Below are 52,090 nucleotides of genomic sequence, written 5' to 3' on the forward strand. Positions count from 1 at the left end.
CGGCCGGGTCGGTGGGCAGAGCGTCGTGGCGCGCCGACGGGTCGGCCTCGAACAGGGTCGGCGCCGGCCCCCAGGACAGTGAGTTCAGCGGCAGGCGCAGACCCGCGGGCGAGGTACCCGGCGTGAGGACGATCCGACCGCGCCGGGTCGACCACACCGCACTCTGCCAGGCGGTCCGGTCCTCCGACCGGTTCAGCGGCAGGACGTGGGCGCTGGGGTCGGTGACCGCGTCGTCGAGCCGGGACAACAGGGAGCGACGCCGGGCCACCGAATCGTTCTCGGGCGCCAGTACCTCCTCGTCGCCGTCCGCCAGGCTCTCCAGCTCGACGTCGAATTCCGCCTGGGTGAACCTCCGTGCGGTGGGCAGGGTCGGGTCGTCGCCGGGGTCTCCGGGCGGCATGGTGGCCAGCTCGCGCATCCGCACGAGCGGATCCTCGTAGGCGGGCAGCACCTGTTCGGTGGGCAGGGCGAGATTCGCCGCGAACGCGGTCAGCAGTTTGTGTGCCGGTTCGGCCCGGGCCGGTTCTCCACCGACGCTCGTCTCCGGGTGGGCGCCGTAGGTCTCCGTCTCGATCGCCGCGACACACTGTTCGGGCGTCGACCACGGATCGGCGAGCAGGTCCGGGTCACGCCAGATCGGCTCGCCGTCGGCGCGCCAGATGATCTCCATCTGCCAGCGCGGCAACGGTTCTCCGGGATACCACTTGCCCTGGCTGCGCCGGACGAGACCCTGCGGGGCGTACGCCCCCTTGAGCCGTTCGGCGAGACGGGACGCCAGAAGCCGTTTGTGGGGTCCGTCGGCGGCGGTGTTCCACTCGGGGTCGGTCTGGTTGTCGATGGAGACGAAGGTCGGTTCGCCACCCATCGTGAGGCGGACGTCGTCGCGCTCCATGCGTTCGTCCACGAGTGCACCGAGGTCGACGACGCGGTTCCACTGCTCGGGTGTGTACGGCAGGGTGACGCGCGGGTCCTCGTGGAATCTCGTGACGGTGTTGGAGAAGTCGAGCGTCGCGTGACAAGGACCGGTCGCGCCGGTGATCGGTGCGGCCCCCACCGGATGCGGCGTGGCCGCGAGCGGGATGTGTCCCTCGCCGGCGAACAGGCCGGACGTCGGGTCCAGACCGACCCAACCGGCGCCGGGCAGGTAGACCTCGGTCCAGGCGTGCAGGTCGGTGAAGTCGGCGTCGGGACCCGACGGCCCGTCGAGCGACATGACGTCGGAGGTCAGCTGCACGAGGTAGCCGGAGACGAACCGCGCCGCCAGGCCGAGTTCGCGTAGCAGCGCCACGAGGAGCCACGCCGAGTCGCGGCACGAACCGATGGCACTCGACAACGTGTACTCGGGTGTCTGCACCCCTGCCTCGAGACGCACGGTGTAACCGACGGCCTCGCGCACGGCGGTGTTCAGCGCCACCAGGAAGTCGATGACCCGCGTCCTGCCGACCGGCTTGTTCTCCGCGGCGAAGGCGGCGACCTCCGGATGGACCGGCGCACCGGCGAATTCGCCCTCGCCGACACCCACCGGCCGCAGGAAGATCTCGAGGTCGCGGCGCAACTCCTCCGGATACTCGAACCCGTAGTGCTCGGCCCAGTCCTCGATGAAGAAGTCGAAGGGGTTGATCGCCGTCAGGTCGGCGACGAGGCTCACGGTGATGCTCAGCGAGGCCGACGGCTCCGGGAACACGAGTCGCGCGAGGTAGTTGCTGAACGCGTCCTGCTGCCAGTTGAGGAAGTGCCCACCGGGCTCGACCCGCAGCGAATAGGCCTCGATCGGCGTCCGCGAATGCGGCGCGGGGCGCAGGCGGACCACATGCGGGTAGATCTTCGTCGGGCGATCGAAGGAGTAGCTCGTCCGGTGTTCGAGAGCCACCTTGATCGTCACCGACGCACCTCCGGGAATCCCTTGCTCGCAGACATGGGGAGAATCTCTCACAGGTGGTGGGCGCCCGCTCGGCGGCAACCGTTCGGAAACGAAAGCGGTGGCCGAACTCACGCTCGGCCACCGCTTTTCGTTGCTCGACGGAACTACTTGTCCGTCGTTGCCTTGTCCTTGTCCGTCGTCGCCTTGTCCGTCGTCGCCTTGCCCGGGACGCTCGCGGCCTGCTCGGCACCGCCACGCGGCACCGGCTTGGCGTCGATGCCCGACTCCTTGCGCTGCTGCGGGGTGATTGCCGCGGGCGCCTCGGTCAACGGGTCGACGCCGCCGCCGGACTTCGGGAACGCGATGACCTCGCGGATCGAGGCCTCCCCGGCGAGCAGCGCGGTGATGCGGTCCCAGCCGAAGGCGATGCCGCCGTGCGGCGGGGCGCCGAAGGCGAAGGCGTCGAGGAGGAAGCCGAACTTCTCCTGCGCCTCGTCGTGGCCGATGCCCATGATCTCGAAGACGCGCTCCTGCACGTCACGCTGATGGATACGGATCGAGCCGCCGCCGATCTCGTTGCCGTTGCAGACGATGTCGTAGGCATAGGCGAGCGCCTCACCCGGATCGGTGTCGAGCTTCTCGATCGACTCCGGCTTGGGCGAGGTGAACGCGTGGTGCACCGCGGTCCATGCCGAATTGCCGAGTGCGACATCGCCGGAAGCGGTGGCCTCGGCCGTCGGCTCGAACATCGGCGCGTCGACGACCCACACGAAGGCCCAGTCGTCCGGCTTGATCAGACCGAGCTTCGAGGCGATCTCGCCGCGGGCGGCGTCGAGCAGGGCGCGGGAGGACTTGACCTCGCCGGCGGCGAAGAAGACGCAGTCGCCCGGCTGTGCACCGACGTGAGCGGCGAGCCCGGCGCGCTCCTCCTCGGACAGGTTCTTGGCGACCGGACCGGTGAGGGTTCCGTCCTCGCCGACGAGCACGTACGCGAGGCCGCGGGCGCCGCGCTGCTTCGCCCACTCCTGCCAGGCGTCGAGCTGACGGCGCGGCTGCGAGGCACCACCGGGCATGACGACGGCGCCGACATACGGGGCCTGGAACACGCGGAACGGGGTGTTCGCGAAGTACTCGGCGCATTCGACGAGTTCGATGTCGAAACGCAGATCCGGCTTGTCCGAACCGAACCGGCGCATCGCGTCGGCATAGGTCATGCGCGGGATCGGGGTCGAGATCTCGACGCCGATGAGCTTCCACAGCGCCACCAGGACCTCCTCGGCGACCGCGATGACGTCATCCTGGTCGACGAAGCTCATCTCGATGTCGAGCTGGGTGAACTCGGGCTGGCGGTCGGCGCGGAAATCCTCGTCGCGGTAGCAGCGCGCGATCTGGTAGTAGCGCTCCATGCCTGCGACCATCAGCAGCTGCTTGAACAGCTGCGGGCTCTGCGGCAGGGCGTAGAAGGTGCCGGGCTGCAGACGCGCGGGCACCAGGAAGTCGCGGGCGCCCTCCGGCGTCGAACGGGTCAGCGTCGGGGTCTCGATCTCCACGAAGTCGTGGGCGGCGAGGACACCGCGGGCGGCGGCGTTGGCCTTCGACCGCAGACGCAGAGCGGCGCTCGGCCCCTCGCGCCGGAGGTCGAGGTAGCGGTGACGCAGACGCGCCTCCTCGCCCGGCGACTCGTCGAGCTGGAACGGCAGCGGTGCCGATTCGTTGAGCACCTCGAGTTCGACGGCGTTGATCTCGACCTCGCCGGAGCTGAGGTTCGGGTTCTCGCTGCCCTCGGGACGGACCTCGACCACACCGGTGACGGCGACGCAGTACTCGGCGCGCAGGCGGTGGGCGGCCGTGGCCACCGACTCCTCGCGGAACACCACCTGCACCAGGCCGGTGGAGTCGCGCAGGTCGATGAACACCACACCGCCGTGGTCGCGTCGGCGCGCGACCCAACCGGCGACGGTGACGGTCTGCGACGCGTCGGCGCGGCGCAGCGAACCTGCGGAATGCGTGCGGAGCACTGAGAGTCCTTCCCAACGTCACACGGCCGGCCCGGCTGGCGGGCGGCGTGGAGAAGCGTTGTTTGTGTCGGCTTGTTCGTGACCCGGTGGAAACGCAGGCCAGGTACCCATCGTGCCGCATCGGCGTCGGTGCCCCGAACCCGGCCACCCGGAGATGTCCGGTGCGGGCACCACGGCGTGCCAGAATGACCGCGTGACCTTCCAAGGCAGCGGATCGATCGACACCGGCAACGTCTCCGGCGGCGGTGGCGGCGGTGGCGGACGGATCGCGCTCGGCGGCGGTGCAGGGCTGCTCATCACCATCGTCGCCCTGCTGTTCGGCGTGAACCCCGGCGAACTACTCGGCGGCGAGACCGGCCAGCAGGGAACGACGTCGGCTGCGGCCGAGATCCAGCAGCAGCTCGACGCCTGCACCTATGAGATGGCGAACGAGAACACCATCTGCCGCATCAAGGCGACCACGGTCAGCGTCGACGACGTGTGGTCGGACCTCATGGCGGGTTACCAGCCGCCGAAGACCGTCATCTTCGCCGACTCGGTCAACACCGGGTGCGGCGCGGCCAGTGCGGCGACCGGGCCGTTCTACTGCCCCGCCGACCGCACCGCCTACTTCGATCCGTCCTTCTTCACGCAGCTGCGCCGCATGGGCGGCAGCGACGGTCCGCTCGCCCAGGAATACGTCGTCGCCCACGAGTACGGGCATCACGTGCAGAACCTCACCGGTGCCCTCGCCAAGGGCCAGCGGATGGGTTCGCAGGGTCCGCGCTCGGGTTCGGTGCGCGTGGAACTGCAGGCCGACTGCCTCGCCGGCGTCTGGGCCAATCATGCCGACGACGGTCCCGATGCGCTGCTCGCCCCCATCTCCGAGCAGCAGATCACGACCGTCATCCAGACCGCGAAGACGATCGGCGACGACACCATCCAGGGACCGGGCTCCAACCCGGAGGGCTGGACGCACGGTTCGGCCACGCAGCGTGCGCGGTGGTTCGGCATCGGATACCAGTCCGGCGACCCCAACCGGTGTGACACCTTCGCCACCAACGACCTCTGACGCGATGTCGAGATGACCCCCATGGCCGCAACTCCCGCGAGTCCCCGTCGACGCACCGAAGTGGACGCGATCGCCGAGGCGCACCTCGATCGACTGTGCGAGCTCGATCCGCTGCAGAGCACCGAGATCGGGTACGACGGCCGGAACGATGCGCTGACCGACTTCTCCGCGCACGGGTGTGCCGAACGGGCCGCGGTCGCCGCAGACACCCTGGCCGCGCTGGCCGAGGCTCCCGTCGCCGACGCGATCGACCGGGTGACCGTCGCGACGATGACCGCGTCACTGCGACGGGAACTCGCCCTCGCGGACGCGGGTGAGCACATCGGCGAGTGCAACGTCATCGCCTCACCGCTGCAGGCCGTGCGGGACATCTTCGACCTGATGCCCACCGACACCCGGTCCGATCGCGAGGTGTTCCTCGCCCGCCTCACCGCGATCCCGGGCGCGTTGAACCGGGCCGTCGACGGGTTGGCGCACCGACTGCGTCACGGTCCCCCGATCGCGCGCCGTCAGGTCGCCGCGGTGGTCCGGCAGGCCGATTCGGCCACCGATGCGATCGCCGAGAACACGGGTGCCATCGCCGACGACCCGGCGCTCGCCGGCACGCTGGGCACCGCCCTCGACGCGGCCCGGACCGCGTTCGGCACCTTCGCCCACTACCTCGAGACCCAGGTCCTCCCGTCCGCCGTCGACGACGACGCGGTGGGCCGGGACCGCTACCTGCTCCACCTGCCGTCGTATCTGGGCGCCGACGCCGATCCGGAGGAGGCCTACGCCTGGGCGATCACGCGTCTCGAACAGATCGTCGCCGAGCAGCACGAGATCGCGGAGGGGCTCCTCCCCGGACGCGGGGTCGCCGAGACCCTCGCCTGGCTGGATCGGCAGCCGCAGTACCAGATCCACGATCGTCACGAATTCGTGGACTGGATGCAGGAGACCTCCGACGCCGCCGTCGCCGGACTCGGCGGCCGTCACTTCGACATCCCGGAACGACTGTCCCGCCTCGAATGCCGCCTGGCGCCGTCGTCGACCGGGATCATCTACTACACCCAGCCGACCGCCGACCTGTCGCGGCCGGGCCGCATGTGGTGGGCGGTCCCCGACGACCAGACCGTCTTCCACACGTGGCAGGAGAAGACGACCGTCTACCACGAGGGCGTCCCCGGCCATCATCTCCAACTCGGTTCGGCCATCGTCGATCCCGACCTCAACGCCTGGCGCAAGCTGGCGTCGTTCACCTCGGGACACGGTGAGGGCTGGGCACTCTACGCCGAGCGGCTGATGGACGAACTCGGCTGGCTCGAGGATCCGGGCGATCGGATGGGCATGCTCGATTCCCAGCGGCTGCGCGCGGCCCGGGTGGTCGTCGACATCGGTGTGCACTGTCGCCTGACTGCTCCGGAGTCGCTCGGTGGCGGGATCTGGGACGCGGAGAAGGCCTGGGAGTTCCTGACCGCCTCGGTCGCCATGGACCACTCGGTGCTGCGCTTCGAACTCGACCGCTACCTCGGCTGGCCCGGGCAAGCGCCGTCATACGCACTGGGACAACGGGTCTGGGAGCACACCCGGCACGCCGCGCTGAGCGCTCACCCGGAGTGGACGCTCAAGGACTTCCACACGCGCGCACTGGCTTTGGGCGGTGTATCGCTGGACGTACTGGCCGAGGAGATGACCGGTCCCGACCACGCGCACTGAAAAACGCCCCTGAAAGGCACCCTCCAGAGACCCGGCGGCGACGATATGTCGGCGGCGGACCCGTGGAGGGCGTTCTCCAGGGGCGGTTTTCAGAGTTGCGGTGTCAGCCCAGGAGGCGCGTGACCTCGGCGACGACGTCGTCGAGTGAGACCTGCTGCTGCTCACCGTTGCCCAGATCCTTGATCTCGATGCGACGCCCCGCCAGTTCGTTCTCGCCGAGCACGAGCGCGAGACGCGCGCCGGACCGGTCGGCGGCCTTCATCGCGCCCTTGAGCCCGCGGTCGCCGTAGGCGAGGTCGACGCTGATGCCCGCAGCACGCAATGAGCCTGCGACGCCGACGAGTTCGGCCTTGGCGTCCGCGCCGAGCGGGACGCCGAAGACCTGGCAGCGCGCCGCCTGGGTACCGGCGACACCCTCGGCCTCGAGCGCCAGCATCGTGCGGTCGACACCGATGCCGAAGCCGATGCCCGACAGATCCTGTTTGGCGCCCAGCTGGCGCATCAGTCCGTCGTAGCGTCCGCCGCCGCCGATGCCCGACTGCGCGCCGAGACCGTCGTGCACGAACTCGAAGGTGGTCTTGGTGTAGTAGTCCAGGCCGCGCACGAGTCGCGGGTTGATCTCGTAGGCCACGCCGAGGCGGTCCAAGTTGGCAAGCACGAGGTCGAAGTGCGCCTTCGCCTCGTCGGACAGGTAGTCGATCAGCAACGGCGCGTTCGCGGTCGCCTCACGGATCTCCGGACGCTTGTCGTCGAGCACGCGCAGCGGGTTGATCTCGGCGCGCTTACGGGTCGCCTCGTCGAGGTCGAGCCCGAAGAGGAACTCCTGCAACGCCTCCCGGTAGCGCGGGCGGCTCGCATCGTCACCGAGCGAGGTGATCTCCAGGCGATAGCCGGACAGTCCGAGTCGCTTGTAACCCTCGTCGGCGACGGCCACGACCTCGGCGTCGAGTGCCGGGTCGTCGACGCCGATCGCCTCGACGCCGACCTGCTGCAGCTGCCGGTAGCGACCCGTCTGCGGCTTCTCGTAGCGGAAGAACGGTCCGGCGTAGCAGACCTTGACCGGCAGCTGTCCGCGGTCGAGGCCATGCTGGATAACCGCGCGCACCACGCCCGCGGTGCCCTCGGGTCGCAGCGTCACCGACCGGTCACCGCGGTCGGTGAAGGTGTACATCTCCTTGCTGACGACGTCGGTCGACTCGCCGACGCCGCGGGCGAACAGCGCCGTCTCCTCGAAGATCGGCAGTTCGATGTGTCCGTATCCCGCACGACGCGCGGCGTCGGTGAGCGTGTCCCGCACCTTCCGGAAATCCGCCGAGTTCGGCGGGAAGTAGTCCGGGATACCCCGGGGTGCCTGAAATGCTCCGCTCACAGTCCGTGTCGTCCCTTCGGTCGATCAGTGGCGATGGTGTCGGTTCCCGGAGCCCGAAGGTCGACCAGGAAGGGGTTGGCAGCGCGTTCCTGCGCGATCGTGGTCTGCGGTCCGTGCCCGGGCAGGACCAGGGTGTCGTCCGGCAACGGCAGCAGCTTCGCGGCGATGGAGTCGAGCAGCTGCTGATGGTTGCCGCCGGGCAGGTCGGTGCGTCCGATGGACCCGGCGAACAGCACGTCACCGGAGAAGCAGACCGGCACGGTCGTCGGAGCGTCGGACCCGGACTCCGCCGGAACGGTCACCTCGATGCCCAGCAGCACCGAACCCTGGGTGTGGCCGGGTGCGAGGTCCACCGAGAAGTGGATGCCGGCGAGTTCGACGGGCTCACCGTCGTCGAACTCGACGACCTTCTCCGGTTCGCGGAACTTCTCGTCGCCGATCATCGCGCCGAGCGCGCGCCCGATGCCCAGGCCGGGATCGGTCAGCATCGGCCGGTCGGCGGCATGGATGTAGACGGGAATGGAGTACTCGTCGCACAACTGCGTGGCGTTCCAGGTGTGGTCCAGATGGCCGTGGGTCAGCAGCACGGCGACCGGGGTGAGGTCGTTCTCGGCGAGCAGTTCACGCACGCGCGGCGCGGCGTCCTGGCCCGGGTCGATGATCACCGCCTCAGATCCGGCTTCGGCCGCCACGAGGTAGCAGTTCGTCTGAAACATGCCGGCAGGGAATCCGGTGATCAGCATGGCACTCCTCGAGGGTCTCGGATCGGGTCGCGGGTCCCTCCATTGTGTCCTAGCTGCCCACGGCGGCCGACAGGCGGTGCGGTCGCGCTGACACGCGTGCCGCGACACCCCACTCCACCACCCACTGAACGCCGTTCTCAGGTACAACTGGCACACTTGCCTCTCGAGTAAGTGACGTCCGCGCAGATTGTCGGCAGGCTATGCCGGGATTCAGGAGGATCCACCCGCGTGACCACCAATGAGGAGCGCCGCGAGGCGGCCAAGCGGAAGCTCGAGGAACGCCTCGAAACCGAGCGTCTCGCGAGGCGCAAGCGGAAGATCGTCATCGCGTCGGTCTCGACCGCCGTCGTGGTCGCCGTCGTCGCCGGCGTGACCGCCGTCGTGGTGAAGAAGATCATGGACGACCGGGAGGCCGCACGCTGGACCACCTGCGCGTTCGAGCACTCGCCGAGCCGGTTCGACCAGCTCCCCGACCAGGTTCCCGACACCGTGCCGGCCGATCAGAAGCCGCAGTACCAGGCCGAACTCGACGAGCTGAAGGCGGCGGCGAAGAACGAGCGCAAGTCCCCCAAGCCCGACGACAAGGTCCTGAAGTCCGGCACCGAGCAGGCCACCTTCACGACCACCCAGGGTGTCCTGCCGATCACGCTGGAACGTGACGGCGCCCCGTGCAATGTCGCCGCGGTCACCTCGCTGATCGAGAACAAGTTCTACGAGGACACGACCTGCCACCGCATGACCACCAGCGACAAGCTGAAGATCCTGCAGTGCGGCGACCCGACCGGCACCGGCATGAGCGGGCCCGGCTGGACCAGCCCCGACGAGCCACCGACCGACCTGAAGAAGGTCGGACAGCCCGATCCGATGAGCGGATCGCAGCCGGTGGTCTACCCGCGCGGCACGGTGGCGATCGCCAACAGCAGCCAGGGCGGGCAGAACCCGAACACCGGGTCGAGCCAGTTGTTCATCGTGATCAACGACAGCGAACTCGGTCCCGACTACTCCATCGTGGGCAAGGTCGACGAGCCCGGACTCGCCGTGCTGGACAAGGTCTACGCCGGCGGCATCACCCCCGGCCCGGCCGGCAGCCAACCCGGCGACGGCAAGCCGAAGCTCCCGGTGACGATCGAGACCGCCACCATCGACTAGCGAAACCGGCTCCGACGACACAGATCCCGTTGCGTTCTGGCCCGGCTACCGGGACAGAACGCAACGGGATCTCTGGTTTCGACACGGCTCCTCGCTGCGCTCGGTGCCGGCTCAACCAGCAGGAGGGCTCCGCCCTGCGCTCGGTGCCGGCTCAACCGGCAGAGGGTTCCGCGCTGCGCTCGGTGCCGGCTCAACCAGCAGGAGAGTTCCGCGCTGCGCTCGGTGCCGGCTCAACCAGCAGGGGGCTATGCCGCCGAGGTGACGCGGTAGACGTCGTAGACGCCCTCCACGTTGCGGACCACGTTGAGCACGTGGCCGAGGTGCTTGGGGTCGCCCATCTCGAAGGTGAACTTGCTGACGGCCACGCGGTCGCGGCTGGTGGTCACCGACGCCGAGAGGATGTTGACACGTTCGTCGGCGAGCACCTTGGTGACGTCGGACAGCAGGCGGTGACGGTCGAGGGCCTCGACCTGGATGGCGACGAGGAACACCGACTCCGGGGACGGCGCCCACGACACGTCGAGGATCCGTTCGGACTGCTGCTGGAGCGAGGTCGCATTGGTGCAGTCCGTGCGGTGCACGCTGATGCCGCCGCCGCGGGTGACGAAGCCCATGATGTCGTCGCCTGGTACGGGCGTGCAACACTTGGCGAGTTTGATCACCACGTTGTCGACGCCGTCGACGACCACGCCGGCATCCCCGCCCTGACGCGTGCGGGTCGGCATCGTCGACGGTGTGGACCGCTCGGCGAGCGCCTCCTCCGCGTCCTCGATACCACCGAGAGATGCGACGAGCCGGTTGACGACATGCCGTGCGGAGACATGATTCTCCCCCACCGCGGTGTACAGCGCAGTGACGTCGGTGTACCGCAGCTCCTTGGCGATCGCCGCCATCGACTCCGCCGACAGCAAGCGCTGCAACGGAAGTCCGCCGCGGCGGACCTCCTTGGCGATCGCATCCTTACCGGCTTCGAGGGCCTCCTCGCGGCGCTCCTTGGCGAACCACTGGCGGATCTTGGCCTTGGCCCGCGGCGACACCACGAAGGTCTGCCAGTCCTTCGACGGGCCGGCGGTGGGCGCCTTGGAGGTGAACACCTCCACCACCTCGCCGTTCTCGAGCTTGCGTTCGAGCGCGACCAGCCGGCCGTTGACGCGGGCACCGATACAGCGGTGACCGACCTCGGTGTGGACCGCGTAGGCGAAGTCGACCGGCGTCGAACCGGCCGGGAGGGTGACCACGTCGCCCTTCGGCGTGAAGACGAAGATCTCCCGGACCGCGAGGTCGTAACGCAACGATTCGAGGAACTCACCGGGGTCGGCGGCCTCACGCTGCCAGTCGAGCAGCTGGCGCATCCACGCCATGTCGTCGATCTCGGTGGTGTCGGACTTCTTGCCCGACTTCCGGTAGCCGTTCTCCTTGTAGCGCCAGTGGGCGGCGATGCCGAACTCGGCGGTCCGGTGCATCTCGTGCGTCCGGATCTGCACCTCGAGCGGCTTGCCCTCGGGCCCGATCACGGTGGTGTGCAACGACTGATAGACGCCGAAGCGCGGCTGGGCTATGTAGTCCTTGAAGCGTCCAGCCATCGGCTGCCACAGCGAGTGGACGACGCCGACCGCGGCGTAGCAGTCACGGTCCTCTTCACACAGGATGCGCATGCCGACCAGGTCGTGGATGTCGTCGAAGTCGCGTCCCTTGACGATCATCTTCTGATAGATCGACCAGTAGTGCTTGGGACGCCCCTCGACCGTCGCGTGGATCCGCGCCGCGGACAACGCGCTATTGATGTCGGCCCGCACCCGCGCGAGATAGGTGTCGCGCGACGGGGCGCGGTCGGCGACCAGACGCACGATCTCCTCGTAGCGCTTGGGGTGCAGGATCGCGAACGAGAGGTCCTCGAGCTCCCACTTCACGGTCGCCATACCGAGCCGATGCGCAAGCGGCGCAATGACTTCCAACGTCTCGCGAGCCTTGCGCGCCTGCTTCTCCGGCGGGAGGAAGCGCATCGTCCGCATGTTGTGGAGCCGGTCGGCGACCTTGATCACGAGGACGCGCGGATCGCGGGCCATCGCGATGATCATCTTGCGGATGGTCTCGGCCTCGGCGGCACTGCCCAGCGCGACCTTGTCGAGTTTGGTCACGCCGTCGACGAGATGGGCGACCTCGGGTCCGAAGTCACGTTCGAGCGCCTGCAACGAGTAGCCGGTGTCCTCGACCGTGTCGTGCAGCAGCGCGGCGATCAGGGTGGTGGTGTCCATGCCGAGGTCGGCGAGGATCGTCGCGACCGCCAGCGGATGGGTGATGTACGGATCGCCGGACTTGCGTTTCTGTCCGCTGTGGCGCTCCTCGGCGACGTCGTAGGCCCGCTGCAGCAGGGCGACGTCGGCCTTCGGGTAGATCTCGCGGTGCAGCGTGACCAGGGGCTCGAGGACCGGCCGGACCTGGCTGCGGGTGGCGGTCATGCGGCGGGCCAGACGGGCGCGTACGCGCCGCGAGGCGGATGGGGAGGTCGACGTCGCGGTGGGGACGCCTGGTCCGGTGCCCTCGCCGACCGGTGACGCAGACGAGTCGGCCGCGGGAGTCACGAAGCGCTCAGCCGTGCCGGATTCATCGGGCATCGCCGGTCCTCCTCCGTATGTCGTGGTCCGTGTCCTGTCGTGGTCTCAATCGAGTCTAGATCCTCGGTCACCCGAGACCGTCAGTCGAGCGCCACCGAGTGGACGGGCACCTCTGGGCCCAGCCCGCGAGCGATCGTGTCGCGTCCGCCGAGTCCGACGAGCTCCATGATCACCGCGACGCCGGTGACACTCGCCCCCGCCCGGCTGAGCAGACCCGCAGCGGCCACCGCGGTGCCGCCGGTGGCCAGCACGTCGTCGACGAGAAGGACGCGCTGCCCGCTCAGGTCGAGACCGCTGGCGGGGATCTCCAGCGTCGCGCTGCCGTATTCGAGGCTGTAGCTGACCGCGTGCACCGGAGGCGGCAGCTTGCCGCCCTTGCGCACCGCGAGCACCCCGACCTCGAGTTCGCGGGCGACCGCACCACCGAGGAGGAAGCCGCGTGCGTCGATGCCGGCGACGAGGTCGATCGCGCCGCAGCCGTGGGTCAGGGCCGTGACGATCGCGGACAATCCCTCCGCGTCGGCCAGGACCGGTGTCAGGTCCTTGAAGGCGATCCCGGCGCTCGGGAAGTCGTCGACGAGGCGGGTGTGCCGGGCGATCGCCGCCTGGGCACGTGCCACCGCTTCCGCGGTCCGTTCGGGTACCACGCCGCCCATCAGTTCTCCCCTACCGCTTGTCTGCACTGCCACTCGACAGTCATCTGCCGATCGTCCATCGATCCATGTTCCACCCGGTGCCCGCGCGACTGAGTCCGGCCGCGACGCCACCCACCTGATCCTTCCACTGCCGTATGCGCGGCGCGGCGAACAGGGGGATCGACGGCATCGACGCCCAGCTCGCGTTCTCGATCGAGCGGGCCAGACGGAGCCGGTCGGGTACGGACACGGTGACCGCGAACTGGTCGATCCCACGACTGACCTGAGGGCCCCCGGTGCCGGAGAGGTTGAGCGGGTCACCGCCACGCAGCGTGTAGGCGTCCCGGCTCGGGTCCGCGGCGCCGGATGCGGCGAAGGAGTCTCCCCCGGCCGTGATCAGGGCATCGACATCCTTGCCCAGTGATTCTGGTTGCACGTCGGGTGTGGCGACATCCTCGACGACGAATCCGGCTTCCCGGCAGGACGCCGCGATGGCCGCCACCATCTGCTGCCACCGCAGGGTCGGCGCCACGTACCCGATGCGGACACGACGCGGCTGCAGATCCGACGTCGTCGATGTCCCGTCCCCCGCGCCCTGACCGGTCGCGGCGCGCAGCAGCGTCCGTGCCCGTTCGAGGTCCGGGCGCTGGTAGGCGCGGCCGAACTCGGTGTTCATCGGCCCGGCGAGGTTGTCCGCGGGTGCGAGCAGGCGCAGATTCCACACCTGGGCGCCGCCGGAGAAGTCACGGGCGAGGTCCGCACGCGGGACGCAGGAGGCGAAGGCCTGCCGCATCCGCACGTCCCGGAAGACGCCTCGTCCCGCGAGCACGATCTGTTCCACGCCGAGCGCCCGGGAGGGTGAGGCCGGTCCGTCCGCGCCGGGTGTGCCGGCGATGTCACCCTCCACGATTCCCGCGGTGACGTCGACGATGTCGAACTTCCCGTCGGGAAGGCGGCGGGCCGAATCGGTGCCGCGGCCCCAGATCGCGATGCGCGAGGTCTCGGGCTTGTCGCCCCACCACGATTCGTTGGGGATCAGGACGAGTCCGCCCGACCGTGAGTACCGGTCGATGCGGTATGGCCCCGAGGCCGGGAACCGCGCATGGTCGACCGGACCGAAGGTCAGATCGAAGCCCGTGTTCCAGGCGGTGGCGATGCGGGCCAGCGCACCGCGGTCCATCGCCCGGATGGGGTCGACGACGTTGGCGACTCCGGCCTCGCGGGCCGCGACGTGGGCGGGCAGCAGCGTGCCCGCGCCGAACAGTGACAGCCAGTCGCGGTACTCACGTCCCGGCGCGAACGTCACCGTCGCCGACTTCTCGCCGGGTGCGCACTCCACCTTGTCGATGTCGCGGTACCCGGCCGTCGTCGCCGGCGTGAAACCGGGGAAGCGCCCACTCATCGCGGCCCACGCCAACACCAGGTCGTCGCAATCGAGGGCGACCTTGTCGGTGAAGGCGGCTTCGGGGGTGAACTCGTACCGCAGCGCCGCGGCGCGTCCCGGGAGTCGGGTCACGGTGCCGACGTCGCGGTCCGGGATGACCTGCCCCCGGGGTCCGAGCAGGCTGAAACCCGGCAGGAGACGACTGGTAGCCATGATCACGCCGTCGGCGTTGCCGTCCACGGTGTTCGCGTTGTAGCTGGTCACGTGGGCGTCGACCACGTAGTCGAGGGTCGGTGGCCTGTCGTCCCCGCACGCCGTCAGGACGCCCGCGCCCGTGACGACCCCGACGAGCAGGCTCAGGACCCTGATGAACTCCCGTTGCCTGACGATCACGTCGGTGAGACTAGCGGTTGCGACGGCGTTTGCCGGTCGGTACCGCCCGGTCGGCCTCGTCCGTGTCGGCCGCGCCGCGGCGACGGCGCACCGGCCGCTCGGTGTCGGTCGAGCCGGCGCCGGAGGTGATCCCGGCACGGCGGTTCATCACCTTCGTGGTGTGCCGGGCGACGTCCGGACGGCGTTCCTTCAGCGCCACCAGCAGCGGCGCGGCGAGGAAGATCGACGAGTAGGCGCCGACCACCACGCCGACGAGCTGGATCAGGCCCAGGTCCTTCAGCGTGCCGACCCCGAGCAGCCACACCGCCACGACCATCAGGGCGATGATCGGCAGCACCGAGATGATCGTCGTGTTGATCGATCGCATCAGTGTCTGGTTGACGGCGAGGTTCGCCTGCTCGCCGTAGGTACGACGCGTCGTCTGCAGGACCGAGCGGGTGTTCTCGGCGACCTTGTCGAACACGACGACCGTGTCGTACAGCGAGAAGCCGAGGATGGTCAGCAGGCCGATCACAGTCGCCGGCGTCACCTCCCAGCCGACCAGCGAGTAGACACCCGCGGTGCACACGATGTCGAAGAACAGCGATGCCATGGCCGCGATCGACATCTCCCGGTCGAACCGGACGGCGATGTAGGCGAACACGATGACCAGGAACACCGCGAGCGCGAGAACCATCTTCTCGGTGATCTCACGGCCCCAGGTGGAACTGACGTCGGAGATGCTGACCTCGGCAGGCGACAGCGCGGGACCGAACTCCTCGGTGAGCGCGCGCGTGACCGCCTCGGCCTGGGCGATGTCGAGGGTCTCGGTGCGCACCTGCACGGTGGCGCTGTCGCCGGCGCCCGCGGTCTGCACCGATTCGGGCTCTTCGCCGAGGGCCTCGGTGACGATCTTCTCGACCGAGTCCGCCGTGACCTCCGACGAGACGACGGGGACCGACATCTGGGTGCCGCCCTCGAAGTCGATGCCGAAGGTGAACCCGCGGATGGCGATGGACGCCAGGCAGATCAGCATGATCACGGCGGTGACGATGTACCAGGTCTTCCGCTTGCCCACGATCTCGAAGGCGCCGGTGCCGGTGTAGAGCCGGGCGAAGAACCCTCGCCGGGTGTCGGAGACGAAGTCGGCGTCGGTCCCGGTGGACGGCGCCGGCGGTTCGGCGACCGTGGTGCCCGTGGTCTCCCGCGCGTCCTTGTTCGGGTTGTCCGGACGGGTCATCGCACAGTCCCCTTCTCGCTGGTGGACGCGTCGGCACGGGCCGCTTCGGTGCCGGTGGCCTCGGCCTGGCGGCGGGCTGCGACCTTTCGCTCGCGGGCCACCTCGGTGACCGCGCCGAGACCGTTGACGCTCGGCTTGGACAGGAACGACGACCGGCTGGCGTAGACCACGAGTGGGTGGGTCACCAGGAAGACGACCATGACGTCGAGAATCGTGGTGAGGCCCAGCGTGAACGCGAAGCCGCGCACCTCGCCGATCGCGAGGGTGTAGATCACCGCGGCGGCGATGAAGCTGACCGCGTTACCCGACCAGATGGTGCGGCGGGCGCTGGCCCAACCTCGTGGCACGGCCGAACGGAAACTCCGGCCCTCGCGCATCTCGTCCTTGATGCGTTCGAAGTAGACGACGAACGAGTCCGCGGTCATACCGATACCGATGATCAGACCGGCGATGCCGGCGAGGTCGAGCGTGAACCCGATCCAGCGTCCGAGCAGCACGATGATGCCGTAGACCATCGCACCGGCGAGCACCAGTGACAGCATCGTCAGGATGCCGAGCATCCGATAGTAGGCCAGCGCGTAGATCAACACGGCGACGAGGCCGATCGCACCGGCGAGCAGACCTGCCTTCAGCGACGAGAGACCCAGTGTCGCCGAAACGGTTTCGGCATCGGAGGCGTTGAACGACAGGGGCAGCGAGCCGTACTTCAGCACGTTCGCGAGCTCGTTCGACGACTTCTCGGTGAACGGGTCGGCGCTGCTGCCGCTGATGCGGGTCTGGCCGCCCGGGATCGGCTCGTTGATCGCCGGCGCCGAGACGACCGACGAGTCGAGGGTGAACGCGGTCTGGGTGCGGTTGGGGGCCTCCTGCGCGGTGTACTTGGGCCAGAAGTCCGCGGCCTTGCCCTTGAACTCGAGGGTGACGACCCACTCACCGGTCTGCGGATCGGTGCCGGCGGACGCGTCCTTGATGTCGCGACCGTCGATGATCTGCGGACCGAGGAGGTAGACCTCCTTGCCGTCGGTGGAACAGGCCACCAGGTACTGGTCGGGCAGGTCGTTGCCCCGGAGGGGGTCGTTGGCGGTCGGCGAGCAGTCCATCTTCGCCATCTGCTCCTGCAGCGGCACCAGCTGTTCCTGCTTGGCGTCGCCGGGGGCCTGGCGGAGCTTGCGCTGTTCGGCGATCGCCGCCGCGGCCACCTCGGTGGGCATCGCGTCGGCCTGCTTCTCGGTCTGGTCCTCCGGCTTCGGCGGCTGCGGGGTCGCCGGGGTGGCGCCGACCACCGGCCGCACGTACAGCCGCGCGGTCTGACTCAGCGACTTGGCCTGCGCGCCGTCCTCGCCGGGCACCGTGATCACGAGGTTGTTGCCGGTGACGACGACCTCGGAACCGGACACACCGAGCCCGTTCACACGCTGCTCGATGATCTGCTTGGCCTGGTCGAGCTGTTGCCGCGTCGGCTCCTTGCCGTCCTCGGTGCGCGCGGTGAGCGTCACCCGGGTTCCGCCCTGGAGGTCGATGCCCAGTTTGGGTTCGAGCGTCTGGGGACCGGTGAAGTAGATCAGCCCGTACACGACGGCGAGGAGCGCGAGGAAGGCCGCGAGCGGACGCCACGGCGGGATCTCTCGACTCGGTCGCGACCGCTTGCCGGCGGGCTTGTCCGCCTTTGCAGTCGAACGAGGAGTAGTCACAGCTGTTCAGGTCTCCTTTGGGAACGTCAACCGGCCGAGGATGCCAGGACCGCATGACCCACCGACTCCGAAGGTCTGCGTGCGCGCCGAGATCACAGCGCGGCACGCAGACCTCAGCAAGACAGGCGTTGCGCGGGAGGTGGGCGCGAGGCGCCACGCCGGTCGACGGCGCAGCGCTGCTCGGGGATTACTTGTCGGTGTCGCGCGCGTCGTCGGACGACGGCTTGTCCAGGCTCACCGAGTCCGAGTGGTCGGCGTAGTCGTCGTACTCGACCTCGGGTGCGGTGTGTCCCGCGTAGGTGGCGGCGGCCTCGTCGGTGGGGATGACGCGCATGATCGCGAGGCGGTTCCAGCGGGTCACCATGCCGGTGGCGATCTCCACGTCGACGAAATCCGACGACGTGGCGTCGATGACGGTGCCGTACAGGCCGGAGGTCAGCTGGATACGCGCACCCGTGGACACCGAGTTCTGCATGTCCTGCATCTCGGCCATGCGCTTCTTCTGCTTCCGCATCGACAAGAACATGAAGCCGGCGAGAAGGGCCAGCAAGAGGGGGAAGAGCAGAGCGTCCATGGGTGAGAGTCAGTCCTTTGTGTTTTCGGGGTGTACCGCGTGGACCACCGCCCCGCGCCGACGGCGTGAGGCGACAACGGCCACGCTGTGCTCCACACAGTGTGCCACGTCCGCCGGCAAGATCATCCCCGCAGGTGGTGCCCCGCGTCACATGCGCGGCGTCACGCCGCGCGGGTGGGGGTCACAGCTCGTCGAACAGGGAGTCCGTTCCGATGTCGCGGGGCCGGGCGCCGAAGGACGCGTTCATTGCGCCGGCGGGCGGCGTCAGACCGAGGTGATGCCACGCCGCTGCGGTGGCGACCCGACCACGCGGCGTGCGGGCGATCATCCCCGCGCGGACGAGGAACGGCTCGCAGACCTCTTCGACGGTCGCGGGCTCCTCGCCCACCGCCACGGCGAGCGTCGACACCCCTACCGGTCCCCCGCCGAAGGCGCGGATCAGAGCGTCGAGGACGGCGCGGTCAAGGCGGTCGAAGCCGAGTTCGTCCACGTCGTAGACCGCGAGCGCGGCCCGGGCGACGTCGACGGTGATCGAGCCGTCACCGCGGACCTCGGCGTAGTCACGGACACGGCGAAGCAGACGGTTGGCGATGCGGGGCGTACCGCGCGAGCGGCGCGCGATCTCCTCCGAGGCGTCGGGACGCAGTCCCATGCCGAGGATTCCCGCGGAACGGTTCAGGACCTGGACGAGTTCAGCCGGGTCGTAGAACTCCATGTGCGCGGTGAACCCGAAGCGGTCGCGCAGCGGGCCGGTCAGCGAGCCGGAGCGGGTGGTGGCGCCGACCAGGGTGAACGGGGCGACGTCCAGCGGGATCGACGTGGCGCCCGGCCCCTTGCCGACCACCACGTCGACGCGGAAGTCCTCCATCGCGAGGTACAGCATCTCCTCGGCCGGCCGGGCGATGCGGTGGATCTCGTCGATGAACAGGACGTCACCCTCGACGAGATTCGACAGCATCGCGGCGAGGTCACCGGCGCGTTCGAGCGCCGGTCCCGATGTCACGCGGATCGCGGCGCCCATCTCCGAGGCGATGATCATGGCGAGCGAGGTCTTGCCGAGTCCCGGTGGGCCGGACAGCAGGATGTGGTCGGGGGTCCCGCCGCGTCCCTTCGCCCCGTGCAGGACGAGCTCGAGCTGTTCGCAGACGCGCGGTTGACCGATGAAGTCGGCCAGCGACCGGGGACGCAGGCCGGCGTCGAGGTCACCGTCGGAACGGACGGGTGTCGCGTTGACCTCGCGGTCCTCGAGGCCGTCGGGGTCGTCCGTCATCACGAGGCCTTGCCCAGCAGCGCCAACGAGCGGCGGAGCGCGGTGGACGCGTCGGCGTCGGGATTCTCGGCGAGCACCGCGGTGACCGCCTTCTCGGCCGGACCGGCGGTGAAACCGAGGCCGACGAGCGCCTCGGCGACCTGTTCGTGGATTCCGCCGGCGACGACGGTGCCGGCCGACGTGTCGCCCGCCGGGCGGTCGACCTTGTCCCGGAGTTCGACGCAGAGTCGTTCGGCGACGCGCTTGCCGATGCCGGGCACCGACGTCAGCGCCTTGGTGTCGGAGTCGGCGAGTGCGCGACGCAACGCCTCCGGTTCGAGGACTGCGAGAGTCGCCATCGCCAGCCGCGGACCGACCCCGGTCACGGTCTGCAGCAGCGCGAACAGCGCGCGGGCGTCGGGTTCGGTGAACCCGTACAGCGTCATCGAGTCCTCGCGGACGATCATCGAGGTGAGAAGCGTCGCCTCGTCGCCGCGCCGCAGCCGCGACAACGTCACCGGGGTCGCGAGCACCCGGTAACCGACTCCGGCACAGTCGATCACGGCGTGGTCGAGGGCGATCTCGAGAACCGGACCGCGGACTGACGCGATCATGCGCGACTCCCCTCTCGTGCCTGGGCGAGCCGCTGACGGTGCTTCGCGGCGGCCGCGTCGGCCTGTTTCTGCGCGGCGGCCATCCGCTCCATCATGGGCCCGCGCCAGCAGTGACAGATCGCGAGCGCGAGAGCGTCCGCGGCGTCGGCGGGTTTCGGCTTGGTCTGCATGCCGAGAATCCGGGTGACCATCGCGGTGACCTGCGCCTTGTCCGCGCGACCGCTGCCGGTGACGGCGGCCTTGACCTCCGACGGCGTGTGGAAGCGTACGGGTACGCCACGCTGGCTCGCCGCGAGCGCGATCACGCCGCCGGCCTGCGCGGTACCCATCGCGGTCGACACCTGGTTCTGCGCGAAGACCCGTTCGATGGCGACCACATCGGGCTGATGGACATCGAGCCAGTGACACGCCGAGGTGTAGACGGCGAGCAGACGCTCGGCCAGTTCCATGTCGCTCGGCGTACGCACCACGTCCACGTCGAGTGCGGTCACCGACCTCCCACGACCCGACTCCACCAGTGCGATACCGCACCGGGTGAGACCCGGATCGACGCCCATGACGCGCACTCGTACCCTCCCAGGAATCCGAACAGTGTTACGAACAGTTGTTCGAGATTCTATCGGGGCGCGGGGACAACTCCGATGATCAACACGCCCTCGTGAGGGCGGTGGGCGATCAGTCGTTCTCGAGTTCGGCGAGGACCTCGTCGCTGATGTCGACGTTGCTGTAGACGTTCTGCACGTCGTCGGAGTCCTCGAGTGCGTCGATCAGCTTGAAGACCTTGCGCGCGCCGTCGGCATCGACGGCGACCTCCACCGATGCGCGGAAGCTGGCCTCGGCCGAGTCGTAGTCGATGCCCGCGTCCTGCAGGGCGCTGCGCACCGCGACCAGGTCGGTCGGCTCGCTGACGATCTCGAAGGTGTCCCCGAGATCGGTGACCTCTTCGGCACCGGCGTCGAGCACGGCCATCAGGACGTCGTCCTCGGACTGGCCGTTCTTCTCGAGGGTGACGACGCCCTTGCGGGTGAACAGGTACGACACCGAGCCCGGGTCGGCCATGTTGCCGCCGTTGCGGGTCATCGCGGTGCGGACCTCACCGGCGGCGCGGTTGCGGTTGTCGGTGAGGCACTCGATCAGGATCGCCACGCCGTTGGGGCCGTAGCCCTCGTACATGATGGTCTGCCAGTCGGCGCCGCCTGCCTCTTCACCACCGCCGCGCTTGCGGGCGCGTTCGATGTTGTCGTTGGGCACCGAGGACTTCTTCGCCTTCTGGATGGCGTCGAAGAGAGTCGGGTTGCCGGCCGGGTCACCACCGCCGGTACGTGCCGCCACCTCGATGTTCTTGATGAGCTTGGCGAACATCTTGCCGCGCTTGGCATCGATGACCGCCTTCTTGTGCTTGGTGGTGGCCCATTTGGAATGGCCGCTCATGTCCGTCCTTTCCCGGTGCCGGTGCGCGGCGGGGCCGTGCCCGCGGCACGCTGCCGGGCCCACGAGCCCCACATCCGGCGTTCCTCAACCTGCCGGCTCCTGCCGCAGGCGCTTGCACTATCGCTGGTTCGGCACGATCTTACCGACGCACCATCTCCACGAAGTATTCATGTACACGACGGTCGCCGGTCACTTCCGGATGGAACGACGTCGCGAGCACCTTCCCCTGGCGTACGGCGACGATCCTCCCCTCGGCCGGACCCCGTGGGACCCGGGCGAGAACCTCGACGTCGGGCGAGATCGACTCGACCCACGGCGCCCGGATGAAGACCGCGCGCATCGCCGGGGCGCCGACGCGATCGGTGATGCCGGCGAAGTCGAGATCGGTCTCGAAACTCTCCACCTGACGACCGAAGGCGTTGCGGCGCACCGTGATGTCGAGGGCGTCGAGGTGCCGCGCATCGGGACGGGTGTCGAGGATGGTGGAGGCGAGCATGATCATGCCCGCGCAGGAACCGTAGGCCGGCAGTCCGTCGGAGAGGCGCTCGACGAGTGGATCGAAGAGATCGAAGATGCCGAGCAGCTTGCTCATCGTCGTCGACTCCCCGCCCGGGATGACGATGCCGTCGATCTCGTCGAGTTCGGCCCGCCTGCGGATGGGCAGGGCCTCTGCGCCGCTGGCCTGCAAGGCGTGGACGTGCTCGCGTACGTCACCCTGTAGCGCGAGAACCCCGATCCGCGGTCGCGATCCGGCGCTCACCGATCGGTCCGGGCGTGCTGATCCTCGGGCATCTCGCGACCGGTGCGGGCGAGTCCCTCCTGTGTGACGGCCGCGACCATGCGTCCCTGCCGGTCGAAGATCCGGCCCTGCGTCAGGGCGCGGCCGCCGTCGGCCGACGGCGAGGTCTGGTCGTAGAGCAACCAGTCGTCGGCGCGGAACGGGCGCATGAACCACATCGCGTGGTCCAGGGAGGCGACCTGGGGGTTGACCTCGGGGTGTGGCACCCGCGACGACCCGAGGAGCGTCATGTCGCTCATGTAGGCGAGCGTTCCCACGTGGAACACCGTGTCGCCGGGCAGCGGATGCCGATAACGGAACCAGACCCGTTGTTGCGCAGCCAAATACGGCGAGGTCACCAACTTCTCGGGCGGCACGATGCGGAGGTCGAAGTTGCGCCACTCCTTGAACACCGCACGCTCTTCCTCCGCGAGCTCGTCGAGGCGGTCGTTGAGTTCTTCGGGGTCCGGGACCGGTGGCATACGGTCCTGGTGTTCATAGCCCTGGTCGGTGCGGACGTGGAACGAGGCCGACATCATGAAGATCGCCTCGCCGCGCTGGATTCCGGTGACCCGCCGGGTGACGAAGGAACGACCGTCGCGGACGCGGTCGACGAGGAACACGGTGGGAATGTCCGGGTCACCGGGCCGCAGGAAGTATCCGTGCAGCGAATGGACATGATGGTCGTCGTCGACCGTCCGCGTCGCCGACATCAGCGCCTGTCCGGCGACCTGTCCGCCGAAGGTGCGCTGGAGGTGACTCGGGAACGCACCACCCCGGTAGATGTCGGTCTCGATCCGCTCGACCTGGAGTATGTCCTCGATGGCTGCCACGCAGACCAGTATTCCGCACCGGGCGACCCGGCCGGAGGCCGGACCACAGAGTTCACCGGTCCGGACGCCGGGCCTCAGAGCTCGTCGAGCGTCATGATCCCGTCCTGGATGGCGCGGGCGACGAGCGACGCCTTGGTGGGGGCGGGACGACCGATCTCGGCGTACTTGGCGCGAATCCGGGTCAGATGGGTGTTGACCGTGCCCAGCGAGATGTAGAGCTCCTGGGCGACGGCGGGCTTGGAGTCGACGAGCATCCAGGTCCGGAGCACCTCGACCTCGCGGGAGGTGAGGTTCGGCTTCGCGCGACCGGTGGAGGTCTCCACCTTCACCGCGCTCTCCGCGACCGGCATCGGCGAGGCGACGCGGTGCAGGTGGGGGTGACCCGCGCGGTGGCCGAGTCCGGGCTGACTCTGGCGGGAGACCTGTCCGGGAAGCGGCATCCGGCGGGCTGCGAGACGGGCCAGGGCCTCCTGCCGGCGGGCCTGCGCCTCGGCGTCGCGTCGAGCGTTGATCTGGCGCAGGTGCTGGGGGGCCGGGTGGGCGATCGCAGTCATGGGTGCTTCCTCTTCACTCAATCGAACCGGATGGTCGGTGCCGGGTCGTTCCGGCGATGAGTTGAAGATTATGAGCGTTTCGCGTCCCGGTCGATGGGGAGAACTCCCCACCGCATGGGGAGAACTACCCATGCCATGACCGCAGGTCAGACGGTCGGCGTCAGCCGGCGGCGTTCCTCGCCGCCTCGGCGTCGATGAGCGGGAGGTCTTCGCGGGTCACGATGCGCGAGGACACCGCGTACTCGACGAGCTTGGTCCGGCGGTTGCTGGCGAGTTTGCCGCCACCGCCGCGCATTCCGCTGACCCCGAGCTGGTCGAGCTTGTCGCAGACGTTGTCGAGCTTGCGGTTGAACTTGGTCAGCGGCCAGCCCAGGCGCCGCGCCGCCTGTGCCGAGGACGGGATCGCCGAGGCGCCGGTCCCCTCGCGGCGCAGGATCTCCTCTGCCAGCACGACGATCAGCAGCTTCTGACTCTCGGTCAGGGTCGGAACGCCCTGGGTGGTGTGGCCGCCGCTGAACTCCGGGCGGGTCACCGACTTCACCTGCGGCGCCCGGGCGAACACGCTCAGCTCGTAGGTGGTGGGTCCGGCGGTGAACACGATGGTCGTCTCGCCGAACACGAGCGGCATCCGCGCGCCCGGGCCGAGCGTGGCCGAGAATCCGACGTCGCCTGCGGAGACGCTCGCCGACAGGTGGGTGCCCAGATTGGTCAGCCACCACAGCCCGTTCTCGTTGTGCACCACCAGGAATCGGCGATGGAGATACGGGTTGTCGTCGATGGACAGATCGGCCTCACGACCGATGAAGAAGCGCCGCTCGGCATCGAGTGCGATCCGTTCGCCGCAGTACTCGACATAGGTTGCGCCGGCGTCCATCCCGGTGTCGGCGCTCTCGGAGGCGCTCGGAGTCCCGGGGTGGTCGTGCACCGAGGGGTCGTGACCTGGATTCATCAGATCGCCTCGGTCACTCGGGGCCGGCGACCGTCGCCTCGCCGGTGGTCTCCCCGTCGAGAGCGGGCATCGTCAGGGTCGGGACCGACTCGTGCACGGTCACCACGATGACGGTGACGTTGTCGTGGGCACCGAGCGCGAGCGCCGCGTCGACGAGACGTTCGGCGGCCTCGTCAGAGGTCGATGCGTTGGCGAGGATGTCGCCGATCTCCTCGTCGGGCAGTTCACCGGTGAGCCCGTCGGTACACAGGAGCAGGACGTCGCCCGGGAAGGCCGGCGTGTTGAAGAAGTCCGGTACAGGATCGACCATCCCCGCACCGAGTGCGCGGGTGATGACGTTGCGGCGCGGGTCGGTTCGCGCCTCCTCCGGCGTCAGGAAGCCCGCGTCGATGAATTCCTGGACCTGCGAGTGGTCGGTCGTCAGCTGCTGCAGCGACCCGTTCTGGTACCGGTAGGTCCGCGAGTCGCCGATGTTCAGGACCAGCCAGTGCGGACTCTGTTCGTGGGTGACGAGCACGGCGCCGGTGGCGGTGGTACCCGCGCGGCGGTCGGTCTCGGTGTCGATCTCGCCGATGCGGCGCTGCGCCGCGACCAGCAGATCGTCGAGCTGGAGCCTGGTGGCGTTCAGTTCGCCGGCGCTCGTCGCCTCGGCGAGGGTGAGCAGCGCGGCCTCGCTGGCGAGTTCGCCGCTGTCGTGACCGCCCATGCCGTCGGCGATGAGGTACATGCCCGGAAGGGCGAGTGCGGCGTCCTCGTTGGTCTCGCGGACCCGTCCGACGTTGCACGCCGCCGACCACTCGAGCCGCAAGTCACCCACGATGTGTGTGCCCGAGACGGAGGTGTCCCGAACAATGGTCGCCGCATCCATGATCAGCAGATCCTACCGCCGGAACACCCCCGGCTCGCTACGCATGTCGACTGTTCGGTCTCCGGCGTGTTGAACAGGGGCGTTCCGGCGGACGGGGTCACCAGCCGCGCTCGGCCAGGCGGTGCGGCTGCGGGATGTCGTCGACGTTGATGCCGACCATGGCCTCGCCCAGACCGCGCGAGACCTTCGCCAGCACGTCGGGGTCGTCGTGGAAGGTGGTGGCCTGCACGATCGCGGCCGCACGCTGAGCCGGGTTGCCGGACTTGAAGATCCCCGAACCCACGAACACGCCCTCGGCGCCGAGCTGCATCATCATCGCCGCATCCGCCGGGGTGGCGATACCGCCGGCGGTGAACAGCGTCACCGGCAGCTTGCCGGCCTCGGCGACCTCGACCACCAGGTCGTAGGGAGCCTGCAGTTCCTTTGCCGCCACGTACAACTCGTCCTTCGGCAGCGACGTCAGGCGGCGGATCTCGTCGCGGATCTTGCGCATGTGCGTGGTGGCGTTGGACACGTCACCGGTACCGGCCTCACCCTTGGAACGGATCATCGCCGCACCCTCGGTGATGCGACGCAGCGCCTCACCCAGATTGGTCGCACCGCACACGAACGGCACGGTGAACGCCCACTTGTCGATGTGGTTGGAGTAGTCGGCCGGGGTCAGCACCTCGGACTCGTCGACGTAGTCGACGCCGAGACTCTGCAGGATCTGCGCCTCGACGAAATGCCCGATGCGCGCCTTGGCCATCACCGGGATCGACACCGCGGAGATGATCCCGTCGATCATGTCCGGGTCGCTCATCCGCGAGACCCCACCCTGGGCGCGGATGTCGGCGGGCACCCGCTCGAGAGCCATCACGGCCACCGCGCCGGCGTCCTCGGCGATCTTCGCCTGCTCGGGGGTGACCACATCCATGATCACGCCGCCCTTGAGCATCTCGGCCATCCCCCGCTTGACCCGGGCGGTGCCCTGACCGACCTCGGGAACGGTCGCGCCGTTGTGACTCACTGATTTCTCCTCATGTCGCTGTCTCGGCGTGCCGCAGCCGATCCGCCCCAGCGGAGCCCGCGGCAGCGTGGAACCAGTCTAGGTCAGCCCGGCGAACGCGCTGGTACCAGGATCACTCGCCCTGACCCGGCGTGACGCGTTCGTTGATCTCGAAGTACGTCGGCGGCGACGCGCGGCCGCCGAGACGCAGCCAGCGGACCAGTCGCCGCTCGGCGAGCGCCCGGGTGTCGCGCACCGCATCGTTGTAGAAACGGCGGGCCATCATCACCCGCGTCTCGGCGTCGGCGAGCTCGATGACCAGGGCCGGAGACCGTCCGCGGCCGTCGGTGCGGGCCAGTGCCGCCGACACCGCGTTCTCCGCGTCCTCACGCGCCTCGGGAGCGGATCGTTCGGCACGGTCGGCCAGTGCGGCCAGCTCTCGGGCCGATGCGGACGGGCCGCCCGCCTCGGCGGCAGCCAGTTCGGCGGCGATGGCGCGGACGACGACGGCGCGACGGTCGAGACTCGCATAGAGGGACTGCCGGGCGAGGTCGACCCGTACGTTGAGGCGGTCGAGCCGGTTGGCGGTGTGATAAGCCCAGCCGACGACCAGCAGGACCAGGACGATCCCGATGACGATCCAGGTGGCCATCAGTCCGACACCACCACCGGTCCGGCACCGACCGTCACGGTGTCGTAGACGCGCAGGATCTGGTCGGCCACCCGTGACCAGTCGTATTTGTCCGCCCGGACGCGACCCGCGGCCACCAGCTGCTCACGCGCCTCGTCGTCGGAGAGCAGCGAGATGATCCCCGCGGCCAGCTCATCCGGCGACCCGGTGTCGACGAGCTTGCCCGCCCGGCCGTCGTCGAGGACGCGCCGGAAGGCGTTCAGCGAGCTGGCGATCACTGCGGCTCCGGCGGCCATCGCCTCGACGAGGACGATTCCGAAGCTCTCGCCGCCGAGGTTGGGTGCGCAGTAGACGTCGGCCGATGCGAGCGCGCGCGCCTTGGTGGCGTCGTCGACCTGACCGAGGAACACGAGGTGGCCGGCGAGGGTCCCGGCCCGCCGGCGCAGAGCGGCCTGGTTGCCGCCACCGACGACGAGGACGCGCACGTCGGGGAACCGGGCGACGACCGCCGGCAGCGCGCGCATCAGGATGTCGATGCCCTTGCGCGGTTCGTCGAAGCGACCGAGGAACAGGATCGTGCCGCCCGCATGCGGATAGCCGTCGAGCGGTCTGGCGTTGGCGAAGCTGCCGACATCGATGCCGTTGGGGATCTCCACGGCATCCGACCCCAGCGACTCCATCTGCCAGCGCCGGGCGAGTTCGGAGACCGCGATCTTGCCGGCGATGCGTTCGTGGTACGGACGAAGGATTCCCTGGAAAGCACTGAGCCACAGCGACTTCGACGTCGCGGTATGGAAGGTCGTGACGATCGGGCCGGAGGCGACCATCAGCGAGAGCATGGAGATCGACGGCGAATTGGGCTCGTGGACGTGGAGGACGTCGAAGCCGTTCTCCGCGATCCAACGACGCAGTCGTAGATAGCCTTTCGGACTGAAGTTCACCCGCGACACCGACCCGTTGTACGGGATCGCCAGCGACGGGCCCGCACGCACGACGTACTCGGGCAGTTCGGTACGACGCGATGCCGGGGCGAGGACGCTGACCTCGTGGCCGCGGCCGATGAAGACGTGGGCGAGTTCGGTGACGTGCGCCTGCACACCTCCGGGAACGTCGAAGGAGTAGGGGCAGATCATCCCGATTCTCATGTCGCTCCCCCGGTGTCGGCCAGCCGCGCCTTCTGCTTGTCGGTCCAGTCGGCTTCCCAGAGCGGCTGCAGCATGTGCCAGTCGGCGGGATGCGCGGCGATGTTCACCGCGAATGCGTCGGCGAGCGCCTGCGTCGTCGCCTCGACCCCACCGGAGACGTCGATCTCCTCACCACAGGACATCGCGGAGTACGGCGCCTCCTCGAACCAGTGGTGGACGGGGATCAGCGCTGCCCCGGTCTCGATGGCCAGGCGCGCCGACCCGGCCGGCATCCGGGTTCGTTCGCCGAAGAAGGTGACCGGGGCGCCCTGACGGGCGATGTCGCGTTCCCCCAGCAGACACACGATGCCGCCGGCGCGCAGCCGGTCGGCGAGTAGACCGAACGGTGGCTGTTCACCGCCGCTGAGCGGGAAGATCTCGAAACCCAGCGACTCGCGGTACTCGACGAACTGGGTGAACAGCGACTCCGGCTTCAGCCGCTCGGCGACCGTCGCGAACTTGCCGTAGTGATGGACGAGCCACACCCCGGCCATGTCCCAGTTGCCGGTGTGCGGCAACGCCAGCACGACGCCCTTGCCGCGGGCCACCGCGGCGTCGAGACGGGCGTGGTCGGGGTCCGGCAGCGTGGCAGTCGACGCCGCCGTGGCCCGGTCCTGGGTGGGTAGGCGGAAGGCCTCGCACCAGTACCGGGCGTAGGACCGCACGGCGTCGGCGACGAGGTCGTCGGGGACGTTCGCCGGGTCGGTGCCGATCACGCGGGCCAGGTTGCGGCGCAGCTGTTCCGGGCCGCCGTGGCGGCGACCGGCGAATTCTCCGGCACGGTCGAACACGGCGCGTGCGGCGCGTTCCGGCGCCCTCCGCACCGCGGCCCAGCCGGCCCGGTATCCGAGGTCGGCGGCGAGAGCGGCGACGTCGGTCATCGCGCTCCGTCGGGGGGAGTCGATCCGTTGGCGCCGGAATCGGTGCCGTCGTTCGCGGTGCCGTCGTTCCCGGTGCCGTCGTTCCCGGTGTCGCCGTCGGGGTCTGCCTTCAGCGGGATCAGGTCGCGGGCACCGGGCGAGTTCGAGATCGACCACATGCGCTGGCCGACGGTGATCACGCTGCCGACGGCGAGCAGCCACATCGCCACGTGGACCGCCCAGGGCAGGCCCAGACCGGTGAGACCGGTACCGACGAGCACGATGATGAGCCGGTCGGGACGCTCGATGAGCCCCCCGTCGCCGTAGAGGCCGCTGGCCTCGGCCCGGGCCTTCGCGTACGAGATGACCTGAGAGGTGACCAGGCAGATCAGGGTCGCGACCAGGAGCAGGTGGTGCGGTTCGGTGACGGTGCACCACCACACGAGTCCGGCGAAGATCGCGCCGTCGGCGATGCGGTCACAGGTGGCGTCGAGGACGGCGCCGAACCGTGTCCCGCCACCACGGGCACGCGCCATCGCGCCGTCGAGCATGTCGAACATGACGAACAGCCAGATGACCATGGTGCCCCAGAAGAGGTGGCCCATCGGGAACAGCGTGAGTGCGGCCGCCACGCTCGCCACCGTTCCGATGACGGTCATGATGTCCGGGGTCAGACCGGTCCGCAGCAGCGCCCGGCCCATCGGCAACGTCACCTTGGAGACCGACGCCCGACCCAGAATGCTCAGCATCCGCGAGCTCCCTCCCCCTCAGTCATCAAAGCGCTGCCACGCCTCGGCGAGCAGCAACCGGGTGTCGCGCAGCAACTGCGGCATCACCTTCGTCTCGCCGACGATGGTGATGAAGTTCGCGTCGCCCATCCAGCGAGGCACGATGTGCTGATGTAAGTGCTCGGACAGCGAGCCACCCGCGGCATAGCCCAGGTTGAGTCCCACGTTGAAGGCGTTCGGGTTCGAGACCGCCTTGATCGTGCGGATCATCCGCTGCGTGAACGCCATCAGCTCGGCCGACTCGGCGGGTGTCAGGTCCTCGAGGTCGGCGACCTGGCGGTACGGGACCACCATCGTGTGACCGGGGTTGTACGGGTACAGGTTGAGCACCGCGTACACGGCTTCGCCGCGCGCGACGATCAGACCGTCCTCGTCGGACATCGTCGGGATGTCGAGGAAGGGGTGACCGGTCTTCGCCGCCGGCTGCGGGTCGGCGATGTAGGTCATCCGGTGCGGACTCCAGAGCCGCTCCAGACGATCACCGACACCGACGCCCTCGTCGCGGATCTCGCCGGATGCCTCAGCCATCGACCGCTCCCACCGGGCCGAGCTTCGCCTCCAGGAGTTGCCCGGTCGGCGACTCGTTGCGCCGGCTCGCCACCCAGTCGGTGATCGCGGCGATCGCGGGACCCACCGGGACACCGTTGATCTGGGACCCGTCGCGGAACCGGAAGCTCACCGCATGCGCTTCGACGTCGCGCTCGCCCGCGAGCAGCATGAACGGAACCTTGCCGGTGGTGTGGTTGCGGATCTTCTTCTGCATGCGGTCGTCGGAGTGGTCGACCTCGGCACGGACACCGGCGGCCCGCAGCGCGTCGACGACGCCCTGCAGGTGATCGGCGAACGCCTCGGCGACCGGGATGCCCATGACCTGGACCGGGGACAGCCACGCCGGAAAAGCGCCCGCGTAGTGCTCGGTGAGCACGCCGAAGAACCGCTCGATGGAACCGAACAGCGCGCGGTGGATCATCACCGGCCGCTGCTTGGTGCCGTCCGACGCGGTGTATTCGAGGCCGAACAGCTCCGGCAGGTTGAAGTCGAGCTGGATCGTCGACATCTGCCAGGTGCGGCCGAGCGCATCCTTGGCCTGCACCGAGATCTTCGGGCCGTAGAACGCGGCACCACCCGGATCGGGCACCAGATCCAGACCGGAGGCCTGGGCCACCTCGGCGAGCGTGTTCGTCGCCGCCTCCCACACCTCGTCGGATCCGACGAACTTCTTCGGGTCCTTCGTCGACAGTTCGAGGTAGAAGTCGTCGAGACCGTAGTCCTTGAGCAGCCCCAGGACGAAGGTGAGGATCGACGTCAGCTCGTCGCGCATCTGGTCTTGCGTGCAGTAGATGTGCGCGTCATCCTGCGTCATACCGCGCACTCGGGTCAGCCCGTGGATCACGCCGGACTTCTCGTACCGGTACACCGACCCGAACTCGAACATGCGCAGCGGCAGTTCCCGGTACGAACGTCCCCGACCCCGGAAGATCAGGTTGTGCATCGGGCAGTTCATCGGCTTCAGGTAGTAGTCCTGGCCGGGCTTGCGCAGCTCGCCGTTCTCGTCGTACTCCGCGTCGACGTGCATGGGCGGGAACATCCCGTCGCGGTACCAGTCGAGATGACCGGAGACCTCGTAGAGGTGCGACTTGGTGATGTGCGGGGTGTTGACGAACTCATACCGCGCGGCGACGTGACGCGCCCGTGAGTAGTCCTCCATCTCCTTGCGGATGATGCCGCCCTTGGGGTGGAAGACCGGCAGTCCCGAGCCGAGTTCGTCGGGGAAGCTGAACAGGTCGAGTTCGGCACCGAGCTTGCGGTGGTCGCGCTTCTCCGCTTCGGCGAGCAGTTCGAGATGGGCATCGAGCGCCTCCGCCGACTCCCATGCGGTGCCGTACACGCGCTGCAGGTCGGCGTTGTCCTGGTCACCGCGCCAGTAGGCGGCCGACGACCGGGTCAGCTTGAAGGCAGCGATGTACTTGGTGGTCGGCACGTGCGGACCGCGGCACAGATCGCACCAGATCCGTTCGCCGGTGCGCGGATTGAGGTTGTCGTAGACGGACAGCTCACCGCCGCCGACCTCCATGACCTCGGCATCGTCGGCGGCGCCCTTGTCGTCGATCAGCTCGAGCTTGAACGGCTCGTTCGCCAGCTCGGCGCGCGCCTCGTCCTTCGAGTCGTAGACGCGACGCGAGAAGCGCTGCCCGGACTTGATGATCTGCTTCATCTTCTTCTCGAGGGCCTTGAGGTCCTCGGGTGTGAACGGCTCGGCGACATCGAAGTCGTAGTAGAAGCCGTCCTTGATGGGCGGTCCGATACCCAGCTTGGCCTCGGGGAACAGATCCTGGACCGCCTGCGCGAGCACGTGGGCACACGAGTGCCGGATGACGCTGCGTCCGGTCTCGGTGTCGGCCGCAACGGGTTCGACCTCGGCGTCCTCGGCCGGCGCCCAGGACAGGTCACGAAGGTCGCCGTGCGCGTCGCGGACGACGACGATCGCATCCGGCCCCTTGTTGGGGAGGTCGTGATCACGAAGTGCGGTGCCCGCGGTCGTTCCAGCCGGCACACGGATCGTGGCTGGGCTGGTCACCTGGACGTCGTCGGGCACGGGGACGCTCCTCGAATAGGTTCGGACACGCGAAGGGCGCGTCGTGGGGGACGTTTGCGACTCTGATGGTATCCGCGTGTCATCCCGCCCGACCGAACCCCTCCTCTGCGGCGCGGCTCGGGTGAGCGATCAGGAGAAGATCGGGCTCGCGAGCCACTCGTAGTGGAGGTTCGCCCAACCGGCCGCCGTCTGCAGGGCCCCGAGGAGCCAGAGGGTGCCCACGACGATCGCGCAGGTACCGATCCAGAAGACGGACTGCACCGACCAGTGTTGCCGGCCGATCCATTCCATCCAGGCGTCGTACTTCGCGCGTGCGAACTTCAGCAGGCGATGAGCCCAGTCGAATTCCGACGCCAGGATTCCCAGTCCGAGGAAGACGATGAGCCAGCCGGGACCCGGGTACGGGATGGTGACGAGCCCGCACAGCAGGACGACGGTGCCGACGACGGCGACCGCGATGCGGTAGATCCGATGCCAGCGGGGATTGGAGCGAACCACGTACCGGCGATGACGCGCCCGGATCCGCAGTCGCTTCCACCACGACTCCGTCATGTCCCCCCTACTCCGCCATCGCCTACGCCGTGTTCAGGCTACCGGCATCTCGGCGACCGTCGCCGGCGCGGCCATGAGGCCCGCCGCCGCGATACCTTTACCAGAAGTTCGCCCGATCATCCGGTGCCCGGGGGCATGCTGGAACGATGGCGATCACGGCGGCCCCGACACGACCGGTGACGATCGACGCGCGTCTGCACGACGGCGTGATCGTCGGCTTCGGCCACCCGACCACCGATGGACATCCGCGGGCGATCGAGTCCACCGCCGGTCTCGTCCACCGTCTTCGCGGGTTCGGGATCGTCTGCGGGGCCCGCTCGGTCGGGCGCACCCTGGGCCCCGAGCTCGACGGCCTGTTCTCGGCGAACGTGACCGACGCCCCGCCCGAGCAGGTCGAGGGCACCGCTCACCCCGACCCGGCCGGGTTGCTCGACATCGCCCGGCGCCTCGGCGTGTCACCCCCGCGATGCGCTGTCGTCGAATACACCCCGGAAGGCGTGGCCGCAGCCCGGCAGGGCGGATTCGCGCTGGTCGTGGCGATCGGGACACCGGCGCGGGCCGATGAACTCCGTCGTCTCGGCGCCGACGCCGTGGTCGGTGATCCCGCCGACATCCGGGTACGCCTCGGCGGCGCCCGGATCTCGACGATGCCCGACGCACTGACCTACCTCGAGCACCTGCACGCCATTGCCGCGTCTCGACGCCCCGTGGTCTTCCTCGATTTCGACGGAACCCTGTCCGACATCGTCGACGATCCGTCCGCTGCGGTCCTCGTCGAGGGTGCCGCCGAGGCGCTGACCCGGTTGGCGCGGTTGTGCCCGGTCGCCGTCATCAGCGGTCGCGACCTCGACGACATCCGCGAGCGCGTGGGGCTGCCCGGCCTCTGGTACGCCGGTTGTCACGGCCTCGAACTCCTCGGCCCGGGGGGCGAGCACCTCGTCAACGAGGTGGCCCGCACGTCCACGCCGGCGATCGCTGCGGTATCCGAAGAACTTCGGCAACGGTTTGCCGCTGTCGACGGAGTCCTGGTCGAGCCCAAACATTTCAGTGTTGCCGTCCACTTCCGCAACGCCTCCCCCGACGATGTCGAGGACATCATCGCGGCGGCGCGCGAGATCGGTGTGCGCCGGGGATTGCGGGCCCTCCCCGGTCGCAAGGTCCTCGAACTGAAACCCGACGTCGACTGGGACAAGGGACAGGCGCTGGAGTGGGTCCGCCACCAGGTGGGCGCCGTCGACCGGGGGTGGATCACGATCTACTTCGGCGACGATCTCACCGACGAGGACGCCTTCGACCGGATCGCCACCGACGGGATCGGGATAGTGGTGCGCGCCGAGGAGAACCGCGACCGCCGCACGGCCGCCCTGTTCGCCGTGGAGTCACCCGGCGCGATCCCGGCACTACTGGCCCAGATCGCCGATCACGTCGAGCAGGCGAGCGAGCCCCCGTCGGACTGGTCACTGACCTACGACTCCTACGATCCGCCCGCGGAGAAGCTCCGCGAAGCCCTGTGCACCGTCGGCAACGGCTATTTCGCGACGCGTGGCGCGGCCCCGGAGTGCGATGCCGGACCGGTGCACTATCCGGGCACCTACGCCGCCGGCGTGTACAACCGGCTCACCGACCGACTGCCCGCCGGGGAGGTGGAGAACGAGAGCCTGGTCAACCTGCCGAACTGGTTGCCCCTGACCTTCCGGATCGACAGCGGTGACTGGTTCAGCATCGACGATGTCGAGGTGTTGTCGTTCCGTCAGACGCTCGACCTGCGGCGCGCGATGCTGACCCGCGACCTCCGCTACCGCGATGCGCACGGCCGCACCACCACCGTCCGGCAACGCCGATTCGTGTCGATGGACCATCGTCATGTCGGCGCACTCGACACCAGGATCCTGGCCGAGGACTGGTCGGGCAGGATCGAGGTCTCCTCGATGCTCGACGGCACCGTCACCAATTCCGGGGTCGAGCGTTACCGGGAGCTGGCGAGCAGGCATCTCACCGCCCCCGAGGGCACGGCGGATTCGACGGACTCGGTTCTGTTGCGGGTGCAGACCAACCAGTCCCGCATCACCATTGCGGTGGGCGCCCGAACCACGGTGTGGCGCGGAAACGAACAGCTGCCCGCGCACTACGACCTGATCTCCGATCAGGGTCGGATCGGGCACCGGATCGGTGTCGACATCGCCGCGGGTGAAGAGGTCACCGTGGAGAAGGTCGCCACGCTGTACACCTCGCGCGACAACGGGATCTCCGAACCCGGTGTCGCCGCCTCGCGCACACTTGCCCGGCTCGGGCGGTTCCACGACCTGCTCACCGATCACGCCAGAGCATGCGTGCGTATGTGGGACCTGTGCCGCACCGACCTCGAAGGGCACCCCGACGCGCAACGGGCGCTCCGGTTCCACATGCTGCACATGCTGCAGGTGGTCTCACCCAACACCATCGACATGGACATCGGAATCCCGGCTCGGGGCCTGCACGGTGAGGCTTATCGCGGCCACATCTTCTGGGACGAGGTCTTCGTCCTGCCCGTGCTCACCCCACGGCTCCCCAAACTCGCCAAGGCGCTGCTCCGCTACCGCTTCCGGCGTCTCGAGGAGGCGCGGGTCGCCGCCCGCGAAGCCGGCCACCGGGGCGCGATGTACCCCTGGCAGTCCGGAAGCGACGGCCGGGAGGAGAGCCAGAAGCTGCACCTCAACCCGCGCTCGGGACGGTGGAACCCGGACCCCAGCGCCCGCCAGCACCACATCGGCCTGGCCGTGGCCTACAACGTGTGGCAGTACTTCCAGGTGACACACGACCTCGACTTCCTCATCGAGTCCGGCGCGGAACTGCTCGTCGAGATCGCCCGGTTCTGGGCCGACATCGCAACCTACGACCCGCGCCACGACCGGTACGCGATCCGGGGCGTCATCGGGCCCGACGAGTTCCACTCCGGCTACCCCGAGGCACCCTACGACGGGATCGACAACAACGCGTTCACGAATGTGATGGCGGTGTGGGTCATCCGGCGCGCTCTGGATGCCCTGGCGACCATCCCGCAGCGTGATCGGGTCAATCTGCTCGACGAGATCGACTTGCGCGAACCAGAACTCGAGCTGTGGCGGACACTGACCTGCCGGATGTTCGTCCCCTTCCACGACGGCACGATCAGCCAGTTCGAGGGATATGACGAACTGGTCGAACTGGATTGGGACGCCTACCGCGCCGAGTACGGGAACATCCAGCGGCTGGACCGCATCCTGGAGGCCGAGAACGACGACGTGAACCGGTACAAGGTGTCCAAGCAGGCCGACGTTCTCATGCTCTTCTATCTTCTTTCCGCGGAAGAGTTGCGAGAGTTGCTGGAACGCCTGGGCTATGGGCTGCCGCCCGAGATGATCCCGCACACCATCGACTACTACATGTCCCGGACCTCGCACGGGTCGACGTTGAGTTCGGTCGTCCACGCGTGGGTGCTCGCCCGCGGCGATCGCGAACACGCGGTGTCGTTCTTCGAGAGAGTCCTCGACTCCGATATCACCGACATCCAGGGCGGTACGACGTCGGAGGGTATCCACCTCGCGGCCATGTCCGGGAGCATCGACCTGTTGCAGCGCTGTTTCACGGGCCTCGAGCTCCGCGACGACCGCCTGATCCTCAACCCGCGGTGGCCGCGATCCCTGGGCGTCTTGTCCTTCCGCGTCTACTACCGTCGGCACCGTCTGCAACTGCGGGTCAGCGGCAGCGGCGTCGAGGTCACATCTGAGAAACGCGACGTCGCTCCGATCGATGTCCAGTGTCGCGAGAAACTGGTCCAGTTGGCGCCCGGGACAACGGTCCGCTTCCGATGACTCCCCCGGACGGACGAACCAGCAGGGCGTGGGCCGGAGGCCTGATCGCCGGCGGCGCCCTGGCATCGGCCGCCGGGATGCTCGGCATCGCCTATGTCCGAGACCTCGTCGCAGCACGGAAGCGGGTCGGGGCGGTCACCCGCCATGTGATGGAATCACGGTGTGGCGCTGTCGAATACGCGGCACGCGGCGCGGGTGAGACGGTCCTGGTGAGCCACGGCATCTTCCAGGGCTGCGACGGTGGACTGCTGTCGGTACGCGACCTGCTGCCGGACCGACGGATCATCGTCCCGTCCCGCTTCGGATATCTCGGGTCGGTGATGCCCGCCGAGCCCTCGGTCGCCGCCCAGTCCGACGTCTTCGCCGAACTGCTCGATCACCTCGGCCACCACGAGGTCGACGTCATCGGGATCTCCGCGGGCACGAGCGCAGCGGTCCAGTTCACGCTGCGCCATCCTCACCGGGTTCGACACCTGATCATCCTCTCCGGGAACTTTCCGGGGAGCCGCACGGCACGGATACCACCCCGATGGGCACGCTGGTTCTATTCCGATCACGCGCTGTGGCCCCTGAAAGCCTTCGCCCACCCGACGTTCCTCCGCCTCCTCGGTGTGCCGCCGGGGTTCCCTCGTTCGGCCGATGAGCGCCGTGTCGCCGAGGAGATCTCGGAGAGCATCTTCCCGGTCGCCTGGCGCCGGCGGGGAGCGGTGTTCGACGCCTATGTCGCCGACCCGGAGATCGGCACCTATGACCTCGAGGCGATCGAGGCGCCCACTCTGATCGTGCACGCCGCCGATGATCCGCTGGCGTCCTACGGCGCGGCACGTGACGCGGCGTCGAGGATCCCCGGCGCACGACTACTCGGCCTCGATTCCGGCGGACATCTCCTCCTCGGTCAGCGCGACCGGGTGAAGGAGGTGATCGCCGATTTCGTGGAATCCCGACCCGGATGAACCGGTCGCCGACCAAGAAGCCAAAGATCGCGCCGCCGAGTGGCAAACGGGTCCTTCACGCCGCGGGCGCGAGTAACGTGCGCCCACACGGCCGCGCATGGACCGACGGCGCGACGACACCCATTCGAGGTGATATCGAATGCCGAAAACCCACGTGGACACCGAATCGCAGACGCCAGACCACCCCCGAGCGTCGGCGCTGACACCCGAGACCACCGTCGAGGTCGATGGTGTGGTCGAGAGGGCCGCGGCCGCTGCGGCGGAGTTCCGCACACTCGACCAGCACCGGGTCGACGCGATCGTCGCGGCCATGGCGCGGGCCGGAGTGCGGGCCGCCGCCGAACTCGCCGCGGTGGCGATCGAGGAAACCGGCTTCGGGGTCTTCGAGGACAAGGTCGTCAAGAACTATGTCGCGACGGAGTTCCTCCACGACCACCTCAAGGACAAGACGTCGGTGGGCGTGATCGAGGAGGACCACGAACGCGGTGTCGTGCGGGTGGCCGAGCCCATCGGCGTCGTGCTCGCGATCACTCCGGTCACCAATCCCACGTCGACGGTGCTGTACAAGGCGATCGTCGCGGCGAAGACGCGCAATGCCATCGTCTTCCGCCCCTCGCCGGTGGCGGCGCGTTCCTGTGAACGGACGGTGGCGATCCTGCGTGAGGCAGCCGAGGCGGCCGGTATGCCCCCCGGCGCTCTGCAGGTGATCCCCGACGCCGCCCACGAGGTGACCCATTATCTGTTCCGGCACCGGCTCGTCGACTTCATCTGGGTCACCGGCGGGCGGAAGATCGTCGCACTCGCCAACGCGGCCGGCAAACCCGGACTCAGCGTCGGACCCGGCAACGCGCCGATCTACCTGCACCGGACCGCCGACATCGAAGCCGCTGTCGTCGACATCCTGATCTCCAAGACCTTTGACGCCTCCGTCATCTGCCCCGCGGAACAGACCTGCATCGTCGACGACGCGATCTACGACGCCACGGTCGAGGAGTTCCGCCGGATGGGCGCACATCTGCTCACCGACGAGCAGTCCGCGGCCATCGCCGACTTCGCGTTCGGCGGCGGCGACAAGGTCAACCTCGGTGCACTCGGCCGGCCGGCTCCGGAACTGGCCGCCCGCGCCGGTTTCGCCGTGGACCCTTCGGTGAAGGTGCTGCTGGCGCCGCTGCCGTCGGATCTCGACGAGCTCGCGGCACACCCGCTCGTGCAGGAGAAGCTGATGCCCGTCCTCGGACTCGTCCGCGCCCGCGACGTGCACCACGGGATCGACGCCGCGGTCCTGGTCACCGAACACGGCGGTCTCGGCCACACCTCTGCCGTCTATGCCAACGATCAGTCGGTCGTCGACGCCTACAGTGCCGCAGTACGCACCGGGCGGATCCTCGTCAACGCACCCACCGCGGTCGGAGCCCTGGGCGGGATCTACAACGATCTCCCGCCCACCTTCTCACTGGGCTGCGGCACCTGGGGCGGGTCGAGCACCACCGAGAACGTGAACTATCTCCAGCTGCTGAACATCAAGACCGTCGCTCATCGACGCAGCCCGTCCCAGTGGTTCCGCGTGCCCGCGAACACCTTCTTCAACGCCGGCGCACTGGACAATCTCCGCGACGTCCCGTGCACGGATGTCGTGGTCGTCACCGACGTCCTGAGCGCCGAACGCGGAGTGGTCGACGAATTGCGTGCCCACTTGCACGCCCAACACGTCCGGGTCTTCGCCGAGGTCGAGCCGGAACCGGACGAGGCGACGATCCGTCGTGGCGTCGCCGTGCTGGAGAGTCAGCCGCCGGATCTGCTCATCGCCGTCGGAGGCGGGTCGGTGATCGACGCCGCCAAGGCGATCCGGCTCTTCCACGAGCACCCCGACACCGACCTGGCCGAGCTGACCCTGCCGTTCCTCGATCCCCGCAAGCGGTTGGCGGAGTACCCGCAGGACCCGCACACCCTGCGGCTGGTGGCGATTCCCACCACCGCCGGTACAGGGTCCGAGGTGTCACCGGCCGCGGTGCTGACCGTCGCGGGCCGCAAGGAGACCCTCGTCGACTACTCCCTCGTCCCGGACATGGCGATCGTGGATCCGACGCTGACCCTCTCCATGCCGCGCGCACTGACCGTCGACACCGGCGTCGACGCGCTCACCCACGCATTGGAAGCTGTCGCCTCGATCTTCGCCTCCCCGTACACCGACGCGTTCTGCGTCCAGGCCGCACGACTCATCTTCGACGCGTTGCCCCGTGCGTACGACGATCCGACCGACCTCGCGGCCCGCACCGACATGGCCAACGCCGCCACTCTCGCGGGGCTCGCCTTCTCGAACGCGTTCGTGGGGACCAATCACGCGCTCGCACACGCCGTCGGCGCTGCATTCGGTATCGCGCACGGTCGGGTGAACGGCGTGTTCCTGCCTCACACGCTGCGCTACAACGCCGCGGTGCCGACGAAGTTCATGCCCGCGCCGGGATATTCGGCGTACGTCGCGCCGCAGAAGTATGCGCAACTGGGTCGGGTCGTCTTCGGCGGCCGCGACCCCGCCGAGAGCCGGCGCCGACTGTTCCAGGGCGTGGAAGATCTGCTGCGCAAGCTGGGAGTGCCACGCACCCTCGCGGAGATCGGCGTGCCCGAAGCGGAGTTCCTGGACGCGTTGCCCGAACTCGCGATGAATGCGTTCCAGGACCTGAGCAACCGCACCAACCCGCGGATGCCGCTCATCAGCGAGATCACCGACCTGCTCAAACTCGGCTACTACGGTGAGGATGATCATGCCCACTGACCGCGCTTCCCAGACCGTCGAGGTCGACGCCCCGCTCGAGACCGTGCTCGCGACGCTGCGCGACCTCGAGAGCCAGCCCGAGTGGATTCCGGAGATCCTCGAGGCGGAGATCCTCGAGACCGACCCGGAGACCGGACTTGCCCGCACGGCCAGGTTCAAGGCGTCCGCGACCGTCGGGACAGACAGTTACACGCTCACCTATGAGCACCGCGACGACGGCATGAGCTGGTCGATGCTCGAAGGGCGCATGCAGACCGGCCAGGAAGGCCGCTACCAACTCGACGCGACGGGCCCTGACACGACCTCGGTCACCTATGAGCTCACGATCCATCACAATCTGCCGCTGCCCGGGTTCGTGCGCAAAAGGGTGATCAAGGGACTCGTGGACAGCACACTGACCGGTTTGACGAAACGTTTCGCCAAGTGAGATCCGAACCCGCACCAACACGGCGCGAAGGAGACCAGGCATGACAGATCCGTCCACCGAACCCCAGATCGTCGAGCTGACCCCGGCGCGGGTCGCGGTACATCGCGAGAAGGTCCCGATGACCGGCCTTCCCCAATTCTTCGATCGTTCGTTCCACGCGGTGGACGACGCGATGCGGAACGCGGGCGCAAGCGTTGTCGGACCACCGCTGGGCCTCTACTACGGCATGCCCACGGACACTGTGGATGTGGCGGCCGGGTTTCCCACGGACCGCGACGTCTCGGTGGACGGAGAAGTCACTACCGAAACCCTTCCGGGCGGTCGCGCCGCGCAGATCCTGCACATCGGCTCCTACGATGCGATGGAGCAGACCTACGGCCGGCTGATGCAGTGGTTGCAGGCCCAGAATCTGAGGCCGGCCGGGGTGATGTGGGAGAGCTACCTGACCGAGCCCGACGAGAACGATCTGTCGTCGATGCAGACCCTGATCGTGTGGCCGTTGGAGGACTAGACGACGCTCAGCGGGTTCCGGGAGCGATCGGATCTCGTGAGGAGACAACAAAGGCCTCGTCGTCACGACGAGACCTTTGTCTCTGTGGTCCCGGCTGGGATCGAACCAGCGACCTTCCCGGTGTGAACGGGACGCTCTTCCACTGAGCCACGGGACCGTGTCGGGCGCCTGATGTCGGTGACAGGGGCGCCTGCGCACGAGCCAGAAGATTACACGGGTTCCGCAGAGTTCCCAAATCACGGACGTGTGCCACGTCACAGTCGTCGGTTTTGGCGGTCCGGAGTAATCACACGCTGGGAATTCGTCTTTCGCCAGCCCTCTGACCAGGCGATTTGTAAAGTTCGGAATCCATCGCGTAAGTTTCTCTTCGCACCGCGAGCAGCAAGATCCACAAGATCGCTCGTGGGCATGCGGATGTAGCGCAGCTGGTAGCGCATCACCTTGCCAAGGTGAGGGTCGCGGGTTCGAATCCCGTCATCCGCTCGGCGCGAGTCGACTCGCATCTGGTGGTGTGGCCGAGTGGTGAGGCAACGGCCTGCAAAGCCGTGTACACGGGTTCGATTCCCGTCGCCACCTCCACACCACAATTTCATATCCCCGCGCGATTAGCTCAGTGGGAGAGCGCTTCCCTGACACGGAAGAGGTCACAAGTTCAATCCTTGTATCGCGCACCATCGTCGTTCAGCCCCGATCTGTAGATCGGGGCTGAACTCGTTGTGCGGCCACCCCCGGGGAGTGAACAACCCCTCCCAAATAAGTCGAGTGCTAAGTTATTTTGCATGCGAGTACTTAGTGGATGTGCGCCCGCCGACCGTCGGACGGAGCGATCATGACCTCGATCGGGATGACACTCCCCCAGCTCGGTTCAGCCGTGTCTGCGTCACTCGTCCGCGACTTCGTCCAGCAGGCGGACGACATGGGTTTCGACTCGCTCTGGGTGCAGGACCACTTCTTGTACTCACTCAAGCAGGCCGGCGAGTACGGCGGCAGCGCCCAATCGCAACCCGACGTCTATCGCTCGGTCTGGGCCCCGACCGAGCTGCTGGCCGCGGTGGCCACCTGGACGACTCGCATGGAGCTGGGCACGAGCATCCTGGTGGGCGGGAATCACTGGCCCGCCCAACTCGCCAATCGCCTGGCCACGATCGACCAGCTCAGCGCCGGGCGGTTGACCGTCGTCGGGCTGAGTGTGGGCTGGTCGGTGGAAGAGCATGTGGCCATGGGAGTCGACCCCCGAACCCGCGGCCGGCGCATGGACGATTTCGTTCCGGCCCTGCGAGCCTGCTGGGGCGAGGATCCGGTCGAGCATCACGGGGAGTTCTTCGAGATCGGACCCGCAGTGATGCGTCCGAAACCGGTGTCCACACCCAAACTGATGTCCGGCATGTACTCCGAGCAGGGACTCGCAAGGACGGCAAGGGATTTCGACCTCTGGAATCCCGGTTCCGCCCCGATCGCCACGGTCGTGGACACCCTGGGACAGATGAACAGCCGGCGTCCGGCCTCGATGGCGCCACTCAACGCCATCTATCGCCTCGCCCAGCAATCCACCGCGGGCGTACGGCTCGACGTGGCACAGATGACCACACGCGTCAGCGAATGCGTTGCCGCCGGCCTGGAAGGCGTCATCGTCGAGACCAACTTCTGCTCGGAGATCACCGAAGCCGCCGACTGGCTCGGAGTTCTCGCGAACCTGGCCCCGCTCGTCGACGCCGCGCGGGGCTGACCGGGCCGACCGCGGATCGCCGCGGCCGGCCCGGAACGCCTCAGCCCACGAGCCCGCTGTCGACGACCGAGCGTTCCAGCGCGTCGAGGAACATCGCGACGTCGTCGTCGGTCATCGGGGACGTCACCGTCCCGAGTGCCGATTTGAACATCAGGATCCCCTGGTTGTAGAGGCTGGTGGTGAGCAGGTTGGTCACCGCCTTGTCCGAGGTGAGAACCGTCTCCAGGTCGACGACCGGCGTCGGGGTCCAGTGGATGCCGAAGACGTGGGCGAAGCCGGTGACCTGGAGCGGCGCGTGATGCCGGCGACCGATGTCGCGGACACCCTGCCGGAGCCGTTCGCCGAGCCGGTTGAGATGGTCGTGTACCTCGGGTGTCAGCGCGCGGACCTGCGCCAGCCCCGCGGCGAGGGTCGCCGGTATCCCGCCGAGAGTGGTCGCGTGCCGCATCTGCGTCATCGGATCGAGAACCGGATCGACCAGCGCCATGATGTCGGCGCGGCCACCGTAGGCGGCCAGCGGCAGGCCGCCGCCGATGGCCTTGCCCAGGGTGGTCAGGTCGGGTTCGATCCCGAAGTGCCCCTGCGCCCCGTGGACATCCATCGGGAACGAGACGACCTCGTCGAGGACGACGAGCATTCCGTGCCGCCTCGTGACCTCGCGGAGTCTGGCCAGGAACTCCGGAGTCGCCGGGATCATCCCGGTTCCGCCGAGGATCGGCTCGACGATGACGGCGGCGATCTCGTCGGCATGCCGGTCCAGGATCTGCTCGGACTCGTCGGAGTGGTTGTACGGCAACAGCACCACGGCATCCTCGACGCCCGGGATGAGGCCGGGCGGGACCGCGCCCCGGATCCGCGAAGCGGCCGTTGGCGACGAGCGACAGGTCGTGGGTGCCGTGGTAGCCACCGCGCATCTTGGCGATCTTCGGCCGGCCGGTGAAAGCACGCGCCAGACGTAGCGCCGTCATCGTCGCCTCGGTACCGGACGCGGTGAACCTGATCTGCTCCATCGACGGGAGACGACGATGGAGTTCGGCCGCCAGGTCGGCACCCAGCGATACGTGCGGCGAGCAATAGGTGGTGCCCCGCCGCAACTGAGCGATGGTCGCGTCCAACACATCCGGGTGACAGTGCCCGAGCGGCAGCAACCAGTCGCCGGACATCACATCCAGATACTTGTTGCCGTCGGCGTCCCACGCGTAGGCGCCGTCGGCGCGCTCGAAGTAGACCGGATGGGGACTCATGAAGCCGAGACCGCCGGGAACCCCGCCCGGAATGTGCTCGCGTGCCCGCGCGAACGCCTCGCGCGATGTCGCGGTCCGGGACTCGAAGACGCCTTCGACCTCCGCGCGCCACCGCTCCACTCGGTCGGCGTCGGCGCCGTCCAGGTCGACGCGGTTCGTCTCCACGCCCGATTCCGTTACGCCGCCTGCTGTTTCGGTCATCCCGATCCCTCCTGACGCGCTGTTATATCGTGCTTTCATTAATTGATGTATAGACTACTTTCTTGTAGGCTACGTCACAATCGCCGAGGACGAAGGAGCCGTGTTGATCGAGTTGCCCCGCCCCGTCGCGGAATTCTTCGACGCCGTCAACTCCCGCGACTTCGACGCCCTCGCCTGCTGTCTCGCCGAGGACATCTCGTACCACCTGGCCGTGCCCTACCCACCGGTGACGGGCCGCACCGCCGTCGTGGATGCGTTACGCGTCTCCTTGACGGCCGCCGACCGAGTCAGCTGGGAACCGAGAAGTCACCTCGCCGACCACGATCGGGCATTCGTCGAGCGCGTCGACCGGTTCTGGTTCGGAGCCCACGAAGCAGCGATCGAGGTCACCGGAGTCTTCGAACTCGCCGGCGACACGATCGGTGCCATCCGCGACTACGCCGACCTCGACACCTGGCGGCAGCGAAAGGCCGCTGCACTCAACGCCGTGCGGCGGGCAGACGAAGGAGACCGATGACCGTCGCCGACCGGTCCGATGGAGGCCGACTTCTCCCGCAGGCAAGGTGAGATACTGGGCCGGTGACTGCGCGTCCGAGCGGCAACCTCCCGGTGGAACTGACGAGCTTCGTCGGCCGGCGTGACGATCTGACCAGAGCACGAACCCTGCTCGGAACCGCACGACTGCTGACGCTGACCGGCGTCGGCGGAGTCGGGAAGACCCGTCTGGCCCTCGCCGTCGCCGCCAGCATGCGACGCGAGTTTCCCGACGGCGTCTGGACCGTCGAACTCGCGGATCTCCGGCAGACTGGCCTGCTGACCCAGACCCTGTGCGGGCTCTTCGGTGTCACGAGCGAGTCCTCCGACGCATTCGGCACGCTGGCCGAGCACCTGCGAACGAAGAAGCTCCTCCTGGTGCTCGACAACTGTGAGCATCTCATCGACGCGTGCGCCGAGGTGGTCGGCCGATTGCTGTCGGTGGCCCCGGCCGTGAAGATCCTCGCGACCAGCCGCCAGGTACTCGGCGTCGAGGGCGAACAGCTGTTCCCCGTCAGTCCGCTGACCCTGGGATCGCCGGGAGGCCTGGGCGAGGCGATGCAACTGTTCGAGGAACGCGCCTCGGCCGCACAGCCCGATTTCCGCGTCACCGAGGACAATCGCGCCGCGGTCGAGGAGATCTGTCGACGACTCGAGGGACTGCCGCTGGCGATCGAACTGGCCGCCGCCAACATCAGGGTCTTCGGGCCCGCCGAGATAGCGGCGCGACTGGGCGACTCCGCGATGATGATGTCGAGCGAACGGAACCGATCGGCACGCCACCGGACCCTGGAGTCCGTGGTGGACTGGAGTTATCAACTGTGTTCACCACGCGAACGTCAAGTGTGGGAACAGCTCTCGGTCTTCGCAGGCGGTTTCACCGCGGAGACCGCCGATGGCGTCTGCCTACCCTCCGAGACGGGCGCAGGGGTGCTGCGGGAACTGATCGGGCTACTCGACAAGTCGATGATCGTGCGCGTCGACGAGGACCACGAGCTGCAGGGACGCTATCGATTGTTGGAACCGATGCGCCAGTACGCCCTCGCGAAGCTCGAGTCGTCCTCCGATGCGACGGCGGTGAGAATGACGCCATCGCGACCATTTCCTACGCCTGGCCCAGACCTCGGACACCGACTACTGCAGTCCGGACGACGTCGAGTGGTTCCGGCGCACCCGCACCGAACACGCGAACATCCGGGAGGCCCTGGCGTTCAGCCTCGAGACTGGCGCCGGGGCCGCGGCGGCCGAGATGGTGCGCACCCTTCGCCCGTACTGGTCGCAGTCGGGAACCCTGCGGGAAGGATTCGAGTGGGCGAACCGCGCCGTCGACCTGCTTGCCGAGCCGACGGTCGATCGGGCGAATGCGCTGGTCATCGGCAGTGTCCTCGGCTACCTCGTCGCTGAGGTCGACCGAGCACACACGTATCTCGCCGAGTACACCGAACTCGCCGGACGAGTGGCCGCGACCGACGAGCTCGTCTTCGGCGCGCGGTTCGCGGCAGGACTGGAAGCGTCGTTGCGTCACGACGCACGCCGGGCCTTCGAGCTCGCCGAGGAAGCGATCGCGGGGAGGTCAGACCGGGTGAACGTCGGGTTCGTCGCGGATTGTCTGGCACTGTCCGCGCTGTATGCCTTCATCGCCGAAGACGAGAACGCGGACAGGTACACGACTCGCTACCTCGACTATGCCGATCAGCACGGCACGCACCTGGTGAAGGCCATCGCACTGGGTCCGATGGGCATTCTTCGCTGGCACCAGGGAGACATCGCCGCCGCGGAGGCCTTGATGTCCGAAGCGATCGAGTTGTATCGGGCCTTCGACTATCCCGGCATGGTTGCCGTGTGCATCGAGGTCAGCAGGTGGTGTGCCGCAGGCACCGACCCCGACCGGGCGGCGACACTGCTGGGGTCCGCGCAGACCGTGTGGCACCAACACAGTCACATGACCCTCGCCCAGGCCGCGATCAACCCGGTGACGACCACCGTCGAGGAGAAGTTGCGCGCGGAGCTGGGCGCCGAGGCCTTCGAGAAGTCCTATGCGATGGGGCGAGAGTCGACTCTCGAGGTCGCGGTCCAGCTCGTCTCCGGCCGGACGCCCGCGACCGCCGGCCGCTCAGGGTCCGCATCTCTACGCGCCTCCCTCACCCGCCGCGAGAACGAGGTGGCGACGTTGGTCGCCGACGGTCTCACGAACAAGGAGATCGCCACCAAACTGACGATCTCTCCCCGTACCGTCGACGCCCACGTCGACCACATCCTGACCAAGCTCGGGTTCCGGTCGCGCACGCAGATCGCGCGGTGGGTCAGCGCCGACGAAAGCCGCTGATCCTTCTCAGGCCACCGACGCGAGGTAGGCCAGCGCCTCCACGCCGGCGGGCGTGACCCGGATTCGCGGCCGACCGGTCGGATCCGCATTGTCGTCCACGAGACCCAGTTCGACGAGCCTGCGCACGGCCGTGGTGTCCGTGTCGGCGATGTAGGTGCGCGGCGCCGCAATCACCACGTCACGCGACCCGACGATGTGCGCTGCCAATTGATCGACAGCCACTCGCTCCAGTACGTCCAGCTGCATAGCGTTCATGACCAGGCCTCCTTTTGCCACCTCCCACCTTGGTCGGCGCGGACGCCCGAATCCATTCGCAAAAGTACCTAGGTACCTACCTATGAACTGGCTCACACTCGGATTCGACCGTGAAGTGCGACATAAACGTCGCGGAGCCTCGTTCCCCTGTCGACCGGGTGAACGGGCGGTCAACTCACCGGCCGTGCCGCACGAACGCGAGGAAGCACCTTGTCGACCAGCAATTCGAGGCTGCGCCAGGACAACTCGGGTGAGAGACCACCGAGCAGCGAATGCACCCGCAACTCGTAGTCGTCGTCGAGTTCAGAGAGCCGCCGCACCGCTTCATCCGGACTCACGATCCACATCGAGGGATCGTTCCGGATGGAGTCGAGATTACTCTTCTGGGCCCAATACCCATTCGTGGTGGCGTTCGTCCGCTCGCCGGCCCAGGAGGCGTACATGTTGCTGGCATAGATGACGTGCGGTGCCACCTGCTCCAGGGCCTGTTCCGGATCCTCGGCCACGTAGAGGAACGCCGGACCGTGCCGCGGGAACGGTTCGGGTTCGGGATGCCCGAGCCTGGCACACTCTTCCGCGTAGAAGCGGTAGAGGTCCTCGGTGGCCGGCCGGTAGCCCAGACCCATCCGTGCCGCTCGCCGGGCGGACGGTTTGGCGTTTCCCCCGATGTACAGCGTCGGTCCACCCGGGGTTCCCGGGACCGGTGTGACGCGGACGCGGGTGCCGCGGTACTCGAATTCCTCACCGCGCCAAGCGGTGCGGAGGACTTCGAGCTTTTCTTCGAAGACCTTGCCACGATTCGGGAAATCGACGCCGAACATGTCGAATTCCTCGGGGCGATAACCGATTCCGGCGGTGACCAACACCCGGCCGGGACCTGCGATGAGGTCGAGCACAGCGAGGTCCTCCGCGAGTCGCAGGGGGTCGTGCATCGTGACGCACAGTGCGGAGAAGTGCAGTTCGATCTGTTCGGTGGCTCCGGCGATCGCGGCGGCCAGGATCAGCGGTGACGGACAGTAATTGTCCTCTGCCCCATGACGTTCGGCCAGGTACACGGTGTTGAAGCCCTTCTTGTCGGCCCAGAGGCATTGCTCGACGGCGGCCTGGTACAGGTCGCGCGGGCTCGCCGACCCCGGGCCGAGATCGGGCGCTCGCATGTCGTACCGCAAGCCGATATTCATGAGTTCTCCTTGTCCCTGGGGTCCAGCAGGTTGATTCAGACGCTTCGCCCGACGGTCGCCCCGTCCAGGACGGCAGTGCGCAGCCGGCCCGGCACCGAAGCGTCACCGATGACGTGGACCTCGGCACGAGACCCCGGACGGGGTTGGGGACATCGCCGGCCGACCACATCGGCCTCATACTCTATCAGTGAATGATTCATCAATAGACTTATTGATTCAGATGACTTTCGACCCCGCGACCAAAACGCCCGAAGCGTTCTAATCTGAGATCGTGGCCGCGATCACGATCCAGAACCTGACCAAGTCGTTCGGCCATGTCAAGGCCCTCGACGGATTCGACCTGACCGTCGACGGCGGCGAGGTCCACGGCTTCCTGGGACCGAACGGCTCCGGCAAGACGACCACGATCCGGATTCTGCTCGGGCTGCTGCGGGCGGATTCGGGTGTCGTACGCGTTCTGGACCGCGATCCGTGGCGGGACGACGTGAACCTGCACGGACGCATCGCCTATGTGCCGGGTGAGGTGAATCTGTGGCCAGGCGTCACCGGCGGCGAGGTCATCGATCTCCTGTGCAATCTCCGCGGCGACCGGAACCGGCGTCGTCGCGACGAACTGATCGAGCGCTTTGAACTCGACCCGCGCAAGAAGTCCCGCACGTACTCGAAGGGCAATCGGCAGAAGGTCGCGCTGATCGCCGCGCTGGCCTCCGATGCCGAACTCCTTCTCCTCGACGAGCCGACGGCCGGGTTGGACCCGCTCAAGGAAGCCGAGTTCCAGCGGTGCATCGAGGAGGAGCGCCGGCGTGGACGCACCGTGTTGCTGTCGAGCCACATCCTGGCCCAGGTCGAAGCCCTCTGCGATCGGGTCACCCTCGTCCGGGCGGGCCGGACGGTGGACAGCGGCTCGCTGACCGAACTCCGCCACCTCGGCCGACTCGAGATCAGTGCCGAGACCGCCCACAATCCCGCGCCGCTCGACGAGGTTCCCGGGGTGCACGACCTGATCCGTGACGGCCATCGCATCCGCTGCACCGTCGACGCCAACGCACTGGACACGGTGGTCCGCGAACTCGCGACCCTGGGCGTCCGCGACCTGACCAGTGCTCCGCCGACCTTGGAGGACATCTTCCTCCGGCACTACGGGGGCTGAGACCGGATGGCGGAGATCGAGATGACGCAGGTCGCCGAGCGGCGACCCGTGGGCAGCGCGGGGCGGAAGGCGGACGCCACCGGTCTCGGCACCCTGCTCCGGTTCTACCTGCGACGCGAACGAGCCGCCCTCCTCGCGTGGATCGGCGGAACCGCAGCCCTGGTGGGCTTCCAAGCCGTCGGCAGCCAGAATCTCTACGACACCCCCGCCAAACTGGCCGCCCTGCGCGAGACCCTCGGCGGAAGTCCTGCACTCGTCGCACTCGCCGGACCCAAGGAACTGCTCGCCAGCATCGGCGGCGAGGTCGTGTTCGAGATATCCGGCTATGCCGCAATCGTTCTCGGACTCATGTCGATGTTTCTCGTCGGTCGCCACACACGCACAGACGAGGAGAACGGCCGCGCCGAACTCCTCCGGTCGACGCGTGTGGGCCGCGATGCACCGGTCGCCACCGCCCTGTCGCTCGCCGCCCTCGCGAACCTCGCCGCCGGGGTCGCCGTCGCAGTCACCGCCGCGGCCACCGGGCTCCCGCTCGGCGGGTCGGTGCTCTTCGGAGCGGCACTGGCAGGTGTGGGTCTCACCTTCGCGACGCTCACGGCGTTGGCCGCGCAGATCTTCGAGAACCCCCGCAGTGTGTACGGATCGATCACCGCGATGCTCGGGCTGGCGTATGTGCTGCGGGCAATCGGTGATGTCGGCAACGGAGCGGCGTCGTGGCTCTCGCCGATCGGTTGGGGCCAGCGCACACTTCCCTACACCACCGACCGATGGTGGCCTCTCCTCCTGCCACTGGTCGCGTCGTTGCTCACCCTCGCAGCCGCAGTGGCCGTCTCCGAACACCGCGATTTCGGCGCCGGGATCTTCGGCAACCGCGCCGGGCGTGCGGAGGCGTCGCGACTGTCGCAGACGACGACAGGGATGGCGTGGCGCCTGCACCGCGGATCCATCGCCGCCTGGGCGGCCGGCGTGTTCGTCCTTTCGGCCGCATACGGATCGTTCGGCGACGCGATCACCGACTTCATCGCGGACAACCCGCAGATCGCGGAGTTCCTGCCCGGCGGCGCCGCGGACGCCGTCGACGCCTACCTCGCGCTCACGCTCACGATCGCCGCCCTGCTGTCGGCGGGATACGGGGTGAACAGTGCCCTGCGGGCCCACCGCGAGGAGACCGCCGGACGGGCGGAGCCGATCATCGCGGCGAACACCAACCGGATCGCCTGGCTCGCCGGCCATATCGCGATGGCACTCGCGGGCAGCGCCGTCGTCCTGGCTGCCGGCGCGGTCGGCGAAGGGCTGGCGTATGGCCTCACCATCGGTGATCTCGGCCAGATCCCACGCCTGCTCGCCGCGGCCGCGGTGTACGTCCCGGCCGTCTGGCTGATCGTCACGGTCGCCCTGGCCGGCGTCGGTTGCCTGCCCCGGGCCGCCGCGATCATCGCCTGGACGTACTTCGCGTACTGCCTCGTCGCCGAGATACTGGCCGAGTCCTTCCAGCTACCCGAGTGGACACGCGTGGCGTCGCCGTTCCATCATCTGCCGCAGGCTCCCCTCGACACCGTGACGGCGGGTGGAGTTCTCGGCGTCACCGCACTCGCAGCCGTCGCCGTGGCCCTCGGCGTCGCCGGATTCAGCAGGCGCGACCTGGGTTAGCCGACAGCGCGGAACCCCTACGCCCGCAGGTCCTTACGCAGGATCTTGCCCGACGCC

General features: G+C 68.3%; 45 protein-coding genes, 4 tRNA genes and 1 pseudogene (1 of these 50 only partly in view). 18 read left to right on the plus strand and 32 right to left on the minus strand.

Features of this window, described 5'->3' with window-relative positions; genetic code table 11:
* A protein-coding gene (locus GOAMI_RS09755; protein WP_006436325.1) for a transglutaminase family protein crosses the window boundary here: on the minus strand, positions 1-1,882 show its 5' portion. Its footprint begins 1,610 nt before the window's first position; 1,882 of the gene's 3,492 nt are visible here — the first part of the coding sequence; it begins with the start codon at positions 1,880-1,882; its stop codon lies off the left edge, out of view.
* Positions 1,883-2,025: 143 nt separating this feature from the next.
* Positions 2,026-3,879, minus strand: a complete 1,854-nt coding sequence (aspS, locus tag GOAMI_RS09760) for an aspartate--tRNA ligase (RefSeq protein ID WP_006436326.1) — start codon at positions 3,877-3,879, stop codon at positions 2,026-2,028.
* 193 nt (positions 3,880-4,072) lie between these two features.
* On the opposite strand from aspS, the gene ypfJ reads away from it, so the two are divergent.
* The gene (ypfJ, locus tag GOAMI_RS09765; RefSeq protein ID WP_006436327.1) at positions 4,073-4,930 is read left to right on the plus strand and encodes a KPN_02809 family neutral zinc metallopeptidase; all 858 of its coding nucleotides are present in this window, start codon (positions 4,073-4,075) and stop codon (positions 4,928-4,930) included.
* Positions 4,931-4,942: 12 nt separating this feature from the next.
* On the plus strand, positions 4,943-6,625 hold the full coding sequence (locus GOAMI_RS09770; protein WP_085950445.1) for a DUF885 domain-containing protein: 1,683 nt from the start codon (positions 4,943-4,945) through the stop codon (positions 6,623-6,625).
* Positions 6,626-6,728: 103 nt separating this feature from the next.
* Here GOAMI_RS09770 and hisS read toward each other — a convergent pair whose 3' ends face one another.
* Both hisS and GOAMI_RS09780 read right to left on the minus strand, forming a co-directional pair.
* Positions 6,729-7,994: a histidine--tRNA ligase gene (hisS, locus tag GOAMI_RS09775; protein WP_006436329.1), complete on the minus strand. Its 1,266-nt coding sequence runs from the start codon at positions 7,992-7,994 to the stop codon at positions 6,729-6,731.
* Positions 7,991-8,737 carry an MBL fold metallo-hydrolase gene (locus GOAMI_RS09780; protein ID WP_006436330.1) on the minus strand — a complete coding sequence of 249 codons (747 nt, stop codon included), beginning with the start codon at positions 8,735-8,737 and terminating at the stop codon, positions 7,991-7,993. The genes hisS and GOAMI_RS09780 overlap by 4 nt, the downstream gene beginning before the upstream one ends.
* Before the next feature lie 228 nt (positions 8,738-8,965).
* Between GOAMI_RS09780 and GOAMI_RS09785 the strand changes: the two genes are divergently transcribed.
* The gene (locus GOAMI_RS09785; RefSeq protein WP_006436331.1) at positions 8,966-9,886 is read left to right on the plus strand and encodes a peptidylprolyl isomerase; all 921 of its coding nucleotides are present in this window, start codon (positions 8,966-8,968) and stop codon (positions 9,884-9,886) included.
* 245 nt (positions 9,887-10,131) lie between these two features.
* On the opposite strand, the gene GOAMI_RS09790 is transcribed toward GOAMI_RS09785, so the two are convergent.
* From GOAMI_RS09790 to GOAMI_RS09900, 23 genes are all read right to left on the minus strand, one after another.
* Positions 10,132-12,501 carry a RelA/SpoT family protein gene (locus GOAMI_RS09790; protein ID WP_006436332.1) on the minus strand — a complete coding sequence of 790 codons (2,370 nt, stop codon included), beginning with the start codon at positions 12,499-12,501 and terminating at the stop codon, positions 10,132-10,134.
* Between the two features lie 80 nt (positions 12,502-12,581).
* Complete coding sequence (locus GOAMI_RS09795) at positions 12,582-13,157, minus strand: adenine phosphoribosyltransferase (protein ID WP_006436333.1); 576 nt, start codon at positions 13,155-13,157, stop codon at positions 12,582-12,584.
* A gap of 40 nt (positions 13,158-13,197) precedes the next feature.
* Positions 13,198-14,913 (minus strand): ABC transporter substrate-binding protein, encoded by a 1,716-nt coding sequence (locus tag GOAMI_RS09800; RefSeq protein WP_006436334.1) that lies wholly within the window; start codon positions 14,911-14,913, stop codon positions 13,198-13,200.
* 10 nt (positions 14,914-14,923) lie between these two features.
* Complete coding sequence (gene secF / locus GOAMI_RS09805; protein ID WP_006436335.1) at positions 14,924-16,132, minus strand: protein translocase subunit SecF; 1,209 nt, start codon at positions 16,130-16,132, stop codon at positions 14,924-14,926.
* Positions 16,129-17,823, minus strand: a complete 1,695-nt coding sequence (gene secD / locus GOAMI_RS09810; protein ID WP_006436336.1) for a protein translocase subunit SecD — start codon at positions 17,821-17,823, stop codon at positions 16,129-16,131. The genes secF and secD overlap by 4 nt, the downstream gene beginning before the upstream one ends.
* A gap of 187 nt (positions 17,824-18,010) precedes the next feature.
* Positions 18,011-18,397 carry a preprotein translocase subunit YajC gene (gene yajC / locus GOAMI_RS09815; protein ID WP_006436337.1) on the minus strand — a complete coding sequence of 129 codons (387 nt, stop codon included), beginning with the start codon at positions 18,395-18,397 and terminating at the stop codon, positions 18,011-18,013.
* 181 nt (positions 18,398-18,578) lie between these two features.
* Positions 18,579-19,667, minus strand: a complete 1,089-nt coding sequence (gene ruvB, locus GOAMI_RS09820; protein WP_006436338.1) for a Holliday junction branch migration DNA helicase RuvB — start codon at positions 19,665-19,667, stop codon at positions 18,579-18,581.
* Positions 19,667-20,260, minus strand: coding sequence for a Holliday junction branch migration protein RuvA (ruvA, locus tag GOAMI_RS09825; protein ID WP_006436339.1), 594 nt, complete (start codon positions 20,258-20,260; stop codon positions 19,667-19,669). The genes ruvB and ruvA overlap by 1 nt, the downstream gene beginning before the upstream one ends.
* Positions 20,257-20,826, minus strand: a complete 570-nt coding sequence (gene ruvC, locus GOAMI_RS09830; RefSeq protein ID WP_006436340.1) for a crossover junction endodeoxyribonuclease RuvC — start codon at positions 20,824-20,826, stop codon at positions 20,257-20,259. The genes ruvA and ruvC overlap by 4 nt, the downstream gene beginning before the upstream one ends.
* Positions 20,827-20,935: 109 nt before the next feature.
* Complete coding sequence (locus GOAMI_RS09835; RefSeq protein ID WP_006436341.1) at positions 20,936-21,691, minus strand: YebC/PmpR family DNA-binding transcriptional regulator; 756 nt, start codon at positions 21,689-21,691, stop codon at positions 20,936-20,938.
* A gap of 139 nt (positions 21,692-21,830) precedes the next feature.
* On the minus strand, positions 21,831-22,451 hold the full coding sequence (gene pdxT / locus GOAMI_RS09840) for a pyridoxal 5'-phosphate synthase glutaminase subunit PdxT (RefSeq protein WP_006436342.1): 621 nt from the start codon (positions 22,449-22,451) through the stop codon (positions 21,831-21,833).
* Positions 22,448-23,302, minus strand: coding sequence for an acyl-CoA thioesterase (locus tag GOAMI_RS09845; protein WP_006436343.1), 855 nt, complete (start codon positions 23,300-23,302; stop codon positions 22,448-22,450). Before GOAMI_RS09845 ends, pdxT begins: the two co-directional genes overlap by 4 nt.
* A gap of 74 nt (positions 23,303-23,376) precedes the next feature.
* Positions 23,377-23,856, minus strand: a complete 480-nt coding sequence (locus tag GOAMI_RS09850; RefSeq protein WP_006436344.1) for a helix-turn-helix transcriptional regulator — start codon at positions 23,854-23,856, stop codon at positions 23,377-23,379.
* 160 nt (positions 23,857-24,016) lie between these two features.
* A complete protein-coding gene (locus GOAMI_RS09855) occupies positions 24,017-24,805 on the minus strand; it encodes a hypothetical protein (RefSeq protein WP_006436345.1) in 789 nt (262 codons plus the stop codon).
* 13 nt (positions 24,806-24,818) lie between these two features.
* A complete protein-coding gene (locus GOAMI_RS09860; protein WP_006436346.1) occupies positions 24,819-25,673 on the minus strand; it encodes a PP2C family protein-serine/threonine phosphatase in 855 nt (284 codons plus the stop codon).
* Between the two features lie 97 nt (positions 25,674-25,770).
* Positions 25,771-26,682 (minus strand): pyridoxal 5'-phosphate synthase lyase subunit PdxS, encoded by a 912-nt coding sequence (gene pdxS, locus GOAMI_RS09865; protein WP_006436347.1) that lies wholly within the window; start codon positions 26,680-26,682, stop codon positions 25,771-25,773.
* A gap of 112 nt (positions 26,683-26,794) precedes the next feature.
* Positions 26,795-27,313: a LemA family protein gene (locus tag GOAMI_RS09870; RefSeq protein ID WP_006436348.1), complete on the minus strand. Its 519-nt coding sequence runs from the start codon at positions 27,311-27,313 to the stop codon at positions 26,795-26,797.
* Positions 27,313-28,437, minus strand: coding sequence for a glycosyltransferase family 4 protein (locus GOAMI_RS09875; protein ID WP_006436349.1), 1,125 nt, complete (start codon positions 28,435-28,437; stop codon positions 27,313-27,315). The genes GOAMI_RS09870 and GOAMI_RS09875 overlap by 1 nt, the downstream gene beginning before the upstream one ends.
* The gene (locus GOAMI_RS09880; RefSeq protein WP_006436350.1) at positions 28,434-29,357 is read right to left on the minus strand and encodes a phosphatidylinositol mannoside acyltransferase; all 924 of its coding nucleotides are present in this window, start codon (positions 29,355-29,357) and stop codon (positions 28,434-28,436) included. Before GOAMI_RS09880 ends, GOAMI_RS09875 begins: the two co-directional genes overlap by 4 nt.
* Positions 29,354-30,085, minus strand: coding sequence for a phosphatidylinositol phosphate synthase (pgsA, locus tag GOAMI_RS09885; RefSeq protein WP_006436351.1), 732 nt, complete (start codon positions 30,083-30,085; stop codon positions 29,354-29,356). The genes GOAMI_RS09880 and pgsA overlap by 4 nt, the downstream gene beginning before the upstream one ends.
* A gap of 18 nt (positions 30,086-30,103) precedes the next feature.
* On the minus strand, positions 30,104-30,652 hold the full coding sequence (locus GOAMI_RS09890; protein ID WP_006436352.1) for an ATP adenylyltransferase: 549 nt from the start codon (positions 30,650-30,652) through the stop codon (positions 30,104-30,106).
* Positions 30,645-32,720, minus strand: a complete 2,076-nt coding sequence (thrS, locus tag GOAMI_RS09895; protein WP_006436353.1) for a threonine--tRNA ligase — start codon at positions 32,718-32,720, stop codon at positions 30,645-30,647. Before thrS ends, GOAMI_RS09890 begins: the two co-directional genes overlap by 8 nt.
* Positions 32,721-32,849: 129 nt before the next feature.
* Entirely contained in the window at positions 32,850-33,272 is a 423-nt protein-coding gene (locus tag GOAMI_RS09900; RefSeq protein ID WP_006436354.1) for a TIGR02611 family protein, read from the minus strand.
* A gap of 146 nt (positions 33,273-33,418) precedes the next feature.
* Here GOAMI_RS09900 and otsB point away from each other — a divergent pair, with 146 nt between their 5' ends.
* The 5 genes from otsB to GOAMI_RS09925 all read left to right on the plus strand — a co-directional run bounded on the left by otsB (position 33,419) and on the right by GOAMI_RS09925 (position 41,766).
* Positions 33,419-37,102 (plus strand): trehalose-phosphatase, encoded by a 3,684-nt coding sequence (otsB, locus tag GOAMI_RS09905; protein WP_006436355.1) that lies wholly within the window; start codon positions 33,419-33,421, stop codon positions 37,100-37,102.
* Positions 37,099-38,055, plus strand: coding sequence for an alpha/beta fold hydrolase (locus GOAMI_RS09910; protein ID WP_006436356.1), 957 nt, complete (start codon positions 37,099-37,101; stop codon positions 38,053-38,055). The genes otsB and GOAMI_RS09910 overlap by 4 nt, the downstream gene beginning before the upstream one ends.
* 139 nt (positions 38,056-38,194) lie before the next feature.
* Positions 38,195-40,828, plus strand: coding sequence for a bifunctional acetaldehyde-CoA/alcohol dehydrogenase (gene adhE, locus GOAMI_RS09915; protein WP_006436357.1), 2,634 nt, complete (start codon positions 38,195-38,197; stop codon positions 40,826-40,828).
* Entirely contained in the window at positions 40,818-41,255 is a 438-nt protein-coding gene (locus tag GOAMI_RS09920) for an SRPBCC family protein (RefSeq protein ID WP_006436358.1), read from the plus strand. The genes adhE and GOAMI_RS09920 overlap by 11 nt, the downstream gene beginning before the upstream one ends.
* Positions 41,256-41,295: 40 nt before the next feature.
* Entirely contained in the window at positions 41,296-41,766 is a 471-nt protein-coding gene (locus GOAMI_RS09925) for a GyrI-like domain-containing protein (RefSeq protein WP_006436359.1), read from the plus strand.
* Positions 41,767-41,851: 85 nt separating this feature from the next.
* Here GOAMI_RS09925 and GOAMI_RS09930 read toward each other — a convergent pair.
* Positions 41,852-41,923: transfer RNA gene (locus tag GOAMI_RS09930), tRNA-Val, on the minus strand.
* Between the two features lie 253 nt (positions 41,924-42,176).
* Between GOAMI_RS09930 and GOAMI_RS09935 the strand changes: the two genes are divergently transcribed.
* From GOAMI_RS09935 to GOAMI_RS09950, 4 genes are all read left to right on the plus strand, one after another.
* Positions 42,177-42,249: transfer RNA gene (locus tag GOAMI_RS09935), tRNA-Gly, on the plus strand.
* Positions 42,250-42,271: 22 nt separating this feature from the next.
* Positions 42,272-42,345, plus strand: a tRNA-Cys gene (locus GOAMI_RS09940).
* A gap of 20 nt (positions 42,346-42,365) precedes the next feature.
* A tRNA-Val gene (locus GOAMI_RS09945) sits at positions 42,366-42,440 on the plus strand.
* 155 nt (positions 42,441-42,595) lie between these two features.
* Positions 42,596-43,492 (plus strand): TIGR03619 family F420-dependent LLM class oxidoreductase, encoded by an 897-nt coding sequence (locus tag GOAMI_RS09950; protein ID WP_006436360.1) that lies wholly within the window; start codon positions 42,596-42,598, stop codon positions 43,490-43,492.
* A 40-nt stretch (positions 43,493-43,532) separates the two neighbouring features.
* On the opposite strand, the gene GOAMI_RS09955 is transcribed toward GOAMI_RS09950, so the two are convergent.
* Together GOAMI_RS09955 and GOAMI_RS23790 are read right to left on the minus strand one after the other, a co-directional pair.
* Positions 43,533-44,399 (minus strand): aminotransferase class III-fold pyridoxal phosphate-dependent enzyme, encoded by an 867-nt coding sequence (locus GOAMI_RS09955; protein WP_157228296.1) that lies wholly within the window; start codon positions 44,397-44,399, stop codon positions 43,533-43,535.
* A gap of 28 nt (positions 44,400-44,427) precedes the next feature.
* Positions 44,428-44,736: pseudogene (locus tag GOAMI_RS23790) on the minus strand (aminotransferase class III-fold pyridoxal phosphate-dependent enzyme); the annotation flags it as partial.
* Between GOAMI_RS23790 and GOAMI_RS23445 the strand changes: the two are divergent.
* From GOAMI_RS23445 to GOAMI_RS23455, 4 genes are all read left to right on the plus strand, one after another.
* A complete protein-coding gene (locus GOAMI_RS23445) occupies positions 44,725-44,952 on the plus strand; it encodes a hypothetical protein (protein WP_040004725.1) in 228 nt (75 codons plus the stop codon). The pseudogene GOAMI_RS23790 and the gene GOAMI_RS23445 sit on opposite strands and share 12 nt — an antisense overlap.
* Positions 44,953-45,040: 88 nt before the next feature.
* The gene (locus tag GOAMI_RS09965; protein ID WP_182155187.1) at positions 45,041-45,454 is read left to right on the plus strand and encodes a limonene-1,2-epoxide hydrolase family protein; all 414 of its coding nucleotides are present in this window, start codon (positions 45,041-45,043) and stop codon (positions 45,452-45,454) included.
* A 62-nt stretch (positions 45,455-45,516) separates the two neighbouring features.
* Positions 45,517-46,875 carry an ATP-binding protein gene (locus GOAMI_RS23450; RefSeq protein WP_006436364.1) on the plus strand — a complete coding sequence of 453 codons (1,359 nt, stop codon included), beginning with the start codon at positions 45,517-45,519 and terminating at the stop codon, positions 46,873-46,875.
* Positions 46,876-47,512: 637 nt separating this feature from the next.
* Positions 47,513-47,797, plus strand: coding sequence for a response regulator transcription factor (locus GOAMI_RS23455; protein ID WP_243829112.1), 285 nt, complete (start codon positions 47,513-47,515; stop codon positions 47,795-47,797).
* Positions 47,798-47,803: 6 nt separating this feature from the next.
* Here the strand turns inward: GOAMI_RS23455 and GOAMI_RS09975 are convergent, their stop codons facing one another.
* Both GOAMI_RS09975 and GOAMI_RS09980 read right to left on the minus strand, forming a co-directional pair.
* Positions 47,804-48,052 carry a hypothetical protein gene (locus tag GOAMI_RS09975; RefSeq protein ID WP_006436366.1) on the minus strand — a complete coding sequence of 83 codons (249 nt, stop codon included), beginning with the start codon at positions 48,050-48,052 and terminating at the stop codon, positions 47,804-47,806.
* A 170-nt stretch (positions 48,053-48,222) separates the two neighbouring features.
* Positions 48,223-49,233: an LLM class flavin-dependent oxidoreductase gene (locus GOAMI_RS09980; protein WP_006436367.1), complete on the minus strand. Its 1,011-nt coding sequence runs from the start codon at positions 49,231-49,233 to the stop codon at positions 48,223-48,225.
* A gap of 271 nt (positions 49,234-49,504) precedes the next feature.
* Here GOAMI_RS09980 and GOAMI_RS09985 point away from each other — a divergent pair, with 271 nt between their 5' ends.
* Together GOAMI_RS09985 and GOAMI_RS09990 are read left to right on the plus strand one after the other, a co-directional pair.
* Complete coding sequence (locus tag GOAMI_RS09985; RefSeq protein ID WP_006436368.1) at positions 49,505-50,383, plus strand: ABC transporter ATP-binding protein; 879 nt, start codon at positions 49,505-49,507, stop codon at positions 50,381-50,383.
* Positions 50,384-50,389: 6 nt separating this feature from the next.
* The gene (locus GOAMI_RS09990) at positions 50,390-52,033 is read left to right on the plus strand and encodes an ABC transporter permease (RefSeq protein ID WP_006436369.1); all 1,644 of its coding nucleotides are present in this window, start codon (positions 50,390-50,392) and stop codon (positions 52,031-52,033) included.
* Positions 52,034-52,090 lie beyond the last annotated feature (57 nt).

The organism is Gordonia amicalis NBRC 100051 = JCM 11271 (assembly GCF_000332995.1).
Taxonomy (GTDB): domain Bacteria; phylum Actinomycetota; class Actinomycetes; order Mycobacteriales; family Mycobacteriaceae; genus Gordonia; species Gordonia amicalis.

What these genes read in the sequence shown, in the direction of transcription:
- GOAMI_RS09770 (WP_085950445.1), top strand. Translation starts at nt 4,943, where the DNA reads ATGACCCCCATGGCCGCAACTCCCGCGAGTCCCCGTCGACGCACCGAA.
- GOAMI_RS09780 (WP_006436330.1), bottom strand. Translation starts at nt 8,737, where the DNA reads ATGCTGATCACCGGATTCCCTGCCGGCATGTTTCAGACGAACTGCTAC.
- GOAMI_RS09790 (WP_006436332.1), bottom strand. Translation starts at nt 12,501, where the DNA reads ATGCCCGATGAATCCGGCACGGCTGAGCGCTTCGTGACTCCCGCGGCC.
- GOAMI_RS09795 (WP_006436333.1), bottom strand. Translation starts at nt 13,157, where the DNA reads ATGGGCGGCGTGGTACCCGAACGGACCGCGGAAGCGGTGGCACGTGCC.
- secF (WP_006436335.1), bottom strand. Translation starts at nt 16,132, where the DNA reads ATGACCCGTCCGGACAACCCGAACAAGGACGCGCGGGAGACCACGGGC.
- yajC (WP_006436337.1), bottom strand. Translation starts at nt 18,397, where the DNA reads ATGGACGCTCTGCTCTTCCCCCTCTTGCTGGCCCTTCTCGCCGGCTTC.
- ruvB (WP_006436338.1), bottom strand. Translation starts at nt 19,667, where the DNA reads ATGACGGACGACCCCGACGGCCTCGAGGACCGCGAGGTCAACGCGACA.
- ruvA (WP_006436339.1), bottom strand. Translation starts at nt 20,260, where the DNA reads ATGATCGCGTCAGTCCGCGGTCCGGTTCTCGAGATCGCCCTCGACCAC.
- GOAMI_RS09835 (WP_006436341.1), bottom strand. Translation starts at nt 21,691, where the DNA reads ATGAGCGGCCATTCCAAATGGGCCACCACCAAGCACAAGAAGGCGGTC.
- GOAMI_RS09850 (WP_006436344.1), bottom strand. Translation starts at nt 23,856, where the DNA reads ATGACTGCGATCGCCCACCCGGCCCCCCAGCACCTGCGCCAGATCAAC.
- GOAMI_RS09855 (WP_006436345.1), bottom strand. Translation starts at nt 24,805, where the DNA reads ATGAATCCAGGTCACGACCCCTCGGTGCACGACCACCCCGGGACTCCG.
- GOAMI_RS09860 (WP_006436346.1), bottom strand. Translation starts at nt 25,673, where the DNA reads ATGGATGCGGCGACCATTGTTCGGGACACCTCCGTCTCGGGCACACAC.
- GOAMI_RS09870 (WP_006436348.1), bottom strand. Translation starts at nt 27,313, where the DNA reads ATGGCCACCTGGATCGTCATCGGGATCGTCCTGGTCCTGCTGGTCGTC.
- GOAMI_RS09875 (WP_006436349.1), bottom strand. Translation starts at nt 28,437, where the DNA reads ATGAGAATCGGGATGATCTGCCCCTACTCCTTCGACGTTCCCGGAGGT.
- GOAMI_RS09880 (WP_006436350.1), bottom strand. Translation starts at nt 29,357, where the DNA reads ATGACCGACGTCGCCGCTCTCGCCGCCGACCTCGGATACCGGGCCGGC.
- pgsA (WP_006436351.1), bottom strand. Translation starts at nt 30,085, where the DNA reads ATGCTGAGCATTCTGGGTCGGGCGTCGGTCTCCAAGGTGACGTTGCCG.
- GOAMI_RS09890 (WP_006436352.1), bottom strand. Translation starts at nt 30,652, where the DNA reads ATGGCTGAGGCATCCGGCGAGATCCGCGACGAGGGCGTCGGTGTCGGT.
- GOAMI_RS09900 (WP_006436354.1), bottom strand. Translation starts at nt 33,272, where the DNA reads ATGACGGAGTCGTGGTGGAAGCGACTGCGGATCCGGGCGCGTCATCGC.
- otsB (WP_006436355.1), top strand. Translation starts at nt 33,419, where the DNA reads ATGGCGATCACGGCGGCCCCGACACGACCGGTGACGATCGACGCGCGT.
- GOAMI_RS09910 (WP_006436356.1), top strand. Translation starts at nt 37,099, where the DNA reads ATGACTCCCCCGGACGGACGAACCAGCAGGGCGTGGGCCGGAGGCCTG.
- adhE (WP_006436357.1), top strand. Translation starts at nt 38,195, where the DNA reads ATGCCGAAAACCCACGTGGACACCGAATCGCAGACGCCAGACCACCCC.
- GOAMI_RS09920 (WP_006436358.1), top strand. Translation starts at nt 40,818, where the DNA reads ATGCCCACTGACCGCGCTTCCCAGACCGTCGAGGTCGACGCCCCGCTC.
- GOAMI_RS09925 (WP_006436359.1), top strand. Translation starts at nt 41,296, where the DNA reads ATGACAGATCCGTCCACCGAACCCCAGATCGTCGAGCTGACCCCGGCG.
- GOAMI_RS09950 (WP_006436360.1), top strand. Translation starts at nt 42,596, where the DNA reads ATGACCTCGATCGGGATGACACTCCCCCAGCTCGGTTCAGCCGTGTCT.
- GOAMI_RS23445 (WP_040004725.1), top strand. Translation starts at nt 44,725, where the DNA reads ATGGGGACTCATGAAGCCGAGACCGCCGGGAACCCCGCCCGGAATGTG.
- GOAMI_RS23455 (WP_243829112.1), top strand. Translation starts at nt 47,513, where the DNA reads ATGGGGCGAGAGTCGACTCTCGAGGTCGCGGTCCAGCTCGTCTCCGGC.
- GOAMI_RS09975 (WP_006436366.1), bottom strand. Translation starts at nt 48,052, where the DNA reads ATGAACGCTATGCAGCTGGACGTACTGGAGCGAGTGGCTGTCGATCAA.
- GOAMI_RS09980 (WP_006436367.1), bottom strand. Translation starts at nt 49,233, where the DNA reads ATGAATATCGGCTTGCGGTACGACATGCGAGCGCCCGATCTCGGCCCG.
- GOAMI_RS09990 (WP_006436369.1), top strand. Translation starts at nt 50,390, where the DNA reads ATGGCGGAGATCGAGATGACGCAGGTCGCCGAGCGGCGACCCGTGGGC.